This is a genomic window from Arthrobacter dokdonellae, assembly GCF_003268655.1.
In the GTDB taxonomy this organism is placed as follows: domain Bacteria; phylum Actinomycetota; class Actinomycetes; order Actinomycetales; family Micrococcaceae; genus Specibacter; species Specibacter dokdonellae.
This window is the reverse complement of the sequence record NZ_CP029642.1, coordinates 796,525-853,607: the sequence shown is the minus strand read 5'-3', so window position 1 is coordinate 853,607 and position 57,083 is coordinate 796,525. Positions and strand designations below refer to the sequence as shown.

Below are 57,083 nucleotides of genomic sequence, written 5' to 3'. Positions count from 1 at the left end.
CGCTGCAGTTCAGCATCGGCGCGGCGCCGCGGTCCAGCTCCGTGGTCGCCACGCTGAACGCCGCCACGGTCAGGCAGGGCGGTTTCACGCTGGGGCCGGTGTCGGTCCAGGTCACCGCCGGCGAGCGGATCGGCATCACCGGGCCCAACGGCGCCGGCAAGTCCACGCTGCTCCGGCTCCTGCTCGGCCGCACCGCCCCGGACGACGGCGGCGCCTCCCTGGGCGCCAGCGTTGCGATCGGCGAAATCGACCAGGCCCGGAGCCAGTTCCTGGAGGGCGTGGCGCTGGGCACTGCCTTTGAGGGCCTGGTGCCGGAGTTGAACCAGGGCGAAGTCCGCACGCTGCTGGCCAAGTTCGGCTTGAAGGCGGACCAGGTGACAAGCCCCGTGGGCGCCCTCTCCCCCGGTGAACGCACCCGCGCATCCCTGGCGTTGCTGCAGGCACGCGGCGTCAACGTGCTGGTCCTGGACGAACCCACCAACCATCTGGACCTGCCCGCCATCGAGCAGCTGGAAGAGGCTTTGGACAGCTACAACGGCACACTGCTGCTGGTATCGCACGACCGCCGGCTGTTGGAAAACGTGCGGCTGGACACCCGCTGGAATGTCGACGCCGGCCAGGTCACCGAGCTTTAAGCGCACGGCCCCGCACCTTGGCGGCGGGGCCAACCTGCGAGAAAGGTCCCGCGCACGGGGCCGCGTGGCCGCCGGCCAACCACCGCCCGTTCGGCCCAGGAACAGGGGCGGCTGGGCCATTGACATTTCAAGGCGTCGGGCGCATTCTAAAAACATAAGTTATGTTTTTAGATGGAGGAGTCATGGCAACGCATTCAATTCCCGCCCCGTCCACTGGATGGACCTCACAGGCGGTGGCCCGGGCCAAGGCCGAGCCCGCCTATGCGGCATTCCTGATGCTGTGGATCGGGTTCATCGCCATCCCGCTGATCATGGGCCTGGACAAGTTCTTCAACGTCCTGACCAACTGGGAAAGCTACCTGGCACCGTGGATCGAGAACCTGTCCCCGTTCAGCGCCCACGGCACCATGATGGTCATCGGCGTCATCGAGATCATCGCGGCCATCGTCATGATCCTGCGCCCACGCTACGCGGCCTTCGTGGTGGCCATCTGGCTGGCCGGCATCATCGTCAACCTGCTTACGTACTCCGGCTTCTACGACGTGGCCCTGCGTGACTTCGGGCTGCTGGTGGCCGCGCTCGCCCTGGCCGTGCTCGCCAGGACTTACACCAAGCCCGGCCTGCGGCACGGCGGCATGAAGTAGACGCAGACCCAGGCATCGTCACGTCGACGACGCCGGCGGTAGTCATCTCCAACCTCGATGGAGGGCGATGGCCGCCGCTTGCGACTTCCTCTTGCCTGACACGCCAGGGCGCGCAAAAATGGGAGGTGGACAGCAGGTGCCTGTTCAAAGTTTCGGCTGGAGGCGTTCCCATGCTCCCCTTGGAAGCCATTGACCTGGACACACTCGTGACCGCCCTTGAAAACCACTTCATGGACTACGACACGTTCTTCTGGCTTGATCCCTCCACGGGCCGGATCGAGCTGTGGGGCGAGGAAGCCGCCGACGAGGCCGAGGCGGAAGGGTGGGACCTGGACGACCGCGGCGGCGTCCGAATCGAAGCCGTCGATTCCTCGGAAGGCTACCGGGACATGGAGGATTTCATTGCCGGCGTGGAGGAGCCGCGGTGCCGTGACCGCCTGCAAAGTGCCATAAACCACAGCAGCCCGTTCCGGCACTTCAAGGACGCGCTCTACAGCTTCCCTGAGCAGCAAACCGCGTGGTACGAATACCACGACGGCGTCATGAAGCAGCGCGCCATACGGTGGCTGGCAGACGAGGGTCTGGTGGATCCCGGGGAAGCCGACGCGGCCATCGTCCAGCTGCGCGAAGCACGCTGAACCAGCCCTTTCAACCGCTGCGGATCGTCAACCATGGAACCGGCCGGCGAACACAGTGGACACGCGAAATGCGAAGGGCACACCAGATGGCGTGCCCTTCGCATCAGTTCAACCTGTCAAGGGCCGAAGGCCCCGCCTGCCTGGAACCGCGGACCGGTCAGGGCCCGCCGGTCAGGCTTCGACGATGATGATCGTGTAGACCGGCTTGCGGCGCAGCGCCCGGTCCGACCAGCGCAGCAGGGCCTCGCCGATCGCTTTTTCGGCGCCCGGTCCCGTCTTTTCCCCGCGGAGCCCGGCAATGGTCTTTTCCACGATTCCGGTGGCCTTCTCCAGGTCCTTTTCCGTGAGGTTGAACCCCACGGCAAAGTATTCGGGGTCCTCCTCGATCTTGCCGGTGTCCGGGTTGACGATCAACAGGACGGTGACTGCACCGTCCTCGGCCAGCCGGAGGCGGTCCTGCAGGGACTCCTCGGTGGCCGCACCGGCGACCATGTTCTCCACATAGACGTAGGCCGCGGGTACGCTGCCCATTACCCGGGCCACGCCGTCCTTCAAGTCAATGACGGTGCCGTCCTCTACAATCAGCGCGTTCTTCGGGTCGACGCCGGTGCGCACGGCCAGTTCGGCGTTGGCCTTCAGGTGGCGGTATTCGCCGTGCACCGGCATGACGTTGCGGGGGCGGACCAGGTTGTAGCAGTACACCAGCTCGCCGGCACTGGCGTGGCCGGAGACGTGCACCTTGGCATTGCCCTTGTGCACCACGTTGGCGCCCTGTTTGGTGAGGTCGTTGATGAGCCGGTAGATCGAGGATTCGTTGCCGGGCACCAGCGAGCTGGCCAGCAGGACGGTGTCGCCCTCGGTCAGGTTGATCTGGTGGTCGCCGCTGGCCATGCGCGCCAGCGCGGCCATGGGCTCCCCCTGCGAGCCGGTGCAGATGAGCACGGCCTTGGTGGGCGGCATCTTCTCGAGTTCCTTGGCTTCCACGAGCATGCCGCGCGGAATCTTCAGGTAGCCAAGCTCGCGCGCCGTGGTCATGTTGCGGACCATGGAGCGGCCCACGAACGCGATCTTGCGGTTGTACTTGTGCGCGGAGTCGATGATCTGCTGGATGCGGTGGACGTGGCTGGCGAAGCTGGACACCACCACGCGGCGCGGCGCCGTGCGCATGACGTTATCGATCGCCGGAATGAGGTCGGCCTCAGCGGCCAGGAAGCCCGGCACCTCGGCATTGGTGGAGTCGGGCATGAACAGGTCCACGCCTTCTTCACCCAGGCGGGCAAAGCCGGCGAGGTCGGTGATGCGCTTGTCCAGCGGGAACTGGTCCATCTTGAAGTCGCCCGTTTCCAGGACCAGGCCGGCCGGCGTGCGGATGGCCACGGCCAGACCGTCCGGGATGGAGTGGTTCACGGCAAGGAATTCGACGTCGAACGGGCCGAACTTGCGCCGGTCGCCTTCCTTGACCTGGACCATCTTGCCCTTGATGCGGTGTTCATCAAGCTTCGTCTTCAGGAAGGCCAGGGTCAGCTTGGCGGAGATCACCGGGATGTCGCCGCGCTGCTTGAGCAGGTACGGGACGCCTCCGATGTGGTCTTCGTGGCCGTGGGTCAGCACCAGGCCGACCACGTCCTGCCAGCGGTCCTTCAGGTAGGAGAAATCGGGCAGGATGACGTCAACGCCGGGGTGGTTTTCTTCGGGAAAGAGGACACCGCAGTCGACGATTAGCAGCTTGCCCCCGTACTCGAAGACGGTCATGTTGCGGCCGATCTCCCCCAATCCGCCGAGGGGGACGACGCGCAGGGCGCCGTTCGCTAGGGCGGGCGGGGTCTGGCGGGCGGTTCTTCTCATGGGTTCCGTTCTATGGGGTGGGGCGAAGGCATGCGGCGCCGGTTTCGGTGCTGTGCTGCCATGATGCGCGACGGCGTGCGGCCGGAGACCAGCGCTGTGTCGCAAAAAAATCCTGTGTTGAACAACAATGTGCCGAACAAAAAGGGGTCACTCAAAAGTTTGGGGGCGTACTTATGTACGATTTTACCACCGCGCCCACTTTTGCCGTTGCGTCGGCCCCAGCTCCGCCAGGCAGCCGGCTTAAGACACGCTGCGGTACCGGTTTCCGGGCGCCCGCGCCTGCCTAGCTTCCCGGCTCATCCATGCGCATCAGCAGCTCGACCATCGCGGAGGGATACGCCCTGCTGGACGGATAGCCGCTGTGGGTCGCAAGGGTCAACATGTATGAGGAGACATCCAGTTCGTCGGCGCCGCGGTCAATCTCATTCCTCCCATACGACTTGACGGGGAATCCAATGAAGTCGGTTCGACGCCAGAGATTGATCCAGCGGGGCACGCCATCCGGCGGGGTGGTGAGCAAATTCGCCAGTGACTGGGGATGGTTGTCCGCCGCTGTCCCCGGCGTCGACGAAAAGTCGTGATCCACCTGCTTTTGCCACGGATCCGCGGCCCAAAGGGAAGCGCCCTCGCTCCCCGGCGTGCCGAGGGCGGCAGGTCCGAAAAGTTCGGGGAAAAATCTGCCAAAATAGGCTCTAAGCTGGCAGCCGTACGTCATGAGGCCGATGTTTGACAAATCCTTGTGCTCCGCCTGGCGGGCAAACAGACAGGCCACTGCCAACACCCCGCCCAGGCTGTGCGCGGAAATGACCACCTTGCGTTGCGATGAGGCGCCACCTTCCGGGTCAAGCCATTCCTCGATCCTGGCTCCCAGTTCAGGAATCACACGTTCGGCGTAGCATGGCGGGCCAAGTGGGTGGGCGGCATTGGGCAAAAAACACATCAAGTCCCACAGCACACCTGCCGGACGGACACTGCTGGATGCGGCGCTCACAACAATGCCGCCCACGAGTGCCACTGCCACGAGGCCCAACACCACACTTGACATCTGCTGGGTCCACAAAGCGCCGGTTGCGGTCCCGCCTTCCGAGATGGATGGCTGGAACAGGCTCCAGGCCAGCGAGCCCAGCAGGCCAACCAAGAATGTCCCGCCAAGCCAGCCCAGGCTGTGTTCGACGCGGTGGAGCAGCCCTGCTGTCCGCCGTCCTTCCAATACCAAACGCGCCACATTGCCCAGCGGCGGGCTGGAAGGCGCCGGACGTCCCTGTGGATACTTTCCGGCCTCCGTGCCTTGCGCGGGCATTGTCGTGGGGTCCGGAGTGCTGAGCACAACGAGCGGGCCCCGCAATTGCCGGAACATGGCCACCATGAGCACCAGCCCGACAACGACAACCGTGAAGAGCAGCGCAAGACCGTATTGGTCATAGACCGGAACTTCCGTCACCGCAGGCGCGGCAGCAGTGTCCGCGGCACTGCCACCATCCACGATTCGCCACGTCACACCCGATGCGGTGCCGCCCGTCAGCGACAGCCTTCCATTGAGGAAGTTGGCGGTGCCCACCACCAAGACACTGCTCAAGGCGACGGCCACACCCACGGCAATAATCATGATGAGTCCTGGCCCCGTGCCGTGCCAGCCTTCGTGTTGGTGGTTCCTTCCCTTCCGCTTGCGGAAGAGGTGCAGCGCCAGCCCGGCCAGCAGGAGGACCGTCACGGCAAAGAGAATGGCTGGTTCCGTGCGGTTCGCGGTGGTTTTCATGATCACGGCCCCGCCAATGAAACAGGCGGCAGCGCCCCCAAAAAGGACGAGTGAGGCAGCCGTTCCGGCACCCCGCCGCCATCCGAGTCCGGAAATGGACATCCCGACCATGACCAGGATCAACAGGCCCGGTGTCCAGAAAACGCCGAGAAATTCCCGATGTTGCGGGCTCGAAACTGACTCGGCAGCCATCCCGTCCGGGCCAAGCCACAGCATCGCGGCATTGGCCAAGCCCAAGGCCGCGACCGCGCCAAGCAAGGTGGCAGCCCACCACAACTCATCGCGCCCGCCTGCGCGGCCGGCGTTTCCGGCTCGCTTCCGGGGTGCTGCTACATCGGCGTTGCCGGTGACACTGACCAAAATGCGGCACGTGACAGCCGCCAAAAGTGCCAACGCCACGAGAAGCACCGTGAACGAATCGGGCCGCCCGGCAATGGCGGACCTGGCCCCTGCTGGAGGGGCCTGGCCAACCACGGCCTCGCTGAAGCCGGCACCGCACTGCGCGGTAAAAAATGTGGACAGGTTGCGGCAGCCCGGAACGGGAGAGTACAAGGAATCCCACGCGAGCATGGCTGTAATCAGGGCGCCTGCGCCGGCAAGGTGGAGCAGTTCCGTTGCCCGCGGCATCATCGGGCTGTGCCAAAATCCCGGCGTTTTCAACAGCGGATGATCGGGCTTTGCGCTCTCAGCGGACGCCGTTGTCCCGGCCGGCAGCGAGGCGCCGCCGGGGTGCGCGGCGACATTGGCCGAGAACCGAACCCGCCCGAGGACGGACAGGGCATAAATCACCAGGAGCATCGCCAAGGGCAGGAGGGTGAGTATGACATTTCGCTTCGGTTGGTCCATGGACGCCAGCCCATCGAACAGGCCCGGCAGCGTGGAACAAACCTGTCCCGTGCGAATGCATTGATTCCCCACCAGGTCGACGCTGGCGGCCGTGGCAGAGGCGGCAAGGAACAGGGTCAGGAAAAGTCCAAAGACGCGCACAATTCCGCCGTCACTGCCATCGAGCCAGCCCCTGTCGGCAACCGGGTTGCGCCCCCCGCCCGTGGTCTGGCGTGCCCTTGCCAGCGGGCGCATCCAATATGCTGCATTGCAAAGCGCAAATGGCAGCATCATCAGCCAGCCAACCCGTCGAATGACCGCGGCGCTCTTGCCCAGGAGGTTCGCTCCCGGCGTCGGGGCGTACCGGGCCATCGATCCCCAGGAATAGGCCTCCCGCCGAATGGATTTCGGCACCTCACTGCCAAACTGCGGCGGTGGAGCGTCTACGTTTGCAGCCTTCTTGAGAATCCAGAACGAGCCCAAATTGTCTCCGGCCACCTTAATGACGTCCTCACGCCCAACGCCCAAAATGTCCCAGGGCGGCGTGTCCCTGACGCCATGAATTCGCAATTCGAGAATGTGGGGTTCGGCTGTTGCGCCATCCCCGGCGGCTGCTGGCCCGTTTGATTCGACGCTCATGGCAGTTCCCGTCTGCGAAACCAGCTCCGTCAGGGAGTAACCGATTTTATAACGGAATCGCCACCGAAGAATAGGTGACGGGGAAAAGCTGCCGGGCCGTTGAAGACAACGTCAAGGGCCTGTTCCCCAAGCAACCTTAAGACGCGCTGCGGTACCGGTTTTCCGGACGCCCGGCGCCGTACCGCGGCGTGAGGGTGGCCCGGCCGACGTCGACCAGGTGTTCCAGATACCTTCGGGCACCGACGCGCGACATCCCCACGCGCTCGGCGAGTTCGGCGGCTGAGAGGTCGGTGCCCGCGGCCTGCAGCGCCAGGTGAACGCGCTGCAGCGTCACGTCGGAGAGCCCCTTGGGCGGCGGTGCGTAGCGCGCCCCGGTGCTGGCAATGATCGCATCGACACTGCGCTGGTCGAGCAGCCTGCCGCCGAACGTCCGCCGCACCGTGTCGTATTGCCGCGCCACCTCGTCAAGCCGCTCAAACAGGGCGGACGCCATGAACGGCTTCACCAGGTAGTGGCGCACGCCCCTCGCCCGGGCCTCACGCACGCTGTCCAGGTCCCTGGCCGCGGTGACGGCGATGACTTCCAGGTTGCTTCCCCGGTCCCGGCTGATCCGGTCCAGGACCTCCAGTCCCGAAAAGTCGGGCAGGTAAAAGTCCAGGAGGACGACGTCGGGCCTGAGGTTTTCAATGAGGCCCACCGCCTCCGTTCCCGAGTGGGCCTCGCCAACGACGGCAAACCCCGCGTGCGAGGCCACAAATTCCCGGTTGATCAGCGCGACGCCGGGATCGTCCTCGACGATGACCACCCGCAGCTGCGTGCTCATGGATTCCCGCCCGCCGACGCGCCGGCGAGCTCGGCCGGGGCAAGGTCGCCGCGGCCCAGCGGCAGGGTGACGGTGATCCTGGCCCCGTGAGCCGCGCGCTCCGCCCCGGGAAGCGCCGCCCGGGACAACCCCGTCCCGGACAGGCCGGCCCCGGCCCGTCCAGCGGCGGGCAGCCCGCTGCCAATGGCCACGGTGCCGCCGTGCCGAGTGGCGATCCGCTTGACGAGAGTCAGGCCGATCCCGCGGCCTGTGGATACCGGGCCGGGGCGCGCGGCCTTGGACGAGTAGCCGGGGGTGAATACCTGCTCCCGCAGCTCCGGCGCAATCCCCTCGCCGGAGTCGGCCACCGAGATGACGAGCGTTCCGTCGCCGCCGGCAGCCGTCCGCTCGTGGACGGACACCGAAATCCGGCCGCCCGCGCCCGTGGCTTCCGCGGCGTTGTCGAGCAGGTTGCCAATGATCGTGACAAGGTCGGCGCGCAGGATCTCCGCCGACGGCCGCGCCGCCAGGACGGGCAGCGTGGAGTCCGGCTCGATGGTGGTGGTGATGCCGAGTTCGTCGGCGCGGCCCTGCTTCATCAGGAGCAGGGCGGCAACCTCCAGCTCGCGGATGCCTGTCCGCCCCGTGACGCCGGACAGCGTGCCGCCGCTGCGTTCGTGGGAGATGAAGGAGACGGCCTGCTCCACGCGGCCCAGTTCCAGCAGCCCGGAAATCACGTGGAGCTTGTTGGCGAAGCCGTGGGCCTGGGCGCGCAGTCCGTCTGCCACGCCCTGCACGCCGTCGAGGTCGTGCAGGAGCGTGTGCAGTTCCGTGTTGTCGCGCAGGATCAGGATGGAGCCGATTTCGCGGCCGCCAATCTTCGCCGTGTCGCGGCGCACCAGCAGGACACGCTCGCCGGAGAGCACCAGCGATTGCTCGGCGTCGTCGGAATCCAGGAGCCCGACCAGCGCGCCGTCGAGCGTGGACTTGGCGAGCGTCCCCACCAGATCGGTTCCGTTCTCCAGGGACAGCAGGCGCACGGCGGCGTCGTTGATCAGGGCTATGCGCCCGAATTCGTCAACGGCGACGACCCCTTCGCGCACACCGTGCAGGATGGCTTCGCGTTCCTCCAGCAGCCCCGCGATCTGTTCGGGTTCCAGGCCGAAAATGCGTCTGCGGATCACCGCCGTCACCCACGCGGCGCCCACCACGCCAAAGAGCGCGGCGATCCCGATCGTCACGAAGAGCCAGGTGGCGTTGGCCAGGTATTCCTTGCGCAGGTCGGATTCCAGGACGCCCACGGACACCGCGCCAATGACGTCGTGGGCGGCGTTGAAGATGGGCGCCTTGACCCGCCAGGACCGACCCAGGGTCCCCGTCTGCGTCCCGACATACATGTCGCCCGACAGCACCTCCGACGGATCCGTCGAGACATGCTTGCCGATCAAAGCAGAGTCGGGATGCGAGTACCGGATTCCGTCCGCGTTCATCACCACCGCGTAGGCGATCCCGGACGACTGGCTGATCAGTTCGGTGATCGGCTGGATCACGTGGCTTGGCTCCGGGCCGTCAAAGGCCTCGATGATCACGGGGTTGGTGGAAACCGACTGGGCAACCCCGATCATCCTGTCACGGTAGTTGGAGCGGAGCTGGTGTTCCTGGGTAAAGATGGCGACGGCGCCGGTGCCCACCACGGTGATCAGCACAATCACGACCTGGAGCATCAGGAGCTGGGCCCGCAGTGTCATCCGTCGTCGCATCCCCCCATTTTGCCAGAACAAGGTCTTAGCCGCGGGCCGGTACATCGTCCTCCTCCGCGTCCTGGGCCTGTCCGACGGCGGCCCCGGACCAGGCGCCGCCGGCCAGCATGATTCCGGTCGCCACCAAGACGCCCGCCGCGCCCGTGGCGGCCGCAAGCGTCCCCAACAGCGAGGGGAGGACCGTCTGGCCCAGGCGGTTGCTGGCCAGGCGCAGCGACATGGCCAGCCCGCGCGTGCCCGGTGTCGCCAGCTCCGCGATCCAGGACATGGTGATGGGCTGGCATGTGCCAATGGCGAAACCATAGACAGCCGCGAGCCCCAGCAGGACGGCGACCGGCAGGGGCAGCGCGAACAGGATGAGGGCAACGGCTGAGGCCACAATGGTCCACACCATGAGGTTCCGACGGCCCAACAGCTTGACCATGCGGCCCAGGAAGAGCCGCGAGAACATGGACAGCAGCGACCTTGCCACCAGCATGGCGCTGACCACCGCGGCGGCAATGCCGCGTTCATGGCCCAGTGCCGGCAGGTAGGCCAGGAACAGGTCCACCGATGCCAGGACCATGCTGCCGGCCAGAAGGGCGCGGATCAGGCCCGGAGTGCGCAGCAGCGCCGTCGCCGCGGGAAGCATGCGCACCCGCTTTCCGTCCGCGGCGGCCCGCTCGGAACTCCTGACGAAGAAGGAGATCCCGAGCAGGACGGCGCCGAGCCCGGCGCACAGCACGAAGATCAGGGCCACCGGGGGCGTCGCCACGGTGCCGCCCGGGAGGGCCAGCAGGAGGGGCCCGATGGTTTGGCCCAGCGCCGAGGCAAACGTGAAATGCCCGAACTTGGCGTCGTACTGCCCGCGGCCGGCGGTGTTGGCGACAATGGCCTGTTCGCCGATCACGGAGAGCAGGTGGCCCACCCCCAGGAACATCGTGGCGAGCAGCAGCACGCCCACCGAGCCTCCGCCGAATATCGCCAACAGGGCGGCCACAATCACCGCTGCCGCACCGGCGAGCAGGGACGCCCGTTCACCCGTGCGGTCAATGACGTGGCCGGCCGGCAGCGCCAGGATCAGCGCGGGCACGGCGAACGCGGCAACCACCACGCCGAGCAGGGCCTGCGACCCGCCCACATCCAGCACGGCGTAGGACAGTGTGGGCCGCATGGCAAAGGTAATCGCCTGCAGGACGACGGCGTGTGCCAGCAGGAACAGGATGGGGCGCGGGCGCCCCTTCACGTCCATGACCATTACGCCGCCCACGGACGGAAGGTCACGAGGCGACCGTCATCAGTTCCTGTGCCTCCGCCGACGGGACGTTCGCTCCCGCGTAGAGCAGCGCGTCGCCGGCGTCGAACACCAGCCGCACATCGCCGTCGAGGTTCCCTGTGGGCGAGATGACCTGGACCACGTTGGTGCCCAGCTTGAGCCCGTACTCGTAACGGGACCCGACATAGGAGCGGGTGAGCACGGTGGTGTCAAGCACGTTCGCCCCGGAGACGTCCGCCGTCGCCGGTGTGATGGTGAGGCGTTCGGGCCGCACGGCGATGGTGACGGCGTCGCCGGGGTTGAGCGCCAGGGCGGTGGCGACCTTCACGACGAGGCCGGTGTTGACGAGGCGGACGTGGGCAATCCCGCCGCGCGTTTCCTCCAGCAGCCCGGTGAAGAAGTTGCAGCTGCCCACGAAGGCGGCGACGGCGGCGGTGGCCGGCCTCTCGTAAATTTCGGCCGGCGTGCCGATCTGGGTCATGTTCCCCTCAAACATGACCGCGATCCGGTCGCTCAGCGACAGCGCCTCGTCCTGGTCGTGGGTGACGTAGACGGTGGTGATGCCAAGTTCCACCTGCAGGCGCTTGAGCCAGGCGCGGGACTGTTCACGCAGTTTCGCGTCGAGGTTGGACAGCGGCTCGTCCAGCAGGAGGACCGACGGCGAATACACCAGTGCGCGGGCCAGCGCCACGCGCTGCTGCTGGCCGCCGGAGAGCTGGTGGGGGTAGCGGTCCTTCAGGTGCGCCAGGCCCACCGTGTCCAGGGCCTCGTGGATGCGCACCGACTTCTCCTCCTTGGAGGCCTTGCGGATGGCCAGGGGCATCACCAGGTTCTGTTCAACGGTCATGTGCGGCCAGAGCGCGTAGGACTGGAACACCATGCCGAGGTTGCGTTCCTCGGTGGGGACGTAGAGCTTCTTTTCCGTGTCGACAAAGGGGGCCCCGTCCACCGTGATGGTGCCTGAGGTGGGCGTTTCCAGTCCGGCGATGCAGTTGAGCGTCGTGGACTTTCCACAGCCGCTGGGGCCCAGGAGGGTGAAGAACTCTCCTTCCTTGATGGTGAAGTTGATGTCGTTCAGCACTGTGACGTCGCCGAACCTCTTATGCAGCCCTGAGACGTGTACTTCAGGCATCGGTGTGTCCCTTCATGAACATGTTCGCCACGGCGACAAACACGGCGGTTATGGCAATTTGGATGGTGGCCAGCGCGGCGACTGAGCCGGTGTTTCCCTGCACCCAGAGGTCGAGCATGGTGGTTCCAATGACCCCGGTGTTGGCCGAGGAGAGGAACAGGGCGGCGGAGTATTCCTTCATCATGGTGACAAACACCAGGATGATGGCGCCCACAAAGGCCGGGCGCAGGAGTGTGCGCAGGATGCGGAAGAAGGTGCCGAACCAGTCGGCGCCCGAGGTGCGCGCCGCGTCGTCGAGCTCGCGGCCGATCTGCATGATCGCGGGGGCGATGGAGCCGAACGCCGTGGGCAGCGCGCGCATGCCAAAGGCGATGATGACCGCCATGATGGTCCCCTGCACCCAGCCTCCCCCGGGGGTGAGGGCGAAGGCCCAGAAGAAGCCGATGCCCACGATGATGCCGGGCATGGCCTGGGGTGCCAGGGCCAGGTATTCAACGCTGCGGGCAAACGTGAACGGGGAGCGCCTTGCCACGAGGACGGCGAGGAGGGCCAGGATGCTGACCAGGACGGCGCCGACGACGGCCACCACCACGCTGTTGGTGATGGACTGGACGTAGACGGGGAAGGTGAAGACGCGCTCGTAGTTGGAAAGCGTGAGCGTCTCGAGCGGGTTCTGAAGTGGCGTGAAGATCATGGTGAAGGACCTGAACACCAGGCCCAGGATCGGCAGCAGCGCGCCGAAGATGATGTAAATGACGATCGCAACCACGGCAACCCAGCGGACCCAGCCCAGGTCAAGCGGGCGCGGCCGGGTGGCCTTGCCGCGGACGGAGATGAACCGCTGCGCGTTCTTGAGGACCTTGGCCTGGACGGCGACGGTGGTGATCGTGACGGCCAGGATGAGCGTCGACGCGGCGCCCAGAATGCCGTAGTCGGGCTGGATGGACTGCAGCCCGTTCGTGTAGAGGAACGTGGAGAAGACCTCAATCCGCACGGGCGTGCCATACAGCAGCGGCACGCTGAGGGTCTCAAGCGACATGCTGAAGATGAGGATGGAACTGTAGACAATCGGCGGGCGGAGCATGGGCACCACCACCTGGAAGAGGATGCGGACCGGTCCGGCGCCGCAGACGCGTGCCGCGCTTTCCAGCGACGCGTCGGCCTGGCGGAGCGCGTTGGCACAGAAGACGTAGGCGATGGGGGCCAGGCCCACGGCTTCGGTGACGGCCATGCCGCCCAGGGAATACAGGTTCCAGGGCACAAAACCCAGGACTTGCCGGAACTGGACGCTGATGAAGCCCGCCGGCCCGTAAAGGGTGATCCAGCCGAAGCCCAGGATCAGCGAAGAGATGAAGAACGGCCATTGCATCGACAGGCCCAGGAGCCGTCCGAAGGGCAGCTTGGTGCGGACCACGAGCACGGCCATGGGGATCGCAATCACGAGGGTGAGCACGGTGGTGCCGATGGCGAAGATGGCTGTGTTGAGGACCACCTGCCCGAAGCCGGCGTCGGTGAACAGCTTGACGTAGTTGCCGGCCGTCAGGATTCCGCCGGCCTCATACAGCGGCCGGTCCCGGAAGGACTGGAAGAGGATCGGGACGACCGGTGCAAGCACGAAGATCGCCAGGAGGATGATGATGCCGTATTGCACGATCTTCCCCCGGCCGACGCCGAAGACCCGGGGGTACTTCGGCGCCGGCAGGGAGGATCGGCCGGCCGGCGACTGGGTTGCACGTTCCGTGCGGGTGGTGGTCATTGCTTAGCCTGCCTGGTTACTGTCGAAAAGGGAACGGACGCTAGCTGCCGAGCTTGGCGTTCCACTTGGAGACGAAGGCAGCGACTTCGGCATCCGGAACCACCTTGTAGGGGACGCGGATGATGCTGTCCTTGCCAGCCAGCTTCTCCACTTCCTGGTACGTGTGGCGGCCCTCCGTCAGTTCCACGTTCTCGCGGTACGAGCTCAGGCCGCCTTCGGCGACGGCGTTCTGGCCGGCCTCGGAGAGGACGAAGTCAAGGAACAGCTTGGCCGTCGCGGGGTGCGGGGCCTTGGGGGTGATGCCGATGCCGCGGCCCAGGACCACGGTTCCATCCGTGGGCAGCACGAACTTCACGAGGCCGCCACTGGCCTTCTCGGCGGGGTAGCCCACCGCCGAGCTGATGAAGAATCCGGCCTCGTATTCCCCGGAAAGGATCTTCTCCTTCTGGGTGCCGGAGGATGTTTCCGGGCGGGCCGTCGGAAGGATCTGGTCCAGGCCGGTCCAGGCGTCGTCGTTGCCCTGTGCAAAGGCGTGGGAAACGCTGAAGCCCCACGCGCCCTTGACGTCGCGGGTGGTGATCTTGTTTTTGAAGCTTCCCGGGTTGGCGGAGACAGCCTTGGCCAGGTCCGCGATGCTGGTGGGAGCGTTCTTCATGAGCGCCGAGTTGTAGGCGATGCCCACAGGGTCAAGGGACATGGCCCACACGTTGGGCATCAGCTGGGCAAACTCGGGCAGCTGCTTGGTTTCCGGCGAGTCATAGGCCATGAGCGTGTCAGGCTTTGACGCATAGCTGGCCCAGGCCTGCACGGCGTTGGAGACCAGCATGTCTGCCGGGGCCTTGCCCGTGGCGGATTCGCTGAGCTGGCGCTGAAACACCTCGTCGCTGTCCAGGTTGGCCGCGGAGACCTTGACCCAGGAGTACTTGGAATTGAAGTCCCGGATGATCGGCGCCCAGTTTTCCTGGTCGGTGTTCGAGTAGATGGTGAGGGCGCCGCCCTCGGCCTTCGACGCGTCGATGAGTTTTGAGTAGTCGGAGGGGTAGTAGCTGGGGGTGCCGGAGCCCGCGGCGCCGGGCGCCTTGGGTGCTGCGGAACCGCCGCAGCCCGTCAGGGCCGCCGCCAGGGTCGCCGCTCCGAGGGCCCCCAGGCCCACAAAGCTCCGGCGGCTGACCGGGCCGGAATTAAGAGACGAAGTACCAAACATTGTTCACTCCCTTGTGATGTCGAACACGAATTGTCCTGCAGTTCATGTTCCGGGCAGACGCATGGGAGAACAATCTTTTGGTCGTATTGGTACAAAGGAGGCCAGTTGTGGTCGTATTGGTCATAGGCGCAGGATGACGAAACGGGCATTTGAGGTCGATATATCAGGATCAAATGTCCGTTTCGTCATCCCGGGTCGGCGTTAGCGCTGCTGCGTGGGGAAGATCTGGACATTCGACGGACGGGGCGCGCGGACCTGTCGGGCAGGAAATGGGGCTCACCTGGGCGGCCGGGAAGCCGCTGAAGTACGTCTCGGCGTTCGTGGCGGGGTCGCCGCAGAGCATCAACAGGCTCCAGTTGAACGTGCTGGCGGTGGCGTCCCCGTGGCGCTCGGCGAGCTCCACCACGTGGCCGTCACGGTTTTCCGCGCGGGGGTCCGTCTCATCTGCCGCCTCCTGGCCGGGAAGGCCGCGCTTGGTGTTGTTGGTGCAGGCCACGTACACCTTGCCGGTCTGCAGGTTCGGCTGCACGTCCTCGCAGCGGTCCATCTTCGTGGCGCCGGCCTTGTCCGCCGCTATGCGGGTGTGGACCAGGACCTCCTGGACGCTCATGCCCGAAATGGCGCTCTTGCCGTTGACCACCAGCGGCAGCCACGCGCCGGAGCCGTCAAACCTGCCGTCGGCGGGGACCGTGCCCGAGCCGTCGATCTCGGAGGCCGAGTTGCCGGCAAAGTGTGCCACGAAGAGGTCGCCCTCGGTCAGCAGGGTCATGTTGTGGGCCTTGTTGGAGACATGCCCCATGCCGTGAGCATGTGAACTCCGCCGCGTCCCTCCGGACGTACGCGTTCAGGGTGTGCCGGGGACCTCGTCAAGCGCGTTGGCGGTGCGTTTAGTGGACGTGCTTGCGGTGCCCGTGCCCTCCGTAGATGGCGATGATGCTCATGATCACCGTCACGACGATCATGCCGAGACCGATGTACCCAAGTGTCACCATGTCCATGACCCTGCGACTCCCTAGTCCGCGCCGGCATCGCATCCGGCTGGCGGACGGTTTGGTGGAATTGCCGGTTGATGTCCGCCTGTCTCCATCATGCCCCTGTTGGTCCCAGGACTCCAGAGAGGGAGGCTGCGGCGGGCCGGGCACCGACCTTTCCAGCGATGTCGGCGGCACAGCTGGCGCAAGCGCAGCCGGTGCGGGCGGTGGCGACGGTGGCGACGGCACCGATCCCACGGTCCAGTACACATGCGTCACCCCGAACGCGTCCGGGATCCGGCTGAAGTCCTCCGACGCCGTGGCCGGCGCCGTGTGATAGACCAGCCCGGAGGCAAAGTGGGCGGTGAAGGCCTCCGTCACTTTGGTGTTGGCGCCGGCGTCGTTGGTGGTCAGCGGGTATTGGTCGTAGTACTCAAACTCGGGCTCCTTGGGCGAGCCGGCGGCGGCGACACGATCGAGGCGGCCAGCACCACGGGGTCCACGGAGTTGTGCGGCGTGGATCCGTGCGCTCCGCGGCCGTGGATGGTGATCCTGATCGAGTCGCCCGCCGAAAGGATAGGGTCGGCCGTGGTGCCGATGGTCCCGGCCTCGGTCGCCATGACGTGCTCGGCCAGCAGCTTGGCCGCACCGAGGAGGGCCGTGGTGTGCATGTCGTGGCCGCAGGCGTGCATGACGCCCACCGTGGAGCCGTCGGTGTCGGTTGCCGTGTCCTTGGACGTCCACCCCAGCGCGCGCTTTCTCCTGCGGAACGGCTCCGCGGTTGCAGCGCTATTCCGCACCCCATTCGATGTCCACGGACGCAACCCGCACCACTCGCGCCGCGGCTCGTCGAGGCAGCCAGGCGCCCGCCCGGGCGGCCGGGTCAGAACAGGCCGCCGGGTCAGAACAGGCCGGCCAGTTCCTCGTCCAGCGCGTCCCTGTCGAAGTCCTTCAGGTCCAGGGTTTCCCCGCGCTCAAGGCCGAGCCAGTCGCGGAAGTCCTCGTGTTCCTCGTGGCTGGGATCGTTGGCGCCCGCCACCATGGCAGCCCAGCCCCAGACTCCGCCGCTGTCCTCGAAGGGGGCCGCGCCGCGGCCGCCGGTGCAGCGCACGGCGCGGGCACCGGCGTCGGCCGGCAGGACCTTCTCCACGGCGACTGAGTGTTCCCAGTTGTCGCCAAAGTCGTAGGTGTAGGTGACGCTGTCCCCCTCGTTGGCCAGCAGTTCCCCGACGGTGACGCCGGCCTCGTCGATGGGCGGGTCGCCGAGACCCTCCTCGTCCGTGGGTCCATATTCCGTCCCGCCCCATCCCCCAACCTGGAAATTGTGCATGTGGCAGTCCTGCCATTCGAAGGACGCCTGGAGGACGTGGTGGAACTCGGCCAGCGTCAGCTCGGAGCGGACCAGCAGGCGGCGCCAGACGGGCGGCTTGGAGCCCTTGAGCATGACCTTCAGCTGCAGGATCGGCGCCTTCGGGTCCCGCTTGGGCTGTTTCCTCGATTCGGACGGGGGAATAATGCGAATTTCGGGCCTTGCAAGCTCAATTTCAGGCCCGTCGTCAAACCCGTCGTCCATGCTGAGCGCCTCCTTCAGCGCTGCCGCCACACAACCGACGACGGCTGGTGGGACGCGCAGGTGCGTGCCCATGGCAACCAGGCCGAGCTCTGCGAGGTATTCGAGCCGTTGGAGCACAATGCGGCCAGATATTTCATCCCATAAGTGCGGACCGGATTCCACATCCCCGTCTTCCACATCCCCGTCGCCGGCCGGGGCCATCAGGGACCGGATCCTGTCCATGGCCGGCGGCGTGTCCGTCGTGGCCGCAACCAGGACCGCCGTTTCGATCGCGGCGGCCTGGAGCATCCACGGGTTCCACGTTTCCTCGCCATTGACAGCCAGTTCGATGAATACGGTGGTGAAGCCGCGCAGCACCGAAAGCTTTTCCTCCCCCGTGGCGTCCAGGTAGCGTTCCGCCAGGGGCGTCAGCCGGACCCTGGTGGTACCGATCTCGATGAGAAACGTTTCCTGAAGGGCGGTCCAGAACAGCGCCATGGACGGTTCGTCGTTCATGGACTTGACTGTGCGGACGGCGTTGGCTCCCGCAGCGGCATCCCCGAAGAGTGCTTTCTGGCCCTCCGGAGCCTTGTGCGCCGAGAGCTTGGCGCCCCTGACGGCCAGGCCGAGGACGGCGCCCGCCGCCTCGATGTCCTTCATGCGCAGCCAACCCCTGGACGTGACATCCTTGCCAGTGCCAACCCAGCTCAGCAGTGCGTCCAGTCGTTGGCCCATCGCGGTGCCGGACAGGCCGGCCAATTCCTCCGCCAAGGTCAGGTCCGGGACCACGATGTCGGGGATCCCGCCCTTCCAGCCGCCCTCGTCGTCGTCCTCGTAGAAAAAGTCTTCAATGGCGTCGAAGTCCTCGGCGCTGCCGGTCCAGGCCTCCGTTTCGCTGAGGAATTCGAGGTAGCCGTGAATGGATTCCACGGTGAATTCAAGGAGTTCCTCGTCCTCCTCATCGACCCCGTCCAACAATTCGTCCAAGGCCTGGGCGAACGGAGCCGGTTCGAAGCTCGTGACCTCAGACGCCGGGGACGCTTCAAAGTACGCGGTGACGAAGGCCTTGACGGGTTCCAGAACAACCATGGCGGCGCCGGCCGGCACGCCCTCGGTGCCCTCAAACCAGCGGACAAACGCCGGGGTAAGTGCGTCGATTCCGCGCTCCGCCCGCAGGGCGCTGACGGAGGTGGAGGTGCGTGCGGCCTTGGGATGGGACTTGGTCTTCTTTGCCATGTCTCCATGCTGACATGTCCCGGGCCGCTCAGGCGACCCGGCACTCTTCCGCCACCGCGCGAGGGCGGGCATGCCGCGACACTATCGTCTTACGGTGTAGCGACCGGGCAACGCAAGCCGGGTGCACGGCCGATGCGGCGGTCAAGGGTGACAAGCGCGTGGCCAAGAAGTTCAGCGAGGGCGACGTAGCTGGCGTCGTAGCTCGTCAGGTTCTTGCGAAGCTCCCAAGCCCTGGGCGCCAGGAGGTCGTACGGCCACTGTTCGATGGCCAGGTCCAGAAGGTCGGCATGCGCCTGGGCAGCCTGGTCGGCGGTGATTAACGCGGCAAGCTCGTGACGTCGGATAATGTTGGCCGCCTCGAACGGAAGCAGGTTGGGAGCGGCAAGGTCGGCTCCGGTGAGGGCGTCGGTGGCCCAGCGCCCGTCAGGACCCGAATCCAGCAGGACGGCGACCACAACGGAGGCGTCACAAACTACACGTGGCCTCATCGCCGGTCGGCGTCGCGGGCGGCGATGATCGATGCGGCGTCGACTCGAACGCCGGTGGCCTCGACACGGGAACGGGCACGAGCGATAAGGTCGTCGACCGCAGGCCGGGCGGCACTCTGGACCAGCATGCGGCGCAGGTACTCCTGCAGGGACATCCCGGCGCGCGCAGCACGCGAGGCCAATTCGTCCCTGACCTGGTCCGGCACGTCGCGTACTGTGATGGCAACACTCATGCAGTCATTTTAGCAGCATTATCATCATTTCGCAGTCACGCGTTGCCGTTTGCCGAGCGCCTTGTGGGGGCCGAAAACAGCCAATTGCCGTGAACCAAATGGCGGCGGTCAGCCTGCGGCATCCCCGACGGTGACGTTGACCTCGTGAGAGACGGGCGTGCCGCGCTCCACCGTCCGGGAGACCGTGCAGTACTTGTCGTGCGAGAGGGCTGCGAGGCGCTCCACCATGCCAGCCGCCTTTCGCCCCCCTTCCGTGTCGGGAAAGGCCACGTTGAAGGACAGGTGCAGCCCGTCCACGCGGCTGGCGCCGTCCTCGACCACCTTGTGGCCGCTGGCCCCTACCCGGAACGAAGTGGGCTCGGCGCTGCGCGCTGTGACGGTGTCGACGTCGATCGACGAGCAGCCGGCGATGGCGGCCAGCAGCAGTTCGACAGGGCTCAGCAGCCCTTCGCCGTGCCCAAACTCTACTTCGGCGCCCGCGGCGTTGCGTGCCGTGTAGCGGGCGGTGGCGGTGCGGGTCAGCTGCACGGAACGCAGCGTGGAATCATCGTTTTCACTCATGTGCCCATCATGCCACCAGCCATCTTCGAAAGTCCGCTCAGACGGCGCCTTGCGTGCGGCAAATTGACCCCATGGACGTACAGGCGCACCGGGGTCCCCGTGCGCAGCATCCTGCTGACCGCTGCCGGGAACATTGTCGTGGCCGTGTGGGCGGCCACCCGCGCCGAGGCTGGTGGTGGCCGCCATCATGTACCGGCGGCGTTCCCGGCCCGGGCGCCCCCGCAACAGCCCGTAGAACCGGGACGACGCCGGACGGGAGACTTTTGCGGCCCCCCGTTTCGACGGGACTCCCGCTCCCCACCTCAAGTGCCACGAACGCCTTGCGGTCCCCGCGCGCATGGGCGAGGGTGGGAGCATGACTGCACTCCCCAACGACGGCGGCGTCCATGCGTTGCTGACCGCGTGCCGGATCGTCTCGACCGACCCGCAGGAGAGGGCCCGTGCCGCCGTCGACCGGTCCGGCTATGTGCCCGGCAGCATTCCTGACGGCGTTGTTTACGCCGAGTCCGTGGACGACGTGGTCCAGGCCCTGCGGCTGGCCACCCGCCACCGGGTTTCCATCGTGCCGCGAGGTGCGGGCACCGGCCTGGCCGGCGGGTCCTCGGCCACGGCGGGGACCGTGGTGCTGGATGTCAGCCGGATGAACCGGATCCTCTCGATTGACCCGGTGGAGCAGCAAGCGGTGGTGCAGCCGGGCGTGCTGAACGCCGACGTCAATGCCGCCGCCTCACAGCACGGACTGTTCTATGCCCCGGACCCGGCCAGCACGGCGATCTGTTCGATCGGCGGCAATGTGGCCACCAACGCCGGAGGGATGTGGTGCGCCAAGTACGGGGTGACGCGCGAGTCCGTGCTCTCGCTGCAGGTGGTGCTGGCCGACGGACGGATCCTGAAAACCGGCCGGAACACCATCAAGGGCGTCAGCGGCTACGACCTGAACGCGCTGCTCATCGGCTCGGAGGGAACCCTCGGCGTGGTGGTCGAGGCGACGCTGCGCCTGCGTCCCAAACCATTACATACCGCCACCGTGGCTGCCTACTTCGCGGACGCTCCCGCGGCCGCCCAGGCCGCCTCGGCCATCGTTGAGGCCCGGATCCAGCCGGCCATCCTGGAGTTCATCGACGGCGCCACCCTGGCCGCCGTCGACGCGATGATGGGCACCGACCACAGCAGCCGGGGCAACGCGTTTTTGCTGGCCCAGACGGATGGTTACGGCGCCCTGCTGGAGCAGCGGGTGCTGGTCGAGGCGATCACCCCGTTTGCCACCTCCGTGGAGCAGACCGACGACGACGCGCGGGCCGCCGAGCTGGTCGCGGCGCGCCGCAATGCCATCCCCGCCTTGCAACGGCTGGGACGTGTCTCCATCGGGGACATCGGGGTCCCACGCAATCGACTGGCCGAGGCGGTTGAGGGTCTGGCCGAGATCTCAAAGCGGACCGGGGTGAAGATCTTCGTGATCGCCCACGCCGCGGACGGCAACCTGCACCCCATGGTCGTGGTCGGCCAGGACGAATCCATCACCGAGGGTCCCGCCAAGGCTGCACTGGGCGAAATGTTCCGCCTGGCCAGGCGACTTGGCGGGACCTTGACCGGGGAACACGGCATCGGCCTGCTGAAGCAGGAATGGCTCGAAGAGGAAGTCGGAGGCCTCTCCCTTGACTTGCAGCACAAGATCAAGGCCGTCTTCGACCCGCTGGGCATCCTGAACCCCGGCAAGGGAATTTGACCGCCGTCGGACAGCCCGCGACGGGTTTATGAGACTACAATTAGACCCAAAATGTGACTACATTGAGGAGTCGGCAGGCATGGGCGTTGGCATCCGCGACTTCAAGGCGCACCTGAGCCTGCACCTCGCCCGCGTGCGCTCAGGTGAGACCATCATCATCACCGACCGGGGCACTCCTGTGGCCCAAGTGGTCCCCCTGAGGGGTGACGAGACGCTTCAACGCCTGGTCGCCGATGGCAAGGTCACGAGTGCGGCCAAACCCAAGCACCCCTCCGGTGATCCCTTGGATGTGGGGGCGCCCGTCAGCGATCTCGTGGCCGAGCAGCGCGGGTGATCACGTACTGGGACACCTCGGCATTTGTTCCCTTGCTCATCGCCGAGGCGGATTCCGTCGCGTACAGGGAGCTGTGGGACGGTTCCGTTGCAGTAGTTTCCACGCCACTGCTGTACGTTGAAGCCTCCGCGGCCCTGCACCAGGCCCACCGCATCGGGCGGCTTGATTCCTCCCAGCTCCAAACCAGCCTGTCCACCCTGGACGACTACTGGTCCGGGTTCAACGTCGTTGAACTTGACGAGGCCCTGATGCTCCACGGCGCCGAAGCCGCGGGCCGCTTCCGGCTCCGCGGCTATGACGCCGTCCACTGCGCAGCCGGCCTGCTCATTGCCGCGGACCCGCATGCGGTTCTCGTCTCCGGCGATGCACGGCTCCTTGCCGCGTGGCAGTCCGCCGGGGCGGCGACGGCGGCCATCTCCCCTGGCGCCGGTCCGAGGTGAGGCGGCCGCCCAGTGGCCGGTGCCGCGCCGCCCGGCGGCCGGCCAGAGGCGGCGTTACCGCCCAAACCGGCGCGTCCGCCGTCGTGAGCAATGAACGCTTTGTCAGCGCCTGCCCCTACGATTGTTGATTGAAGCAGTTAGAGCCTTTGGAGCGATGCCGTGGACTACTTTTCGATCAACTCCCTGCGTGAAACACACGCGGGCTGGTCGCTGCTCCGCGCCCAAAATGCACCCCTGGCGCTGACGTTTTTCATGACCGCCTTCACGGACCCCAACCAGCGCAACCTGGGCCGCCAGGACCTCATTGATGTTTTGGATGACGTGCTGTTCAGCCTGCGCGACTCCCTCGGCGAGGACAGGTTCCCCCGCTCCGCCGCCGACTACCTGGACGACTGGGCCGAACCGGAAAAGGCGTGGCTGCGGAAGTTCTACACGGACAGCCGGGATGAACCCGTCTATGACCTCACCGCCTCCACCGAGGACGTCATCCGTTGGGTGGAGGCCCTGCGCGGACGCGATTTTGTGCCGACGCAATCACGCCTCTCCAGCATCTTCAACCTGCTGAAAACCCTGGTCCACGGCTCGGAAACGGACCCCGAGGCCAGGCTCGCGGAACTGCAGCGCCAGCGCGACGACATCGACGCGCAGATGGAACGGATCCGCTCCGGCGAAATCCCTGTCATGAGCGGCCCGGAAGCGGTGGACCACTTCCACCAGCTGACCACGCAGGCCAAGGACCTGCTGGCCGACTTCCGGGAGGTGGAGGCGAACTTCCGCAAGCTCGACCGGAACCTCCGCGAGCAGATCTCCATGTGGGACGGCAGCCAGGGGGACCTCCTCGAGACCATCTTCTCCTCGCAGCAGGACATCAGCGGCTCCCTCCAGGGACGCACCTTCCAGGGGTTCTGGGACTACCTGATGTCTCCGCAGCTGCGCTCCGAACTTCACGAACTCCTGGACCGGGCCACCAAAATCGAGGCCCTCGCCGCGCAGGACGGCCTGCTCTCCATCACGTCGATGCAGAACGACTGGCTGCCCGCCGTCGAACAAACCCAGGCCACCGTCCGCCAGCTCTCCGCCCAAATCCGCCGACTGCTCGACGACAAGGTCTTTCTGGAAAACAAGCGCATCATGGCGCTGATCCGCAACATCGAGGCGAGCGCCGTCGCGGTCAGGACCAGTCCGCCGTCGGGCCCGTTTGCCGAACTGCCTGGCCATGACATCCCCGTGGCCCTTCCGTTTGAGCGTCCCCTCTATGAACCGAGCAGGCAGGTCGCCATTCACGACGGCGTGGACGTCGCCGAGGATCTGGACGTGGACGCCGACGCCCTGTTCACCCAGTTTCATGTGGACGCGCACCGGCTGGAAGCCAACATCGATTCCGTCCTGGCGGAAGCCGGGCAGGCCACGCTGGCGGACGTCACCGACGCCTTCCCGCTCAGCCAGGGCCTGGCGGAGCTCGTCACCTACTTCCAGCTCGCCACCGAATCCACGTGGGCCACCATCGACTCGGACCGCTCCCAAACCCTGTCCTGGACCCTGCCCGACGGCAGCCTGCGCGAGGCCACCGTCGACCAAATCATCTTTGTGAGGCCATCATGACCGCCATCCCCGCTGAACCCGCAGGTGCCCCGGATGCCGCCAGGGCGCCCGACGGGCTGCCCCTGGCCATTACCCGGCTGTTCAAGGGCGTTGTCTACCGCGAGTCGGACGAGAAGCTGTGGCAGCGGCTCATGGAACTGTCCGCCCAGGTCCGGGACTACGTGGCCGTGCTGGGCCTGGAACTGGTGCTTGACGACACCGAAGGGTACGCCTTCCTGCGTTCCAGCCCCGACGCCGACCCCGAGCTGCCCCGCCTCATCCCCCGCCGCCAGCTGACCTTCAACGTCAGCCTCCTGCTGGCCCTGCTGCGCGCCCGGCTGGCCGAGTTCGACCAGCAAAACAGCGAGACCCGGCTCATCATGACGGCCGAGCAGATCGGCGACATGGTCTCCGTCTTCCTGCCCGAATCCAGCAACGAGGCCCGCATCCAGGACCAGCTGGCCACCAACATCAAGAAGGTCACCGAGCTGGGCTTCCTGCGCAAGCTCCGCGGCCAGGAGCAGACTTTCGAGGTGGCCCGCATTCTCAAGGCCTATGTGGACGCCCAGTGGCTGGAAGAGTTCGACGCGCGGCTGGCCGACTACCGTTCGACCCTCGCCTCGGACTTGCCCGCAGCGGGCACCGCAGGCAGCGCCACAAAGGAAAGGGCCACCGCATGAGCACCCAGGCCGGGCTTTTCAGCCTCGACGACCTCACCGCGGACGACGCCGGAACCCGCCCCGGCTTCCGCCTGCAGCGCCTGGAGCTGCTCAACTGGGGCACCTTCAACAAGAACGTGCGCACCTTCCGGCTCGACGGCGAGAACAGCCTGCTCACCGGCGACATCGGCTCCGGCAAGTCCACCATTGTGGACGCCATCACCACGCTGCTGCTGCCGGCGAACCGGATCGAATACAACAAGGCTGCCGGGGCGCAAAAGAAGGAACGCAGCCTCATGTCCTACGTGCGCGGCTTCCACAAAAGCGCCCGCAGCGGCATCGGCGACACCTCCCGGCCCGTGGCGCTGCGCGGTCCGGGCACCTTCACGGTGGTGCTGGGCGTCTTCCACAATGCCGCCCTGGACAAGACCATTTCCCTGGCCATCACGCTGTGGGCCACCCAGGAGGCCGGCCAGCCCACGCGCTTCTACACCATTGCCGAGGGCGCGCAAAGCATCAAGACGGACTTCTCCGACTTTGGCACCGACATGGCCAAGCTCAAGCGGCGCCTGCGCAACGACGGCGTCTCGGTCTTTGACGTGTTTGAAAAGTACGCGGCCGCGTTCAAGCGCCACTTCGGGATCGGCTCCGCGCAGGCCATGGACCTGTTCCACCGCACGGTGTCCATGAAGCAGGTGGAAAACATCACCCACTTTGTGCGCACCAACATGCTTGAAGAGGACGATGTTGACACGCGCATCAAGAACCTGCTTCACCACTTTGACGACCTGAAGAAGGCCCACGACGCCGTGCTGCGGGCCAAGGACCAGATCCGCATGCTGGAGCCAGTCCGGGACAACGCCGCCCGACACCACGCGCTGACCACGGACTACGACCGCGCCCACGAACAGCGCGAGCAGCTCTCACCTTGGTTCACCACCCAAAAGCTGGAGCTGAGCGAGGCACACCTGCAGGAGCTGGAACGCGCGGCCGCCAGGGTTGCCGCGGAGCAAACCACGCTGACGGCCGACGCCGGCCGGCTCAACCGGGAGCTGGCCGACCTGCGCGACGACATCCGCAACAGCGGCGGCGGCCGGATCGCCGCCATTGAGGGCGAGCTGGCCCGGCTGGCCATCGAGTCGGGCGCCCAGCAGGAACGCTACGCCTCGTATGCGGAGGCGGCCACCGTCCTCGGCCTGTTTGAACCGGAGGACCAGGTGGTTTTCGACGCCAACGCCGCGGCCCTGCCCGGCGTCGAAAGGCACCTGGCCGAAGCCAACACGGAGTTGCAGCGGCAGCGAACGGCCCTGGACCGGCAGCGTTCCGAGGCCTCCGAACAGGCCGGAGACCACAAGGCCGAGCTGAAGAGCCTGCTGAACCGGCAAAACCTGCTGCCGGGCTGGCTGATCGCGCTGCGCAAGAAGCTGTGCGACGGCACCGGCATTGCCGAATCCGAGCTGCCGTTTGCCGGCGAGCTCCTGCGCGTGCGCGAATCCGAGGCCGCCTGGGAAGGCGCGGCGGAGCGGACCCTTCACGGTTTTGCCCTGTCCCTGCTGGTGACCGGCGAGCACTATCCCGCCGTCAGCGACTGGGTGGACGGCAACAACCTGCGAGCCCGGCTCGTCTACCTGAAGGTGGGAAGCAGCCCCGCCCCGCGCCCGGCCGCCACCGACACGCTGGCCGGCAAGATCGGCATCAAGCCCGGCACGCCCTTCCGGGAGTTCCTGCTCGACGAGCTCGGCCGCCGCTTTGACCACCAGTGCTGCGATTCCATGGCCGATTTCCGCCGCTACCCCAAGGCCCTGACCATTAACGGCCAGCTCAAGGGCGGCGGCGGACGCCATGAAAAGGACGACCGGAAGGAACTGACGGACCGCTCCAGCTACGTCCTGGGCTGGGACAATCACGACAAAATCGCCCGGCTCCGGTCCGCGCTGGAAGAGGCCGAGGGCCGGATGCGCGCCGCCTCCGACGCGCTGGGCCGCATCGACAGCCAGCTGGGCAATCTAGGGCGCCAGCAGCGGCTCATCGGCACGGTGGAGGGCGTCGTCAGTTTCGCCAGCCTGGACTGGCATGCCACAGCCCGGACCATGGAGGACCTGCGCCAGGAAAAGTCCGTCCTGGAGTCCTCCAGCGACATCTTGCGCGAGCTCACCGAACGCGAATCCGCCACGGGCCAGCGCCTGGAGAAGGCCAACGCCAAGCTCAGTGCCCTGGCGGAGCGCATTGGCGCCAACAAGAAGGGCATCCAGGACCTCACCGAGCAGATCACGGACTGCCGGGATTCCCTGGCGGAGACTCCCCTGACGTCCGACGCCGGACTGCTGGCCGAGCTGGGCGCGCTGGCCCGGGCGGCCCTTGAGTCCGAGTCGCTCACGTACAAGAACACCGCCAAGATTGAAAGCAGGGTCCGGGGCACCCTCACGGGCACCATTGATGCCCTGAGCAAGCGCATCAGCACCGCCGAGGGAATCACCATCAGGTTCATGACCGACTTCCGCAACAAGTACCCGGCGGAGACCACCGAGCTGGACGCTTCGCTGGAGGCCGCCGGCGAATTCAACAAAATCCTCCAACAGCTGGTGGATAACGACCTCCCCCGCTTTGCCGAGCGCTTCAAGGACTCACTGACGCAAAACACCATCCATGAGATCGTTGCCTTCAACGCCTTCCTCGATTCCCGGCGGACGGACATCGTCTCGCGCATCGGCGAAATCAACGAGTCCCTGGCCCGGATTGAATACAACCCCGGAAGGCACATCCAGCTCGAACCCCAGTCCACTTCCGACGCCGAGGTGCGCGAGTTCGGCAGCGACCTGCGCGCCTGTTCGGAGGGGACAATTGGCGCCCAGGAACAGTACTCGGAGCAGAAGTTCCTGCAGGTGGAAGCCTTGGTGGAGCGATTCCGGGGCCGGCCGGGCCTGACCAACCTTGACGAACGCTGGACCGCCAAGGTCACCGACGTGCGCAACTGGTTTACGTTCTCGGCCTCGGAAAAATGGACGGAGACCGGGGAGGAGCACGAGCACTTCACCGATTCCGGCGGCAAGTCCGGCGGCCAGAAGGAGAAGCTTGCCTACACCATCCTCGCGGCGGCCCTGGCGTTCCAGTTCGGGATTGCTGCCGGCCCGGGCAACCAGCGGTCCTTCCGCTTCGTGGTCATCGACGAGGCATTTGGCCGCGGTTCCGACGAGTCGGCAAAGTATGGGCTGGAACTGTTCAAGCGGCTCAAGCTCCAGCTGCTGATTGTCACGCCGCTGCAAAAAATCCACGTCATTGAACCTTTTGTGGCCAATGTGGGCTTCGTGGCCAACGAGGCGGGCGACGACTCCCAGCTGCGCAACATGACCATCCACGAGTACCGGACCGAACGGGACAGGCGTGGCAGCTAACCTGCCCGGCTGGACCTCCCCGGCGGACGTGCGGGCGGCGTCGCTGCGTTCCTGGACCAGCGGAGAGCTTTTGCGCGAGCTGGACGCACCCACCGGGCTGCATCCGCGGCGTCGTGCCATCAGGCACCCCAGCGCCAGCCAACTGCGCACAGACTACGCCCGGGCCACCGCGTGGGCGGCGTCCTGGAATCCGCCGCCGCGCGGCTGCTCGCTGGAACACGTGACCGTCGGCGCGAACACCATCGGCGCGAACCGGCTGCCGGGCGCCGCCGTGTTTGACAGCGCCGGGGACGAAATCGCGTTTTTGGGCCTGGGCCGCGAGGCGGCGAGACATGCCGAGCTGTCCCAGCGCGTGACCGAGCTCGATCCCGGCCTGCGGACGTGGGCGCTGCGCCGGCCGCTGGAGCTGCTCAAGCACGGTGGGGACGCGCTGACGGCGGCCCGCGTTGCCATGTGGCTGGCCGCGAACCCGTCCCCCGGGATCTACCTGAGGCAGCTGTCGCTGCCGGGGGTCCACACGAAGTTCGTCGAATCGCACCGCCGGCTCATCGACGACATGCTGGCGGTTCTCTCGCCGGAGCGGGTGCTGGCTGGCAAGAACTACGCCCGCCGGCACGGCTTCCAGGCGGCGCCGGACCGGGTCAGGGTCCGTTTCCTGGATCCCGCCCAGGCACCGGTTCCCGGCATGCTGGATGTGGAGATGACGGCTGCCGCTTTCGCCGCCGTGGCCCTGGACGTGGAGCGGGTCATCACCACGGAGAACCTGGTCAACTTCCTGGCCCTGCCGGAGGCGCCGCGGACGCTGGCCGTCTTTGGCGGCGGCTACGGTTTCGCGGGCATCCGCGAAGGCGTCTGGCTGCGGGACGTCGAGGTGCTCTACTGGGGCGACATCGACACGCACGGCTTCCACATCCTGGACCAGCTGCGCGCCCACCACCCGCACGTGCGCAGCATCCTGATGGATGAGGAAACGCTGCTGGCCCACCGCGACTTCTGGGGCCGGGAGGACAGCCCTTCCCGCGCCGCGCTGACGCATCTGACACCCGCCGAAGCCGCCATGTACGCGGACCTGCAGTCCGGCACCCACCGGCCGCTGCTGCGCCTGGAACAGGAACTGCTGCGCTGGGACTACGTGCTGGAGCGGCTGCCCCGGGCCGGCGCTTGATGTTCCGCTAGTCTCCGGCGGCGGCGCTGATCTCCTGGCGCAGCCGCGCGAAGCGGGCGCATTCCTTGCCAATGCTGGCCGCCTCGCGCGGCGCGTACCCGGCAGCCTCAAGGTCGCCGGCAGCTTCAACGGCCCTCTGGAAACGGTCAATCGCGGCATAGAAGGCCTGGCGCCGGGGCGCCTTGTCCCTCGCTGACTGCCCGCCGGCGCCGCAAAAATAGACGATGTACTGCTGGGCCTGCATGGGCACGGCCACCTCCTCGCAGAGTTCCCGGAGGTCCTCCGTGGCGTGGTCCAATTCCAGGCGTCGTGCGGCAAGGGGAAGTTCAGTCATGCCTCCATCATCCACCCTGCCGGGGGCCGCCAACTTCCGCCCCCAGCGGCCCCAACAACGTCCGCCGTTCAGGAGGGGCTACTCCGCCGCCCCGCCGGCCAGGCCCATGAACATCGTGCGGTGGAGCGTGTCCACATGGCGCCGGGAGATCTCCACGGCATGTTCAACCTGCCCGTCCCGCAGGGCGGCCACCAGCTGGATGTGGTCCTGGTTGGAGCCGTGCAGGCTCTCGATCGGGTACGGAATGAAGTATTCATACAGCTCCATCAGGACGTCAAAGTAGGCATCCACGGCCCCGCCCAGTCCGGATGCGCCGGCCACCAGGCGATGGAATTCCTCGTCCAGCTGGTGGTACCCGGACCAGCTCTGGGCAGCGGCCATCCGCTCCGTCAGCCCGTCCAGCCGCGCCAGCTGGTCTGCGGAAATGTTCAGCGCCGCGAAGTGCGTGACGGCGCATTCGCCGAGCAGCCGGCGGTCAACCAGGCGGTGCACCCGGCCAAATTCGTCCGGCGGGGCCGCCAGCGCAGCCAGCACGGCGCGGGGCGGCTCGTCCGCCACGAACGTGCCGCCGTTACGGCCGCGCCGGCGCACCACCACACCCTCTTCGGCCAGGCTGGTCAGGGCCCGGCGGGCAGTAATGGGGCTGACCGACAGGCCCAGCGCCACCTCGTCCTTGTCCGGCAGTCGCTCCCCCGGCTTGAGCAGGCCCAGGTATATGGCGGTGCCGATGCGCAGGCGCACGGCGTCCATGGCGCTGCGCCGGTCAAGGCCGGCCAGCGCGGCGCCGTCAATCGGCGAGGCCTCCCCGCCCTCTCCTGAATCCAAGCTCATAAGGATCACTGTAGGGGAATTTTCCCAGACCCTTCCCATAAGAGATCAATATGATCTATTATGAATCAGGTCACAACCCCCAACATGGAGCGCCACATGTCCCGCATCTTGCCCCTCATCGCAGCACAGGCCCCGCCACGGCTCATCGGCGAGCCTCTCACCCGCTTTGCCAGCGAGGTCCAGGCCGCGCTGACGCACCAGCCGGACGCCAGGCTGGTGGTGTTTCCCGAACTTCACCTCTTTGGCGACGGCGCACCCGACCAGCAGCGCGCCGAAGCGCTGCAGGCCTCCGCGGAACCCCTTGCCGGGCCCCGCGTCAGGGGGCTGCAGCAGATTGCCGCGGACCTGGGCATTTGGCTGGTCCCCGGCAGCATCTGCGAGCGCGGGGAGGGCGGCCAGCTGTTCAACACACAGCTGGTCCTTTCCCCCGACGGCGGGATCGCCGGCTTCTACCGCAAGATCTTCCCGTGGCGGCCCTTCGAGCCCTACGATCCCGGACACGAATTCGTGACCGTGGACCTGGACGGCTTTGGCCGGGCCGGGCTGAACATCTGCTACGACGCCTGGTTTCCGGAGGTCACCCGGCAGCTGGCCTGGATGGGCGCGGAGGTCATCATCAACGTGGTGAAGACCACCACCCCGGACCGCGAGCAGGAACTGGTGCTGGCCCGGGCCAACGCCATCACCAACCAGGTCTTCATGGTGAGCGTGAACTGCGCCGGTCCCACCGGACAGGGCCGCAGCATCATCGTGGACCCGGAGGGCCGCGTCATCACCGAGGCGCCCACGGCGGAGCCTGCCGTGCTCACCGCCCAACTGGACCTGTCCGCCGTCGAACATGTCCGCCGCCACGGAACGGCGGGCCTGAACCGCATGTGGTCCCAGTTCCGCCCCGGCGAGCCCGCCATCGAGCTCCCCGTCTACCAGGGCCGGATCGACCCGGCAACCTGGACCCCCGTCCTCCGCTCATCGAGGAGCATCTCTTGACTTCGCAACCCACCCTGATCCGCACGCTCAACCTGCGGTCACTGGTCCTCTTCGGGCTGGCGTATCTGACCCCCATCATTGTGCTGGGCATCTTCGGCATCATCGCCGAGACCACCGGCGGGGCCTCCCCGTCCGCCTACCTCGTGGCCATGGTGGCCATGCTGTTCACGGCCCACAGTTACGGGCGCATGTCCGTCGCCTACCCGGTGGCAGGCTCTGCGTACACGTATGTGCGCAAGTCGATCGACCCGCGCGTCGGCTTCCTGGTGGGCTGGGCCATCCTGCTGGACTACCTGTTCCTGCCCATGGTCATCTGGCTCATTGGCGGATCCTTCCTCAGCGCCCAGTTCCCCGGCATCCCCATTGCGGTGTGGATCCTGCTGTTCATCGTCATCACCACGTTCCTGAACATTCTGGGCATCAAGGTCGCGGACAAGGCCAACTACGTGCTCATGGCCTTCCAGATCCTGGTGATCATATTCTTCGTGGCGCTGTCCATCGGCCACGTGATCCACACCTCCGGCGCGGGCGGACTGGCCAGTTCGGCGCCGTTCTTCAACGCGGGCACGAGCCTGGGCACCATCAGCGCCGGCGCAGCCATCGCCGCCTACTCCTTCCTCGGCTTCGACGCCGTCACCACCCTGACCGAGGAAACCATCGAGCCAAAGAAGAACATGCCACGGGCCATCATGCTCATCGCCCTGATCGGCGGCGGCATCTTCGTGGTGGTTGCCTACTTCACACAGCTGGTCCACCCCGGCGGCGCGTTCGCCGACGCGGCCTCGGCCGCCAGCGAGATTGCCCTGCAGATTGGCGGCACGTTCTTCGGCGCCGTGTTCCTGGCCGGCCTGGTCGCGGCACAGTTCGCCTCCGGCCTGGCGGCGCAGGCCAGCGCGTCCCGCCTGATGTACGCCATGGGCCGCGACTCAGTGCTCCCCAAACCCGTGTTCGGCCGGCTCAACGCGAAATACCACACGCCCGTGGCCAACATTGTGATCGCGGGGATCATCGGCCTGATCGCGATCTTCCTGGACGTGGCCACCTCGACGTCGTTCATCAACTTTGGCGCCTTCACGGCCTTCACCATGGTCAACGTCTCGGTCATCTTCCACTTTGTCCGCGAGCGCCGGGCCGGGCGGCACCTGAACCCGGTCAGCTACGTCCTGGTGCCCGCCGTCGGCGCTGTCATCTGCGGCTACCTGCTCTCCCAGCTGGACGTCCATGCGGTCACGCTGGGCCTGTCATGGCTGGGCGTCGGCATTGTGGTGCTGCTGTTCATCACCAAGGGGCTGCGGAAGGCCCCGCCGGAAATGGCCACGCTGGAAGAAGCTGTAGTCTAGGCGCATCGAAACGCCCCACGGAAAGGGTCCCCGCGTGCGCATCGCCCTCGGCCAGCTGGCATCCGGTACGGACACGCCTGTGAACCTGCGCGCCATCGACGCCTTCGCCGGGCGTGCTGCGGCAGCCGGCGCCTCCCTGGTCGCCTTCCCCGAATACGCCACCTACGAAAAGAAGAAGATCGACGCCACCTTCCCGGCAGTGGCCCAGCCGCTGGACGGGGAGGCGGGCACCGAGCTTTCCCGGATCGCCGCGCGCCACGGCATCGCCCTGGTGGCCGGCCTGGTGGAGTCCTCCCCGGACCCCGCGCGCGCCTACAACACGCTGGCCGCCTTCGCCCCCGATGGCGGCCTGCTCGCGGCCTACCGCAAGATCCACCTGTTCGATGCCCAAGGCTTCTGCGAGTCCGAGTTCGTGGCACCGGCCCCGTCCACGGAACCCGTCACCTTTGCAGTGGGCGGCCTCCGCTTTGGCCTGCTGACCTGTTACGACCTCCGGTTCCCGGAGCAGGCACGGGCCCTGTCCGACGCCGGATCCCAGGTCCTGCTGGCCTGCTCCTCCTGGGTGCCGGGTGAGTTGAAGACGAACCAGTGGCGCACGCTGCTGGGCGCCCGTGCCATTGAAAACAGCCTCTATGTGGCAGGCGTATGCCAGGCCACGCCCGTGTCGGTCGGCAATTCGCTGCTGGCAGGCCCCATGGGCGACGTGGTGGCGGAACTCGGACTCGACGCGGACCTCCTCCTGGCGGACGTCTCGCCGGCTGCCGTGGACCAGGTACGGTCCCACTTCCCCATCCACCGCCAGCGCCGCATCCTCTAGACCGCCGTCGGCAACGGTGCATCACAAGCTGCCCGCACCCCGGCCATTTACTGTGCTTTCCGGCTCACGGCAGGGGTGTCAAGTCCGCTGGGGCAGGCTGTCGGGGACGGGCGCCGCGGCGGAATCCTCAATGTAGCGCTTCGGGTTGATCATGACGGCCCCCGTCATCATCACGAGCAGGCACACGCCCAGCGTGGCGAACGACCAGGTCCAGGATCCGGTGGCGTCGTGGATGGTGCCAAAGAACAGGGGCGCGATGCCGGCTCCGGCGTACCCCACGCCCTGGCTGAATCCCGACAGGACCGCGGAGCCGTGCGTGGTCCGCGAGCGCAGGTTCACCATCAAAAGGGCGGTGGCGAACGTGCCCTGGCCCAACCCGGCCGAGGTCACCCACAGCCAGGTGCCGTGCATCGGCGACAGGTACAGGCCCAGGTGTCCGATGGTCCAGAAGACGGCAAAGATGGAAATGGCGATGATCGGGTTCTTCATGCGCGGCACCCACAGCGGCACCAGCAGGCTCACCGGCAGGCCCAAAATGGCAAAATAGGCCAGCGCCGACCCGGCCGTGGCCGGGTCCAGGCCCTCGCCGGCCAGATATGGCGGCAGCCAGGTGAAGTAAACGTAGGTCTGTGCCGAATTGCCGGCCAGGAAGATGGCCAGCCCCCACGCCACCGGTGAGCGCCACGGCACCAGTCTCGGCACGCCACCGTGGCCGGCGTCCCCGACGGAACCGGCGGGGCCAGCGCCAGGCGGGCGGCCGGCGTCGTCCGCGGCGCTGCGGCGCGTCTGGCGGTCGCGCAGGGCCTGGGCGGCCCATGGCAGCAGCACCAGGAAGCTGACCGACGCCCACAGGCCGATGGACACGCGCCAGCCGGCGAGCCCGGCCACCGGGACGGCCAGCTGCGGGCTGGCGGCCGTTCCCACGGCCAGCAGCGTCACGTACCCGGCCGTCACCACGCCCACGCGGTCCGGGAAGTATTTTTTCACCAGCGGCGGCAGCACCACGTTGCCTATCCCGTAGCCGGCCATGACCACGGCCGACCACCCGAGGAACGGCCACACCTGTCCACTCGCCGCGCGCACCAGCTGCCCCGCCACGGCCAGCACCACGGCCCCCACGAGCACCTTTTCGAGGCCGAAACGGCGGATCAGCAGCGGCGTCAACAGCCCGAACACGGCGAAGATCAGCGGTGGGAGCATGGCCAGCAGGCCGATGGTGCCGGCGTCGAACCCCAGTTCACCCCGCAGCTCGCCGAGCAGCGGGGGCACCACGGAGACGGCCGCACGCAGGCTCAGGGCCATGACCATGATCCCCAGCAGCGCGCCGATGCGCCCGGTCCACGGCTTCTTCACAACAAAATTGCTCACTGGACAACAGTAGCCACTGCCGGCGGGACCCACGCACCGGCATCCTTGACCGGCCACGGGTGCGGCCATAGATTGGGAATCGGCCTGCACCCTGGCGGCCCACATTCATCCACGGCCGTCCGCGGCCTTCCCCAGCAAACCTCACCAAGGACGCCCCATGGACGCAGCACCGCAGCCCGCACCGCCCGCCACCCGGGAAGCCTGCGTGGCCGCCGACGCCGCCGATCCCCTGCGCCGCTTCCGCAACGACTTCCTGCTGCCCGACGGCGTCATCTACCTGGACGGAAACTCGCTTGGCGCCCGGCCGCGCACCTCCCTGGACGTGGCCGCACGCGTGCTGGAGGAGGAATGGGGCACGGGGCTGATCCGCAGCTGGAACACGGCCGGCTGGTTTGAGCTCCCCGGACGCCTGGGCGACAAGCTCGCGCCGCTGATCGGCGCCGGCCCCGGCGAAGTGGTGGTCACGGACACCACGTCGCTGAACCTGTTCAAGTCGCTGGCAGCCGCGCTGCGCATCCAACAGGCGCAGGACCCGGCACGAAAGGTCATCGTGACCGAACGTGACAACTTCCCCACCGACATTTACATGGCCGAGGGCATCGCCGACTTCCTCGACCAGGGTTACTCGGTCCGCCTCGTGGACGAGGGGCTCCCGCTGGAGGCCGCGCTGCGAGGCGACGTGGCCGTCGTCGCACTGTCCCACGTCAACTACCGCACCGGGGCCATGTGGGACATGGCGTCCACCACCTCCCTGGTGCACGACGCCGGCGCCCTGGTGATCTGGGATCTCGCCCACGCGGCCGGTGCCGTGCCGGTGGACCTGCGCGGTGGCGGGGCGGACTTCGCCGTGGGCTGCACCTACAAGTACCTCAACGGCGGCCCGGGCTCGCCCGCCTTCATCTGGGTCAATGCCCGGCACCAGGACCGCTTTTGGCAGCCGCTCTCCGGCTGGTGGGGGCATGCCCGGCCTTTTGCGATGGAGGACTCATACGAGCCGGTGGCGGGGATCGGCCGTTTCCTGTGCGGGACGCAGCCGGTGGTGTCCATGGCCCTGGTGGAATGCGGGCTCGACGTGAGCCTGGCGGCGGACATTGGCGCCGTGCGGGAGAAGTCGCTGGCGCTGACCGACCTGTTCATTGCGTTGGTGCAGGCACGGCGAGGGTCGCATCCGCTGGAGCTGGTGACGCCCTTGGACCGGGCCCGGCGCGGCAGCCACGTCAGCTACGCGCACCCGGGCGGCTATGCCATCATGCAGGCGCTCATCAGTCGCGGCGTCATTGGCGACTACCGCGAGCCCCATGTCCTCCGCTTCGGGATCACGCCCCTGTACCTGGGCTACGCCGACGTCTGGGACGCGGTGGATGCCCTGTTCGACATCCTGGACAACCGCCATTGGGACGCTCCGCAGTTCCGGGAGCGGCTGCAGGTCACGTAGCCGCCCCGATGGGCAGCCGGGCACCGATTGTACGGATACTGCGACCTGTCCGGCTCCGATTTCCGCCCACTGTACAGCTGCGGTGACCCGCGACGCCGCCCACCCGCCAGAGCTGTACTCTCGGCGGGACTCGGCATCCGCACCCGCCAGAGCTGTACTCTCGGCGGGACTCGGCATCCGCACCCCTTCGCCGACGCCCGGGAATCAGCAGGATCGTGCACAAATCGGCAGTCGGCGCTTTAGGATGGAGTCACGGTCCGGAGTGGACCCCCTTAAACGGCACGGCAGGAGGCACCGGCGTGGATGCAGCCCAACTCGGCGCAGCGCTGCGCGCCCGGCGCCGGGAACTGGACCTGACCCAGGTGGAAACCGCTGACCTGGCGGACATTTCCCCGCGCGTGCTCAGCGACCTGGAAAACGGGCGCGAAACCGTTCGCCTGGACATTCTTAACGCCGTGGCCAATGCCCTGGGCCTGAGCCTGAACCTGAGCGTGCAGGCGCCATGAGACGCTCCGTCCGTGCAGGCGGCACCCAGGCAGCCGGGACCCAGCCGTGAAGAGCCCAAACGCGAAGGGCCCGGCGCAGTGAAGAACCCCGAGGATGCCAAGAAGATCCACCACGCGGTGGTCTACAAGCAGGGCAGGCCGGCCGCGACGCTGGTCCGCCAGGCACGTGACGGTGTCGTGTTCTCCTACCTGCCCAACTACCTCAGCACCGGCGGGCCGGCCATTGCCGCCACATTGCCCCTCCTCGACGTGCCCGTGACGCTGGCCCACGGCAGCGTGCCGGCGTTCTTCGCCGGATTGCTGCCGGAGGGCGAACGGCTCGCCAAGCTGCGGTGGGCCGTGAAGACCACCATCACCGACGAGTTCTCGCTCCTGCTGGCTGCCGGACAGAACCCGGTGGGCGACGTGCGGGTTGTGCCCGCCGGTGACCCCCTCGAGGCGGTGCCGCCGCTGCTTGCCGTCACCAAGACCATGGACACCGTCCGCTTTTCGGACTTCGCCGCGATCCCCGGTCCCGTCGATCCGTCCGCGCTTCCGGGCCTCCAGGACAAGGTCACCGCCTCCTACGTCCATGACAAGGACCCCTCGCGGGCCTACATCCTCAAGTTCAACGACGGCAGCCACGCACGCCAGGTCGAGACCGAATACCTGCTCCTTGAGAAGGCCAGGGCGCTGTCCATTCCCGTTGCCGCCTCCCGGCTGGTGTACGACGCCGTTGGCCAGGCCGCGTTGCTTGTCTCCCGTTTTGACCGGTCCCCGGCAGGACCCCTCGCGGCGGAGGACGCCGCGCAGCTGCTCGGCCTGCCGCCGTCACGCAAGTACGACATTCCCACCGAGGCGGTGGCCGCTGCCATCACGGGCATGTGCTCGGCCCACGTCCTGGCTGCCCGCAACGTGTTCCTGCAGTTCCTGTTCGGATGGCTGACGGGCAACGGAAACCTGCATGCCAAGAACATCTCTGTGGTCCGGCAGCCGGGCGGGGAATGGTTCGTGGCTCCCGCCTACGACCTCCAGTGCACGCTCGCGGCGGAGATCGAGCAGGGCTTTGCCGCCGGCGTTCCCGGTGGCATCGTCACCGACCTGACCGACGGCGACCCGTCGCGCGATCCCGGCATGGCCCTGCCCCTGGGGGGCAGCGCCGGCAGCCGGACCGGGCTTGGACGCAACGACTGGCTGAGCTTCGCCCGCAGCCTGCACCTGCCCGAGCGGCTCGCGGCAAAGAGCATTGACAAGGCGCTGGCCGCCTCCGCCCTGACCGCGGCGGAACTGCCGTTTGGACGGGACGTGAGTGCCGCCGTCGTCCGCGTCCTGGGCATCAGACGCAAGGCCATGCTGCCGTAGCCGGTTCCAACGGCTGTACTTTTAGTGACGGTTTGACGGTAAAATAGGCGCATGCCACGAATAGCCGCCCCCACCAACGCGGCGCAGCGCGAGCAGACGCAGCGCAAGATCCTCGACGCCTTTGGCGAACTGCTGTTCAGCCACGGGCTGCCCGGGCTCACGATGACCGACGTCGCACGCACCGCCGGCGTTGGCCGCACCGCCGTTTACAACTACTTCGCCGACCTGGAACAGCTCCTGGTGGCCTACGCGCTGGATGAAACCGGACGCTTTGTCACGGAACTAAAGACCGATCTTGACAGCCTGGACAACCCTGTGGACAAGCTGTCGCTGTACGTCCGCGCCCAGCTCGAAGACCTCAGCCGCCGCCACCTGCCGCCGGGCCCTGCCATGCGCTCGGTGCTGTCCGGGGACTCCTTCGCGAAGCTGGCCGTGCACGTGGGCGAGCTGAACCAGCTGCTCGCGGACATCCTGCGCGAAGGCATGGACCAGCACTACCTTCCGGAGGCCGACGCCGACACGCTGGTGCAGCTGATCCACGGCTCGCTGACCGCCAGTGCGTCCCGGCGCAACGCGGACACTCCCGACGCGGACCGCGTGGCCGCTGCCGTGCGGTTCATCCAGGCCGGGGTCGGCGCCGTGTTTGACGACGGCGGACGGCCCACCACGATTCCCTAGGCTCGGGGTCAGCCCGCCGTGGCCGCCGGCGTGGGGCTCAACCGCGGACAGGACAGCGGGCCCGGCGTCTGGTCCACTTTTTTCGCGTCGACCAGGTTGGTGTAGCTGCTGGTCACAATGAAATCGACGGTGGCGCCCTTGCGGTCGTCCTGCACGTATTCAGCTCCGGCGACGTTGCGCTGGAGATTGAAGGCGGCGGCCTGGCCGGCCACGCCGGAGACCACCACCGCCGGTGCATCATAGGGGGTGGCACCGTTGGAGACCGCCTTGACCTTGTATCCGCGCTTCTTCAGCTCGGCGGCCACCTTCCCTGCCAGCCCCTCCGTGCGTCCGCCGTTGTAGACGTTGACGGAGACGGTCTTGTCCGCCGGATAGTCAAACGGGCCCGGCGGGCACGTTTCGGCGGCGGGGGCGTGCCTGGGCACGCCGAAGTGGAGCACCAGATCGCCGCGCTGCACCATGCCGGCCAGCACGACGCCTGCCACCACCAAGGCGAGCAGCAAGACCAGGGTGACGCCGTGGGTTATGCGGCGCCGGACGGTCACGGAAGTGTACTCGGCCGTTTCCGGCTCGGGAAACGCCTCCGCCAGCCCCGCGGCGTCAATGACGTGGTGCCCGTGCAGGAAGTGCACATCCTTGGACCTTTTCCGCGCCAGGCGGTCTTCGTAGGCCTGGTCCTTGGCCTGGCGCCTTGCCTCGCGCGCGGCCCCGCGGGCCTGTCGGGCGGTGAGTTGGACGTCGTCGTCCGGGCGGCCGTCAATCATCGATCACCAGTACGCGGGCGTGGAGGATGGTGCGCTGGTGCAGGGCGGTGCGCACGGCCCTGTGCAGCCCGTCTTCCAGATAGAGGGTCCCGCGCCACTGCACCACGTGGGGAAACAGGTCGCCAAAAAAGGTGGAATCCTCCGCCAGCAGTGCTTCCAGGTCCAGCTGCGCCTTGGTGGTCACCAGGTCGGCCAGGCGGACCTGGCGCGGGGCCACGGCCGCCCAGTCCTTGGGCGTGATGTAGCCATGGTCCGGATAGGGTCGGTTGTCGCCAACTGCTTTGAAGATCACTTGTACAGACTATGGATTGGACGTCCGCATGGGAACCGCGGCCCACCCAAGCCGCGGGTGTGTTGCCAAATGGTTACAGTCGCGTTCGGCTCCGGGGGCAAAGGCTGGGATCATGAAACCATGACGAGAGAAACCCCGCCGCTGGCGCTGTTGCTGGACGTGGACGGCCCCATTGCCAGCCCCGTGACCCGCAACGTGTCCGCTGGCATCATCGCCAGCCTGATTGCCCTGGTGCGCGAGGGCATCCCCGTGGTGTTCAACACCGGCCGCTCCGACGCGTTCATCGCGGAGCAGGTCATGGGTCCCATGATCGACGCCGGGATGCCCGCCCGTTCCGTGGTGCACGCCATTTGCGAAAAGGGCGCCACCTGGTTCAGCTTCACCCCCAACGGGCCCGGCACCGTCCACCTGGACCGCGAGCTGGCCATGCCCGCAGCCTTCGGCGACGACGTCCGCGACCTCGTGGCCGCCCGCTATGCGGACCTCATGTTCTTCGACGAAACGAAACGGGCGATGGTGTCCGTGGAGCAGCAGGTCACGGTCGAGAACGCCGACTACCTGGCCCAGCAGGACCGTTTCGACGCCGATGTCCTGGCCCTGCTGGCCCGCCACGACTTGGGCGCCGTGCGCCTTGACCACCGGGCCCCTGCGACGTCCGGCCGCATCGACTACCGCGTGGACCCGACCATCATTTCCACGGACATCGAGTCCGTCCGGCTTGGCAAGGACCTCGGTGCCAGCCGCGCCGTCGAACTGCTGGCCGCGCAGGGAATTGTCCCCGGGGCGTGGCGGACCATGGGCGATTCCCGTACCGATTACGCCATGGCCGACTGGCTGCACCACCAGGACCATGAGGTCAAGCACGTGGACGTCCGCCCGGCCGACGGCGTTCCCGAGAAGCCGTACCCCGTCCTCACCTCGGTGGACGTCGGCCTGGGCCTGGACATCATCCACGACGACGCCGGCGCCGCCTTCCTGAAGGCCTGGCTCGACGCCGTCACGGCTTAAGCAGGCTGTTCCGCGAGGGCTGCTTCGACGGCCGCCACCAGCTCGGGCGAGTCCGGCGTCACGGCGGAGGCAAAGCGGGCCAGGATCACGCCGTCGCGGTTGAGCAGGAATTTCTCAAAGTTCCACTTGATGGGTTCGATGCCGTCCTTCGTCAATGCGGCGTACAGCGGGTGAGCGTCCGGGCCGTTGACGTCGGCCTTGGCGGCCAGAGTGAAGGTCACGCCGAAGTTCTTGCGGCAGAACTCGGCGATCTCCCCATCGCTGCCGGGTTCCTGGCCGCCAAACTGGTCGCACGGAACGCCGATGACCTGGAGCCCGCGGACCCGGTACTTCTCATGGAGCGCCTCGAGGGCATCGTATTGCGGTGTGAATCCGCACTGTGAGGCGACGTTCACCACCAGGACGGCCTTGCCGCCAAGCTCGTCGAGGCTGCTTCGGCTGCCGTCGTTGAGGGCCAGTGGGATGGTCTGCACGGTTTGCGTGGTCATGTTTTCAGTCTATTCCCCGCCGGTCAGCTGTTCCGTCCGCGCGCAGCCACCGCCCAGGTTCCCGCAGGCACGCCGTCCCGGACCAGCACCAGCTCGTCGGCGAGGTTGACGGCGGCGCACACGTGGTTGGGAACGGCGCGCAGGATGTCCCCGCGGCGGGGCAGGGGCACGCCGTCGGGGATGGCGACCGTGGCATGGTGTTCGGAGAGTGCCGTGATGCGGGCATCCGGCATGCCCAGGATCCGCCCGCCCCCGGTGGCCCACCCCGGCTGGTCGGCCCCGAGGACCTTGCTGCCCGCGTCGAGGATCACGTGGCGTCCGGCCCTGCTGACCACGGTCGTGACGGCGGTGAGGGCGAGGTCGTCCCAGCCGCAGGTGCCCAGCTCCACCTGCTGGGCATCGTTGAACACGTAGACGCCGGGACGGATTTCAGTGAGCACGCCGGCGTCCGCCTCCGCGGCGGTGGGCGTTGAACCGCCGCTGACGGTGCCCGCCGCAATGCCGGCGTCGGCCAGGGACGCCACCGCTGCGGCGAGTGCCGCCGCTTCCTCTTCAGCCGCCGGCCGGCGCTTTCCCGGCCCGTAGCCGTGGCCGGGAAACGTGAAGACGCCCGCCACGGCGAGCCCGTTGTCCATGGCCGCCCGCGCCACGGCGCCGGCCTCCTCCGGGCGGCAGCCGCTGCGGTGGTGCCCGCTGTCAACTTCCACCACCGCCTCCACGCCGCTGCCGGCCACGGCCTGGCCCAGCTCGCGGGCGGCCTCCACGGAGTCAATGCCTATGCGCAGCGCCGCACGGGACGCCAGCGACTGGATCCGGGCAGCCCGTGCCGCGGTGACCCACAAGGGGTAGGCCAGGAACAAGTCCGTGCAGCCGGCGTCGGCGAATACCTCCGCCTCGCCCAGGGTTGCCACGGTGAGCCCGGCGGCGCCCAGCTCGAGCTGCCGCCGGGCGATTTCCGGCACTTTGTGCGTCTTGGCGTGCGGCCGGAGGGACAGGCCGGCCGTTGCGGCCCGCCCGGCCATCCCGGCAAGGTTCCGGTCCATGATGGCTGTGTCAACACACAGGAATGGCGTCGAGGGGAATGCCGGGGCGTCAAAGTTGGTCTCGTCCATGGCCTCATGATGCCACCGTGGACGGCGCCGGCGCCAAGCCGGCGCCAAGCCGGGGCCGCAAAAGACGGGGAAACAAAGTAGTCCCGGAGCCTGCCAGGGCAGGTCCGGGACTACTTGATGTGTGCGGAGGATGGGGGATTTGAACCCCCGAGGGCGTTAACCCAACACGCGTTCCAGGCGTGCGCCATAGGCCGCTAGGCGAATCCTCCAGCTTGCCGTGGCGAACACGGCAGGTTCAAGAGTACCTGACGATGGACCCAAGTCACGAATCGGGCGCCACCGCCCCGGGCGGAGGGCAAGAAATAGGGGTAGTAGGGCCCCGTTCAAGCCCCACTACCCCCATTTCCCGTGCGGTCCAACGGAAGGCAGACCTACTATCCGCGGACGGGCGCCTTCCGGCGCCGGTCCCGCATTCCGCCGCGGTGCTCCCTCCGCGGTGGCGTGCATTCGCAACATTACAACATTGTCACGCGCACGTGACATTTTTGGCCAAATATTTCGAAAATTAATAGGTGGATGTCTTGGCACGACATGTCCGCACCCTGTTCGGGACATGCGGGAAACTGACATGCGGCATCGTGACTTGCAGCATGGGAGCGGCGGGCGGCGGCCGTGCCGGTTCACCGCCGGCCGTGCCTACCGCAGGCCGTGTCGGACCGCGATGGCGGCGACGACGAAGCCGGCGACCCCGAAGACAGTGGTCAGGATCCACAGGATGGCCTGCTGGTCGGAGTGGTGGTGCACGCGCTGGGTGCTGTTGGTGGAGTAGGACTCGATGCGCAGCAGGGCCGAAATGCCGCAAATGAAAGCCAGCGCCAGAAAAATCCATTGAAGAATTCCGTAGATCATGACGAGCGTCATCTCCTCATCGCCTCGGGCGGCAGGGGCATGGCGGCCCGGGGCTTCATTGCGGCTATCAATAGGAGCGCCCCTGTGGCGAACGTACCACCCCGGCCTGAAAATTGGTATGGTCCGGACGCAGCAATGGGGCCAGGAACGGATTCGCCCGTCCCGGTTCAGTCGGGTAGGCTGGTTCCCGGCCCCTCATGTGGCGTCACCCTGTGAACTCCCCCAGGACCGGAAGGTAGCAAGGGTAAGCGGGCTCTGGCGGGTGCATGGGGGGTCTTTATATTTCCCTGTACTTATCCCCAGCTTCGGGACGAATCCGCCGATGCGGACGGCCATATGTCAGGCAGATTGGATAGGGTTTTATTTGTGAGCGCACCAACAGCCCTTTACCGCCGGTACCGTCCCGATTCGTTCGCGGACGTGATCGGCCAGGAGCATGTGACCGCTCCCCTCATGGCGGCCCTGGAAAAGAACCGGGTCAACCATGCCTATCTCTTTTCCGGCCCGCGCGGCTGCGGAAAGACCACCTCCGCGCGAATCCTGGCCCGCTGCCTCAATTGCGCCCAAGGCCCCACCTCCCACCCCTGCGGCACTTGCGACAGCTGCGTTGAGCTCGCCCGGGGCGGCTCCGGCTCGCTGGACGTCATTGAGATCGACGCGGCCAGCCATGGCGGCGTGGACGACGCCCGCGACCTCCGCGAGCGCGCAACCTTCGCCCCCATCCGGGACCGCTACAAAATCTTCATCATTGACGAGGCCCACATGGTCACGTCGGCCGGCTTCAACGCCCTGCTGAAGATCGTTGAAGAGCCACCGGAACACATCAAGTTCATCTTCGCCACCACGGAGCCGGACAAGGTCATTGGCACCATCCGCTCCCGCACGCACCACTACCCGTTCCGCCTGGTGCCCCCGGAACCGCTCATGGCGTATTTGGCACGCCTGTGCGAACAAGAGAGCGTGCCCGTGGCCCCCGGGGTGCTTTCGCTGGTGATCCGCGCCGGCGGCGGATCCGTCCGCGACTCGCTGTCGGTGCTAGACCAACTCATGGCCGGCGCGGGAGCGGCGGGCCTGGACTACGAGCTCGCCGTCGACCTGCTCGGCTACACCCATGCATCCCTGCTGGACGACGTCGTGGAGGCCCTCGCTGCCGCCGACGCCGCCACCGTGTTTAAATCTGTGGATCGGGTCATCCAGACGGGGCATGATCCCCGCCGTTTTGTCGAGGACCTGCTGGAGCGCTTCCGCGACCTCATCATCGTCCAGGCCATGCCGGAGAGTGCCCACGCCATTTTGCGCGGCACCCCGGATGAGCTCATTGCCCGGATGCAGACGCAGGCGGCCCAGCTCGGCGCGTCCGAGCTCTCGCGGGCCGCGGACGTCACCAACACGGCCTTCAATGAGATGACGGGCGCCACCTCCCCGCGCCTGCATCTGGAACTGCTGGCGGCCCGCCTCATGCTGCCCGGGGCGGATTCCTCCGCGCGGGGCATGGCCGCGCGGCTTGATGCGATGGAACGCCGCCTCAACTACAGTGGCGCCCCGGCGGGCGCGGACTCCGGCGCCGCCGGGCTTCTTGCCGCCGCACCTGGCGCACCGGCACCGAGTACGACGACGTCTCCCGCCGCCGCCCCCCCGGTTGCGTCGGGCGGCGGGCTGGCTGCCGTCCGGGCCCAGCTGGCCAAGGCCAAGGCCGAAGCTGGCGCGCAGGTGGCGAGCCGACGCCAGGACAGCGCGCCGGATGCTCCGGAGGTACGGGCGGGAAGGGCTCCTGCCGTCGCTGCCCCGGCCGACCCCCAGTGGCCCGCGGCATCGGATCCCGAACGGACCCCAACGTGGGACGACCTGGAACAACCAGCTTCCGCGGCACCGGCCACCCAGCCGGGCGAAAGTGGCGCGTCAGCCAGTCGCGCGGCTGTCTCCGGCGCGAAATCACCGGCCGTCCCGCCTTCATCGGAACACGCGCCTGCCCCCGCACCGCAGCGGCCATCTTCGCCTGCTGTGCCGCAGTCAGCTGCGCCTGCAGGACCGGCCGCCGGTGGCGGCACAGGGATCGAAGTCATTCGGCGTGCATGGCCGGAGATACTGTCCAACCTCAGCAACATCCGCAAGGCTTCCTGGGCCATGGTGAACCAAAACGTGGTGCCCCGCGCCTTCGACGGTGAAACTCTGCGGATCGCGCTTCCCACCACGGCCCTGATTCAAACGTTTGGCAACAGCGGCCACGCCGACAACCTCCGCCAGGCCATCCACACGACCCTGGGGATCACCTGCCAACTTGACCCCATCACGGGCGATGCCCCGGGATCGAGCGCTGAGCCAAACCCAAAAGGACCGGCTGACAGGCTGGCCGGCAGCGCCGGCCAGCCGGCCTCGGGCATGGCTCCGGCCGCCCCCGCCGGCACCCCGCTGTCCGGGCCCGCGCCGGATGACGCGACGCCGGCTGAAGCCACACCCGCCGACGCGACACGAGGTGACGCGACGCAAATTGACGCGAAACAAACTGACGCCACGGGGGTTGGCGGGGCGGTTTTTGGACACGCCGCCGCTCCGCGCCCGGGATCATCGGAGCCCGCGCCCGCGGCGGGTCCAGGTCGGCCGTCGACCCTGACATCGGCTGTGCAGCCGCGGAACGCTGCGCCGCCCCCCGAGGCGCAGGACCCTGCAGCAGCCCACGCCTCACCATCGGACGCTGGGTCATCCCACGACGAACGGGTCGATGCAGCAGCCCAGGCCTCATCGTCGTCCGACGCGCCGCTCCCGGCCCGACCCGAAAATCGCAATGGTCCGGCCGAGCCCCGGACGCGCCCGGGCGTTAGCGTTTCGGACTGGGAGGGACCCATCCCGGACGAGCCCGCCTGGGATGATGAGCCGCCGTTCGATGACTGGGCGGAGCCTGCACCACAGCAGTTCCGCCACCCCACGGCGGCCAGTGACGGTCCCCGAGACGGTGGCGTTGCCAGGCCTGCCGTGCCCGAACAGCCGCGCCCCGCCCAGGGACCAGCTGACGACCAGGTCAGGGAGCCGGACACGGCCCCCACGGGCATGCCGCCCCGCGGAACCGGCGCAAGCGAACCTGCGCCCGCGCCGGCGGCGGCTGCGCCGTACCGCCCCAAGGTGTCGTCCATCTCGGCGTGGACCACGGGCTGGGACGTGCCCGCCGACCAGGCGTCGGAGACACGGCCGGCAGCACCTGAGGAGAAGGCCGCACCCCGCCGCAGCCAGCTGCTGGCGGCACAGGCACAGCAGTCCGCCAATCCGAACAGCCAGCAGGACTCCCCCCAGGACTGGGGAGTCTCCTTTGGCGGGCCGTCGCGAAACACCGTGGCCGACCCCGGCTGGGGCACCCCTGCCAGTGCACCCGACTGGGCCCAGCCGGCACCCCCCTCCGCCGACGACGCGCCGGACGGTGCCAGCCATGTCAGCGGCGCTCCCAACGAGGCATCCGGCCCAGCAGGATCGGACTCGGCAGGGAATGGTCCAGCGGCAAACGGCCAGGCCGCTTCCCCGAAGCCGGCGGCGTCCGGTCTGGTTCCCGCCACGGGGGCTGGCGGGACCGGCGTCGCACCACGGCGGGAACCCGGGCGGACAGAGTCCGGAGGAACGGCGTCGCACGCGGCGCCGGAAGCACCTGCCCCCGCGGCCCGCGAAAAGCTCAGCATGTACCAGCGTCTCTCCAACAGTCCGGAGGCCCTGGCGGGACGCACGCGCGTGCAGCCGCGCCCGGTGGATGCTCCCTATGTGGAGGACGTGCCGAGCCCTGACGACGTGACCATCGAGGAATCGGGCGTGGCCGGCCAGGCCGCCGTGGAGCGTATTCTGGGCGGACAACTGGTGGAGGAAAGGCCGCTCAACGGCGGCGCCTACTGACCCGCCCGCACGTCCGCCACTTTCACCCGCCAGCTTTGAAACCAAAAGAATTGAGTCACCAGTGTACGAGGGAGCAGTCCAGGAGCTTATCGACGAACTGGGGCGCCTGCCGGGCATCGGGCCCAAGTCCGCACAGCGGCTGGCCTTCCACATCCTGGAGGCGGAGACCGAGGACATGCAGCGGCTGGTCCGATCCATCATCACCGTGAAGGAGCGCGTGAAGTTCTGCACCATCTGCGGCAACGTCACCGAATCGGAAACCTGCAACATCTGCCGGGACGAGCGGCGGGACCCCACCGTCATCTGCGTCGTGGAGGAATCCAAGGACGTGCTGGCCGTGGAACGCACGCGCGCGTTCAGGGGCCGCTACCACGTGCTCGGCGGCTCCATCAATCCGATCGCGGGGATCGGGCCGGACCAGCTGCGCATCCGCGAACTGCTGGCGCGGCTCAATGACAGCAAGATCGAGGAAATCATCATCGCCACGGACCCCAACCTGGAGGGCGAGGCCACCGCAACGTACCTGTCGCGCATGCTGAAAACCATCGGCATCACCGTGACCCGCCTGGCCTCGGGCCTGCCCGTCGGCGGCGACCTGGAATACGCCGACGAGGTCACGCTGGGCCGCGCATTTGAGGGCCGCCGCAACGCACTGACCTAAACGTTTCCCTCCCGCCCCCCGAGGTTCGAGATAACGACCGCTCCCTCCGTTGAGGTTGGAGATGACGACGCCTCTGAGGAACGAAGAGGCGTCGTCATCTCCAACCTCAACGGGTGTGCGTGCGCGAAAGCCCCGCCAGCCGCTCCCGCGTCGGCGTCCCCGGCGTGGGCACATACAGGACAAAGTGCAGCTCGGGCGCGTCGGAGGGCACCAGCCGGTGCTGCTCAAAAACCAGTTCGCCCACGGCCGGGTGCACAAACACGCGCTGCCGCGAGGAAAAGCCTTCGACGCCCCGGTCCGCCCAGATGCGCGCGAACTCCGGGCTGGCCGCCTGAAGCCTTGCCACCAGTGACGCGTGGGCGGTGGACCCCAGCCGGGGCCCCGCCTCAGCGCGGAACTCGGCCACAAAGTGGCGCGATGTCTCTTCCCAGTCGGGCAGCATCCTGCGCAGCTGCGGGTCCGTGAAAATCAGCCACAACAGGTTCCGCGCGGCCGGGTCGGTCTCGGCAATCCGCGAATACAGCAGGCCATACGCGCTGTTCCAGCCGGCGATTCCCCAGTCCGGGGCCACCGCAAACGCGGGAAAATCCAAGGCGTCCAGCAGCGCTTGCAGGTGCGTCGGCGCGGCCTCGATCACCGCCACCTCGTCGGCGGGGACGGCGGCATACCCTCCCATGGCCAGCACATACTGCTGCTCGGCGGCGGTCAGGCGGAGCACGCGGGCCACCGACTCGAGCACCTGGCGCGAGGCATTGATGTCACGCCCCTGTTCCAACCACGTGTACCAGGTGACGCTGACGGCGGCGAAGGCGGCGATTTCCTCGCGCCGCAGTCCCACCAGGCGGCTGCGGCCAATGGGGGGAAGGCCCAGCTCGGCGCGGACCAGGTTGCCGCGGCGGTCGCGCAGGAACTGTCCCAGCTCCCGGCGTCGTTCTTCTAACACGTACGTAAATCTAGCACTGCCACTACTAGTAGCAGCACCGTCTTCCGCAGCCGGCGCCGACGCTGGTTGACTGGTTTTATGCCTTCACTACGTTCACGCACAGTCACCCACGGCCGCAACATGGCGGGGGCCCGCGCCCTCATGATGGCCTCCGGCGTCGCCAAGGCGGACATCGGCAAGCCGATCGTCGCCGTCGCCAACTCCTTTACCGAGTTTGTCCCCGGCCACACGCACCTTGCCCCCGTGGGCCGGATCGTCTCCGAGGCCATCCATGCGGCCGGCGCCATCGCGCGCGAATTCAACACGATCGCGGTGGACGACGGCATCGCCATGGGCCACGGCGGCATGCTCTACTCGCTGCCCTCCCGCGACCTCATCGCCGACTCCGTCGAGTACATGGTCAACGCCCACTGCGCCGACGTGCTGGTGTGCATCTCCAACTGCGACAAGATCACCCCCGGCATGCTCATGGCCGCGCTGCGCCTGAACATCCCCACCGTGTTTGTCTCCGGCGGCCCCATGGAGGCCGGCCGCGTCACCCTGACCGACGGTTCCGTCCGTTCGCTGGACCTGGTCAACGCCATTTCCGACGCCGTGGACTCCTCCGTTTCCGACGCCGACATCGACCTCATCGAGGCCAACGCGTGCCCCACCTGCGGATCCTGCTCGGGCATGTTCACCGCCAACTCCATGAACTGCCTCACCGAGGCCATCGGCCTGTCGCTGCCCGGCAACGGCTCGCTGCTCGCAACCCACACCGCGCGCAAGGCGCTCTATGAGCGAGCCGGAGCCACCGCCGTCGCGCTGGCCAAGCGCTACTACGAGGACGACGACGCCTCCGTCCTACCGCGCTCGATCGCCAGCTTCGAGGCGTTCGACAACGCCATGGCCCTGGACATCGCCATGGGCGGCTCCACCAACACCATCCTGCACCTGCTCGCCGCGGCGCAGGAGGCGGGCCTTAAGTACGACCTCGAGGACATTGACGCGAAGTCCCGGATGGTGCCCTGTCTGGCGAAGGTGGCCCCGAATGTGGCCGGCGACAAGACGTATTACATGGAGGACGTGCACCGCGCCGGCGGCATCCCGGCCCTCCTGGGCGAGCTGAACCGCGGCGGGCTGCTGCACACGAACGTCACCTCCGTCCACTCGGACAACCTCAGCGACTGGCTTGACGACTGGGACCTGCGCGGCGGCAAGGCCACCGACGAGGCCAAGGCGCTGTGGACCGCAGCCCCCGGCGGACAGCGCTCCTCCACCGCGTTCTCACAGTCGGCCGAATGGACCTCCCTGGACACCGACGCCGCCGGCGGCTGCCTGCGCGACGTCGCGCATGCCTTCTCCAAGGACGGCGGCCTGGCCGTGCTGCGCGGCAACATCGCCCTGGACGGCGCCGTGGTCAAGACGGCAGGCGTGGACGAATCCATCTGGACGTTCGAGGGCCCGGCCGTGGTGTGCGAGTCCCAGGACGAGGCAGTGGAGAAGATCCTCAGCAAGACCGTCAAGGCCGGCGACGTGGTGGTCATCCGCTACGAGGGACCGCGCGGCGGCCCGGGCATGCAGGAGATGCTGTACCCGACGTCGTTCCTGAAGGGGCTGGGCCTGGGCAAGGTCTGCGCGCTCATCACCGACGGCCGCTTCTCCGGCGGCACCTCCGGACTCTCGATCGGCCACATCTCCCCCGAGGCTGCCGCCGGCGGCACCATCGCCCTGGTGGAGGACGGCGACCTTGTCCGGATCGACATCCCGAACCGGTCCCTGGAACTCCTGGTTGACCCGGTCGAGCTGGACGCACGGCGCGAACTCCTCGAGGCGAGCACCGGCTACCGCCCGGCGGCCCGAGAACGCGAGATCTCCGCGGCCCTGCGCGCCTACGCCTCCATGGCCACCAGCGCCGACAAGGGCGCCGTCCGGCAGATCCCGGACGACGTGGTCTTGATGAGCGCGCCGCGGACGTCGGTGCCCGTCTCCTAGCCCCTCCGTTGAGGTTGGAGATAATGACGTCCTTGGGATGTCATTATCTCCAACCTCAACAATTTGGCCGCCGGTCAGGCCACCCGGGTGCCTTTCGGCAATCTTCGTGCCGGCGTGCGCAGCGCCCGCCACCCCAAGGCCAGGATGCCTGCCGCAACCAGCAGTTGCAATCCAAGCCCCAGCGGCCACAGGGGCACCTTTTGCTCAATGTACGACGGCGCGACCTTGCCTCCCGCGCACTGGTACGTTGCGTCGGGTCCCGCCTGCAGGTAGCGGACACCTTGGCTAATGGATTCAAAGGCCCCTCCGGAGTAGCTCCGGTCCCCTGTGTGCAACGGGAATGGGATGGCGTCGGCCACCACCACAAACGGGTTCAGGCCAAGGATCCACGCCACCCGCTCCGTCCGCGCCGCCCGCTGCTCCACCAGCGGTCCAAAGCACGCATATTCGGCGTTCTGGCCCGTGATGTCCTTCGGCTGCGGCGGGGCCGGGTACAGGTCGGGACTGCCGCCGTCAACGTATGTCCCATCCACGTATTCACCATCCCCGGAACTGTCCCCGCTGCCCTGATACGCGGCGGCATTTTTGTAGTACACCTGATTGGCCTCGACGGTGCCTTCGCTGACCAGGCTGCCCAGTCCAAAGGCAACAAGGGTGCCCAGGCCCAATGCGGCGACCACCATGTAAGTGACCACAATGGAGAACAAGGGCCGGGTGGCGAGCGCCGAAATGCCCACCCCGATGGCGCAGACAATCCCCACTTCCACGGCCAGCATGGCCAGTGCGACCACGATCTGCCACGCCCCCAGCCCGCCCTGGAGGACGGCAAAGACCAAAAAGGGCAGGCTGGCCACCAGGAACGCGAGCCCCGCAATCCAGGAGGCCAGGAACTTGCCCCACAAAAGCTGGCCGGGCCGCAGCAGTGTGACCTGCAGGACGGCCAGCGTACCCGCGGCCCGGTCCCCGTTGACGGCGTTGGCGGAGAGGGCCGGCGCGACCAGCAAGGCAAACAGCAGGACAAAGGCCAGCACCACTTCAAAGATCATCGATCCCAGCTGGGGCCCAACGTAGCCGAAGCCGCCGTTGTTGTAGCTTGACTGGGCCTTCCAACTGGACCAGGTAAACGCCGTGACGATCGCGATGACCGCCATCCAGACCACCAGCATGATGTACCAGCCTCGGGAGCGCAGCCGCTGGCGCAATTCCATGCCGACCACCGCCCACGCCCCGGAAAGGCAGGCGCCGAACCTGCCCGGGCCATGCCCGTCCTTGGGTGCCGCGGCGGTCCCGTTACTCATGATGGTCATCGTTGTTCCACCTCCAGGCCAAGATAGCTCTCCTCCAGGGCGCCCGCGGCGGGGGCAAAAGCCGTGACGGCCACTCCGGCGCGCACTAAATCGCTCAGAAGTTGCGCGGCACGGGCCTCCGTGGCCACCGCCACGGACACGGATTCCCGGCGGCCGGTCCCCGCCTCGAAGGCCACACCCAGCCGTGTCAACTCCGCAGCCGCGGCGGCAGGATCCAGGGCCGTGATCGCGTAGCGGCGGCCCTGCGAGGCGGCCTGTTCCACGCTTTGGGCCAGGACAGTGCGCCCGGCGCTGACAAAAACTGCGCGGTCGGCGATTTCATCCAGTTCCGCCAGAACGTGTGAAGAGACGACGACGACTTTCCCTTGCGCCGCGAGCCCCCTCAGGATGTGGCGCAGGGAGACCCGTGAGCCCGGGTCAAGCCCGGAGGCCGGTTCGTCCAGCAACAGCACGTCGGGATCATGGATCAGCGCCCGGGCCAGGCTCAGCCGCTGCTGCTGGCCGCGGGAGAGCACGCGCGCCTTTTGGTCTGCGAGTTCGGTCAGTTTCACCAGTGCCAGCAACTCGTCGACGCGGGCCGGGATGCCGGCCTTGGGCAGCCGGTAAAACTTGCCCATGACGGTCAGGATTTCGCGGGCTGTCAGCGCCTCCCACACGCCCAGCGTGTCGGGCATCCAGCCAATCCTTGCCCGGGCGGCGGCGGGCTCCTTCAGCGGGTCGATCCCCATGACGCGCACGGTGCCGGTGTCCGGGGCCAGCAGGGACGCCAGCATGAGCAGAAGCGTGGTTTTTCCAGCGCCATTGGGGCCGATCAACGCCGTCACTTCGCCGGCAGGCGCGTGCAGGTCCATGCCGGCCACAGCCTTGACGGCGCCAAAGCTCCGCGAAACCCCCACGGCGGCCAGTCCGCCATATATGTCCGTTTCCATAAATGCCCCAATGTCGCGCTCTTTGGCGGCCGCGGCGCGGCCTTTGCCCATCCTAAGGTGGGACCGGGAGCGAAAGCCTCATCCCGCCGTCGGACATTTGCTGGGGATGGCCGGGCAGAAAGGACGTGTCCGTCATGTGGACGCCCGGATTCCGGAACGGCGGGACGCGGGGGATAAACTGGCTGCAACTGCCCTCCGCGCCGAACATGCCGCACAGGCCGCGCGTGGCGCTGTTCGGGAGTGAACGGCAGCGAATGAATTCCCCTAAAAGTTGTTGCGTTAGGTTAGCCGATGAGTGTGCACCCATGAGCTTGATCGTCCAAAAGTACGGTGGATCGTCCGTGTCCGATGCCGCCGGCATCCTCCGTGTTGCCCGCCGCGTGGTGGCGACGCAGAACGAGGGCCACGAGGTGGTGGTGGTGGTCTCCGCCATGGGCGACACCACCGACGAGCTGCTGGACCTGGCCGGCGAGGTGGCCGAGCACCCTCCGGCACGCGAGCTGGACATGCTCATGACCGCCGGTGAGCGCATTTCGATGGCCCTGCTGGCCATGGGCATCAGCGCCGAAGGCGGCGTGGCCCAGTCATTCACGGGCAGCCAGGCCGGCATGATCACGGACGGCATCCACGGCAAGGCCCGCATCATCGACGTGGATCCCCACCGCGTGCGGACCGCCCTGGACAAGGGCAAGGTGGCGATCGTGGCCGGCTTCCAGGGCATGAGCCGCACCACCCACGAGATCACCACGATGGGCCGGGGCGGCTCGGACACCACCGCCGTCGCCCTGGCAGCGGCCCTGAACGCGGATGTCTGCGAAATCTACACGGACGTGGACGGCGTCTATACAGCCGATCCGCGCGTGGTCTCCAGCGCCCAGAAAATCACCAAGATCTCCAGCGAGGAGATGCTGGAGATGGCGGCGTCCGGCGCCAAGATCCTGCACCTGCGCTGCGTGGAATACGCGCGCCGCTTTGGCCTGCCCATCCACGTCCGGTCATCCTTTAGCGACAATGAAGGCACCTGGGTGCTGCCCAGCCCCGACGACAAAATCAAGTTCACAGAAGGAGTTGCCTTGGAGCAGCCCATCATCTCCGGCGTGGCCCACGACCGGTCCGAAGCCAAGGTCACCGTGGTTGGCGTCCCGGACATTCCAGGCAAGGCCGCCATGATCTTCGGCATCATTGCCGGGGCGCACTCGAACATCGACATGATTGTGCAGAACATCTCCACCAAAGGGACCGGCAAGACCGACATCTCCTTCACGCTGCCCATGGTGGAGGGCGAGGAGGCGCTGTCGGCCCTGCGCGGCCGGCAGGCTGATGTGGGCTTTGAGGACCTGATCTATGACGACAAGATCGGCAAGCTGTCCCTGATCGGCGCCGGGATGCGCTCCAACCCCGGCGTGTCCTACAGCTTCTTCCAGGCTCTGTCCGACGCCGGTGTGAACATCGACTTGATCTCCACCTCCGAGATCCGCATCTCCGTGGTGACGCGCGCGGACCTGCTGGACACGGCCGTGCGCGCCGTGCACAAGGCGTTCGGACTCGACGGCGAGGACGAGGCCACCGTCTATGGCGGCACCGGCCGCTAGCCCACGACTCGTTCGCTACGCGGGTTCATCGTCCTTTTGGATGGCGTAGTGGTGGCCGTCGGAATCGGTGCGCTGCTCGATGTGCGCCAGTTCCTTCTCACTTTCGTCCTCAAACGCGTCATGCTTGTGCACCACCGGTGCGTCCATGTCACCTTGATCTGCCGGCCCGAAGACCTTCTGGAACTTTTCCGTGGCGTGCATGAACTTGGTGACGAATTTGTCGTCATGTGCCATGATCAACAACCCCTCTCCGGCTGGACATCATGTGACTGATATCCCATCATCCTAGTCGGCCCGGGGCCGAAAAGATAATAAAAACATGCCCTAATTGGCGGCGCGCCGCCAGTTAGCGCAGGGACTCGTCGTTCGGATCCTTGGGCACCAGGTACGTGGTCCCGTCGGCCCGCGTGACCGCGGTCCACTGCTCGGCCGCAGCCTGCTGCCGGGCCAGGAGGTGCCTATTTTCCTCCGTCATCTCATGGTCCAGCGGGCTGCTGTGGGCGGGGCCAAAGATCACGCGCAGGCGGCCGGTGAAGCGCATGAACCGCTGGACAAGGGGCTCGTCTGCCATGGGAAATCCTTCGATCATGTGGGCAACAATTCAATCCATAGTACCCTTTTGGTTAGTGCACTAACTAATTCCGCCGTCGACCCGAGGAGAGATTCGTGACCGCTCAGGACAATGATCTGCTGCTTGAACGCCAGCTGTGTTTCGGGCTCAGCGTCGCCTCGCGCAGCGTCATCGCGGCCTACAAGCCGGTGCTTGCCGAGCTGTCGCTGACGCACCCGCAGTACCTGGTCATGCTGTCGCTCTGGGAGCAGGCACCGCGGCAGGTCAAGGACATTGGCGAGGCCCTGCTGCTGGAACCGGCGACCCTCTCCCCCCTTCTCAAGCGCCTCGAGGCCCTGGGCTACGTGACGCGGCACCGTTCCGCCGCGGACCACCGGGCGCTGGCCGTGGACCTGACCCCCGCCGGCGCCGCCCTGCGGGAGAAGGCATTGTCCGTTCCGGGGACCATGCTGGCCCGGCTGGGCCTGGACCGCGCGACCGCCATGGCCCTGCACCGCAGCATGATGGCGCTGATCGACGCCGCAACCCGGGCGGACGGCGCATCCGCCCCCGCGCGGCATGCCCGATAATTGGGGACATGAGAACTTCCGTCACACCGCCGCAGAACGCCGGCGGATTATCCGTCACGGCGTCCCTAGCCCCGGAATCGTGGCGCGAACGGGAAGCGGCCCACCAGGAACGTGTGGACCGCTACGCACTTCCTTACCTGGCCCGCCGCTCTACCGGGCTGAAGCACCCGGTCGAAGACTTCCTGTTCACCTATTACACGCAAAAGCCCGGCCAGCTGCGACGGTGGCACCCGGGCGCGGGCGTGGTCCTGGAAGGCGCCGAGGCACGGCTGGATTGGAAGTTCTACCGCCCCGCCACCGGCAGCGACCCGTCCGCGGACGACGCCGGCACCCGGGTTCCCGGGGCACCCGGCCCGGGCGCCGGCGTCGTGCTTGACGCACGGGGGTTCCTGGAGCAGCGCCGGGAAGCGGTGGACTTTGCCCGCATCATCCTGGGCCGGACGGCTGCCCGGCCCGCGCAGTTTGGCTGCTTTGGCCTGCACGAATGGGCCATGGTGTACAGGCAGGAGGCCAACCAGGTCCGGCACGAATACCTAGACCTGCGGCTGGGCCCGGCCGGCACGGACGCCGTCGTGGAGGAGAACAGGATCCGCTGCACGCACTTTGACGCCTACCGTTTTTACACGCCGCAGGCCTCAGGGCGCAATGAGCTGACGCCCACGCGGGCGAACCAGCGCGACTTGGAGCAGCCGGGCTGCCTGCACGCCAACATGGACCTGTACAAGTGGGCGTACAAGCTCTCGCCGGCCCTGCCCAGCGAGCTGGTCATGGACTGCTTCGAACTGTCGTGGCGGATCCGTGCCATGGACATGCAGGCCTCGCCGTACGACCTCGCCGCATGGGGCTACCCGCCGATCCCGATTGAGACGGCGGCCGGCAAGGCGGACTACGTGGCCCGCCAGCGCGCCTTCAGTGCCGAGGCCGCCGTGCTGCGGCAACGGCTCGGAGCGGCGCTCGGGGTGCTTGACGCTTCTGCCGGCTGACCCCCACCTCCGACGCTCCTGCAGTTCAGGGCGGGATATCCACGACGCTCCCGCAGCACCACAGGGCGTCCGCAAAAACCACCCCGGAACTGCAGGAGCGTCTGTTAGCAGCGTTCGAAGGCCGCGCATGCCGTGAGCACCCCGGCCAGCGTGCGGGTGCCGCTGCCGTGCGCCAGCATGCCCGGGTGCCTGCGGGCATGGCGGCGCGGTTGGCCGGACCACCGGGCGGGAACTGAAACCATGAAGAAACCCCATCGATGGCTGGGGCCGCCCCGCCGTGCGGCGAGACGGCCCCGTCCACTCGT

Annotated in this window: 51 protein-coding genes, 1 tRNA gene, 1 other RNA gene and 1 pseudogene (1 of these 54 running past the window's edge); 25 read left to right on the top strand and 29 right to left on the bottom strand. The window is 67.3% G+C overall.

What is annotated here, in order from left to right; all coding sequences use genetic code 11:
• From abc-f to DMB86_RS03900, 3 genes are all read left to right on the top strand, one after another.
• Positions 1-635, top strand: partial view of a ribosomal protection-like ABC-F family protein gene (gene abc-f, locus DMB86_RS03910; protein ID WP_113716636.1) — the final stretch only. Its footprint begins 1,000 nt before the window's first position; only the last 635 of its 1,635 coding nucleotides appear in the window; the start codon falls outside the window, past its left edge; its stop codon occupies positions 633-635.
• A gap of 182 nt (positions 636-817) precedes the next feature.
• Positions 818-1,279, top strand: a complete 462-nt coding sequence (locus tag DMB86_RS03905; protein WP_113716635.1) for a hypothetical protein — start codon at positions 818-820, stop codon at positions 1,277-1,279.
• A 170-nt stretch (positions 1,280-1,449) separates the two neighbouring features.
• Positions 1,450-1,917 carry a UPF0158 family protein gene (locus tag DMB86_RS03900; RefSeq protein ID WP_113716634.1) on the top strand — a complete coding sequence of 156 codons (468 nt, stop codon included), beginning with the start codon at positions 1,450-1,452 and terminating at the stop codon, positions 1,915-1,917.
• A gap of 171 nt (positions 1,918-2,088) precedes the next feature.
• On the opposite strand, the gene DMB86_RS03895 is transcribed toward DMB86_RS03900, so the two are convergent.
• From DMB86_RS03895 to DMB86_RS03830, 14 genes and pseudogenes are all read right to left on the bottom strand, one after another.
• Positions 2,089-3,762, bottom strand: a complete 1,674-nt coding sequence (locus DMB86_RS03895; protein WP_113716633.1) for a ribonuclease J — start codon at positions 3,760-3,762, stop codon at positions 2,089-2,091.
• Between the two features lie 283 nt (positions 3,763-4,045).
• Positions 4,046-6,982 (bottom strand): alpha/beta hydrolase family protein, encoded by a 2,937-nt coding sequence (locus DMB86_RS03890; protein WP_113716632.1) that lies wholly within the window; start codon positions 6,980-6,982, stop codon positions 4,046-4,048.
• A gap of 136 nt (positions 6,983-7,118) precedes the next feature.
• Positions 7,119-7,805: a response regulator gene (locus DMB86_RS03885; RefSeq protein WP_113716631.1), complete on the bottom strand. Its 687-nt coding sequence runs from the start codon at positions 7,803-7,805 to the stop codon at positions 7,119-7,121.
• Complete coding sequence (locus tag DMB86_RS03880) at positions 7,802-9,532, bottom strand: ATP-binding protein (RefSeq protein ID WP_171814354.1); 1,731 nt, start codon at positions 9,530-9,532, stop codon at positions 7,802-7,804. The genes DMB86_RS03885 and DMB86_RS03880 overlap by 4 nt, the downstream gene beginning before the upstream one ends.
• Positions 9,533-9,569: 37 nt before the next feature.
• Positions 9,570-10,781: an MFS transporter gene (locus DMB86_RS03875; RefSeq protein WP_129545455.1), complete on the bottom strand. Its 1,212-nt coding sequence runs from the start codon at positions 10,779-10,781 to the stop codon at positions 9,570-9,572.
• A 22-nt stretch (positions 10,782-10,803) separates the two neighbouring features.
• Positions 10,804-11,931, bottom strand: a complete 1,128-nt coding sequence (locus DMB86_RS03870) for an ABC transporter ATP-binding protein (RefSeq protein ID WP_113716628.1) — start codon at positions 11,929-11,931, stop codon at positions 10,804-10,806.
• Positions 11,924-13,687 (bottom strand): ABC transporter permease, encoded by a 1,764-nt coding sequence (locus tag DMB86_RS03865; protein WP_113716627.1) that lies wholly within the window; start codon positions 13,685-13,687, stop codon positions 11,924-11,926. Before DMB86_RS03865 ends, DMB86_RS03870 begins: the two co-directional genes overlap by 8 nt.
• Before the next feature lie 40 nt (positions 13,688-13,727).
• Positions 13,728-14,891 (bottom strand): ABC transporter substrate-binding protein, encoded by a 1,164-nt coding sequence (locus DMB86_RS03860; RefSeq protein ID WP_113716626.1) that lies wholly within the window; start codon positions 14,889-14,891, stop codon positions 13,728-13,730.
• Between the two features lie 259 nt (positions 14,892-15,150).
• Positions 15,151-15,672, bottom strand: a pseudogene (locus tag DMB86_RS03855) (PhoX family protein); the annotation flags it as partial.
• A gap of 600 nt (positions 15,673-16,272) precedes the next feature.
• Positions 16,273-16,662: a M20/M25/M40 family metallo-hydrolase gene (locus DMB86_RS20845; RefSeq protein WP_227878586.1), complete on the bottom strand. Its 390-nt coding sequence runs from the start codon at positions 16,660-16,662 to the stop codon at positions 16,273-16,275.
• A 101-nt stretch (positions 16,663-16,763) separates the two neighbouring features.
• The gene (locus DMB86_RS03845) at positions 16,764-18,650 is read right to left on the bottom strand and encodes a plasmid pRiA4b ORF-3 family protein (protein WP_171814353.1); all 1,887 of its coding nucleotides are present in this window, start codon (positions 18,648-18,650) and stop codon (positions 16,764-16,766) included.
• A gap of 89 nt (positions 18,651-18,739) precedes the next feature.
• Positions 18,740-19,138, bottom strand: a complete 399-nt coding sequence (locus tag DMB86_RS03840; protein ID WP_113716623.1) for a type II toxin-antitoxin system VapC family toxin — start codon at positions 19,136-19,138, stop codon at positions 18,740-18,742.
• Positions 19,135-19,371, bottom strand: coding sequence for a FitA-like ribbon-helix-helix domain-containing protein (locus tag DMB86_RS03835; protein ID WP_113716622.1), 237 nt, complete (start codon positions 19,369-19,371; stop codon positions 19,135-19,137). Before DMB86_RS03835 ends, DMB86_RS03840 begins: the two co-directional genes overlap by 4 nt.
• A 108-nt stretch (positions 19,372-19,479) precedes the next feature.
• The gene (locus DMB86_RS03830) at positions 19,480-19,932 is read right to left on the bottom strand and encodes an OsmC family protein (protein ID WP_113716621.1); all 453 of its coding nucleotides are present in this window, start codon (positions 19,930-19,932) and stop codon (positions 19,480-19,482) included.
• Between the two features lie 355 nt (positions 19,933-20,287).
• On the opposite strand from DMB86_RS03830, the gene DMB86_RS03825 reads away from it, so the two are divergent.
• The 7 genes from DMB86_RS03825 to DMB86_RS03795 all read left to right on the top strand — a co-directional run bounded on the left by DMB86_RS03825 (position 20,288) and on the right by DMB86_RS03795 (position 29,229).
• Positions 20,288-21,658, top strand: coding sequence for an FAD-binding oxidoreductase (locus DMB86_RS03825; RefSeq protein WP_113716620.1), 1,371 nt, complete (start codon positions 20,288-20,290; stop codon positions 21,656-21,658).
• 79 nt (positions 21,659-21,737) lie between these two features.
• The gene (locus DMB86_RS03820) at positions 21,738-21,992 is read left to right on the top strand and encodes a type II toxin-antitoxin system Phd/YefM family antitoxin (RefSeq protein WP_113716619.1); all 255 of its coding nucleotides are present in this window, start codon (positions 21,738-21,740) and stop codon (positions 21,990-21,992) included.
• The gene (locus DMB86_RS03815; protein WP_113716618.1) at positions 21,989-22,432 is read left to right on the top strand and encodes a type II toxin-antitoxin system VapC family toxin; all 444 of its coding nucleotides are present in this window, start codon (positions 21,989-21,991) and stop codon (positions 22,430-22,432) included. The genes DMB86_RS03820 and DMB86_RS03815 overlap by 4 nt, the downstream gene beginning before the upstream one ends.
• Before the next feature lie 159 nt (positions 22,433-22,591).
• Positions 22,592-24,034, top strand: a complete 1,443-nt coding sequence (locus DMB86_RS03810; protein ID WP_113716617.1) for a DUF3375 domain-containing protein — start codon at positions 22,592-22,594, stop codon at positions 24,032-24,034.
• Positions 24,031-24,693 carry a DUF4194 domain-containing protein gene (locus DMB86_RS03805; protein WP_113716616.1) on the top strand — a complete coding sequence of 221 codons (663 nt, stop codon included), beginning with the start codon at positions 24,031-24,033 and terminating at the stop codon, positions 24,691-24,693. The genes DMB86_RS03810 and DMB86_RS03805 overlap by 4 nt, the downstream gene beginning before the upstream one ends.
• Complete coding sequence (locus DMB86_RS03800) at positions 24,690-28,064, top strand: ATP-binding protein (RefSeq protein ID WP_113716615.1); 3,375 nt, start codon at positions 24,690-24,692, stop codon at positions 28,062-28,064. The genes DMB86_RS03805 and DMB86_RS03800 overlap by 4 nt, the downstream gene beginning before the upstream one ends.
• The gene (locus DMB86_RS03795; RefSeq protein WP_113716614.1) at positions 28,054-29,229 is read left to right on the top strand and encodes a Wadjet anti-phage system protein JetD domain-containing protein; all 1,176 of its coding nucleotides are present in this window, start codon (positions 28,054-28,056) and stop codon (positions 29,227-29,229) included. The genes DMB86_RS03800 and DMB86_RS03795 overlap by 11 nt, the downstream gene beginning before the upstream one ends.
• 7 nt (positions 29,230-29,236) lie before the next feature.
• Here the strand turns inward: DMB86_RS03795 and DMB86_RS03790 are convergent, their stop codons facing one another.
• Both DMB86_RS03790 and DMB86_RS03785 read right to left on the bottom strand, forming a co-directional pair.
• The gene (locus DMB86_RS03790; RefSeq protein WP_113716613.1) at positions 29,237-29,563 is read right to left on the bottom strand and encodes a hypothetical protein; all 327 of its coding nucleotides are present in this window, start codon (positions 29,561-29,563) and stop codon (positions 29,237-29,239) included.
• Between the two features lie 78 nt (positions 29,564-29,641).
• Positions 29,642-30,394: a FadR/GntR family transcriptional regulator gene (locus DMB86_RS03785; protein ID WP_113716612.1), complete on the bottom strand. Its 753-nt coding sequence runs from the start codon at positions 30,392-30,394 to the stop codon at positions 29,642-29,644.
• Between the two features lie 96 nt (positions 30,395-30,490).
• Here DMB86_RS03785 and DMB86_RS03780 point away from each other — a divergent pair, with 96 nt between their 5' ends.
• The 3 genes from DMB86_RS03780 to DMB86_RS03770 are packed head-to-tail and all read left to right on the top strand — an operon-like array spanning position 30,491 to position 33,538.
• Positions 30,491-31,381 carry a carbon-nitrogen hydrolase family protein gene (locus DMB86_RS03780; protein WP_113716611.1) on the top strand — a complete coding sequence of 297 codons (891 nt, stop codon included), beginning with the start codon at positions 30,491-30,493 and terminating at the stop codon, positions 31,379-31,381.
• A complete protein-coding gene (locus DMB86_RS03775; RefSeq protein WP_113716610.1) occupies positions 31,378-32,721 on the top strand; it encodes an APC family permease in 1,344 nt (447 codons plus the stop codon). The genes DMB86_RS03780 and DMB86_RS03775 overlap by 4 nt, the downstream gene beginning before the upstream one ends.
• 34 nt (positions 32,722-32,755) lie before the next feature.
• Complete coding sequence (locus DMB86_RS03770; RefSeq protein WP_113716609.1) at positions 32,756-33,538, top strand: nitrilase-related carbon-nitrogen hydrolase; 783 nt, start codon at positions 32,756-32,758, stop codon at positions 33,536-33,538.
• A gap of 78 nt (positions 33,539-33,616) precedes the next feature.
• On the opposite strand, the gene DMB86_RS03765 is transcribed toward DMB86_RS03770, so the two are convergent.
• Positions 33,617-34,906 carry an MFS transporter gene (locus DMB86_RS03765; RefSeq protein WP_227878585.1) on the bottom strand — a complete coding sequence of 430 codons (1,290 nt, stop codon included), beginning with the start codon at positions 34,904-34,906 and terminating at the stop codon, positions 33,617-33,619.
• Between the two features lie 157 nt (positions 34,907-35,063).
• On the opposite strand from DMB86_RS03765, the gene kynU reads away from it, so the two are divergent.
• The 4 genes from kynU (at position 35,064) to DMB86_RS03745 (ending at position 38,866) form a co-directional block, all read left to right on the top strand.
• A complete protein-coding gene (kynU, locus tag DMB86_RS03760) occupies positions 35,064-36,341 on the top strand; it encodes a kynureninase (protein ID WP_113716608.1) in 1,278 nt (425 codons plus the stop codon).
• Between the two features lie 299 nt (positions 36,342-36,640).
• Entirely contained in the window at positions 36,641-36,847 is a 207-nt protein-coding gene (locus DMB86_RS03755; protein WP_113716607.1) for a helix-turn-helix domain-containing protein, read from the top strand.
• 78 nt (positions 36,848-36,925) lie between these two features.
• A complete protein-coding gene (locus DMB86_RS03750; protein WP_171814352.1) occupies positions 36,926-38,188 on the top strand; it encodes a type II toxin-antitoxin system HipA family toxin in 1,263 nt (420 codons plus the stop codon).
• A 51-nt stretch (positions 38,189-38,239) separates the two neighbouring features.
• A complete protein-coding gene (locus DMB86_RS03745) occupies positions 38,240-38,866 on the top strand; it encodes a TetR/AcrR family transcriptional regulator (RefSeq protein WP_113716605.1) in 627 nt (208 codons plus the stop codon).
• 8 nt (positions 38,867-38,874) lie between these two features.
• Here DMB86_RS03745 and DMB86_RS03740 read toward each other — a convergent pair whose 3' ends face one another.
• Both DMB86_RS03740 and DMB86_RS03735 read right to left on the bottom strand, forming a co-directional pair.
• Positions 38,875-39,630: a LytR C-terminal domain-containing protein gene (locus tag DMB86_RS03740; RefSeq protein WP_113716604.1), complete on the bottom strand. Its 756-nt coding sequence runs from the start codon at positions 39,628-39,630 to the stop codon at positions 38,875-38,877.
• Positions 39,623-39,922, bottom strand: coding sequence for a type II toxin-antitoxin system VapB family antitoxin (locus tag DMB86_RS03735; protein ID WP_113716603.1), 300 nt, complete (start codon positions 39,920-39,922; stop codon positions 39,623-39,625). The genes DMB86_RS03740 and DMB86_RS03735 overlap by 8 nt, the downstream gene beginning before the upstream one ends.
• A 120-nt stretch (positions 39,923-40,042) precedes the next feature.
• Between DMB86_RS03735 and DMB86_RS03730 the strand changes: the two genes are divergently transcribed.
• Entirely contained in the window at positions 40,043-40,930 is an 888-nt protein-coding gene (locus tag DMB86_RS03730; RefSeq protein ID WP_113716602.1) for a Cof-type HAD-IIB family hydrolase, read from the top strand.
• On the opposite strand, the gene DMB86_RS03725 is transcribed toward DMB86_RS03730, so the two are convergent.
• The 4 genes from DMB86_RS03725 to DMB86_RS03710 form a co-directional block, all read right to left on the bottom strand.
• A complete protein-coding gene (locus DMB86_RS03725) occupies positions 40,927-41,418 on the bottom strand; it encodes a glutathione peroxidase (protein ID WP_113716601.1) in 492 nt (163 codons plus the stop codon). The genes DMB86_RS03730 and DMB86_RS03725 overlap by 4 nt on opposite strands.
• Positions 41,419-41,441: 23 nt before the next feature.
• Positions 41,442-42,530: an alanine racemase gene (locus tag DMB86_RS03720; protein WP_113716600.1), complete on the bottom strand. Its 1,089-nt coding sequence runs from the start codon at positions 42,528-42,530 to the stop codon at positions 41,442-41,444.
• A 124-nt stretch (positions 42,531-42,654) separates the two neighbouring features.
• Positions 42,655-42,739, bottom strand: a tRNA-Ser gene (locus DMB86_RS03715).
• Positions 42,740-43,166: 427 nt separating this feature from the next.
• Positions 43,167-43,379 (bottom strand): hypothetical protein, encoded by a 213-nt coding sequence (locus DMB86_RS03710; protein WP_129545454.1) that lies wholly within the window; start codon positions 43,377-43,379, stop codon positions 43,167-43,169.
• 186 nt (positions 43,380-43,565) lie between these two features.
• Here DMB86_RS03710 and ffs point away from each other — a divergent pair.
• The 3 genes from ffs (at position 43,566) to recR (ending at position 47,910) form a co-directional block, all read left to right on the top strand.
• Positions 43,566-43,661, top strand: an RNA gene (ffs, locus tag DMB86_RS03705) — signal recognition particle sRNA small type.
• Positions 43,662-43,745: 84 nt separating this feature from the next.
• On the top strand, positions 43,746-47,249 hold the full coding sequence (locus DMB86_RS03700; RefSeq protein ID WP_227878584.1) for a DNA polymerase III subunit gamma and tau: 3,504 nt from the start codon (positions 43,746-43,748) through the stop codon (positions 47,247-47,249).
• Between the two features lie 61 nt (positions 47,250-47,310).
• Complete coding sequence (recR, locus tag DMB86_RS03695; protein WP_113716597.1) at positions 47,311-47,910, top strand: recombination mediator RecR; 600 nt, start codon at positions 47,311-47,313, stop codon at positions 47,908-47,910.
• A 106-nt stretch (positions 47,911-48,016) separates the two neighbouring features.
• On the opposite strand, the gene DMB86_RS03690 is transcribed toward recR, so the two are convergent.
• A complete protein-coding gene (locus DMB86_RS03690; RefSeq protein WP_113716596.1) occupies positions 48,017-48,853 on the bottom strand; it encodes a helix-turn-helix transcriptional regulator in 837 nt (278 codons plus the stop codon).
• Between the two features lie 78 nt (positions 48,854-48,931).
• Here DMB86_RS03690 and ilvD point away from each other — a divergent pair, with 78 nt between their 5' ends.
• Complete coding sequence (ilvD, locus tag DMB86_RS03685; protein ID WP_113716595.1) at positions 48,932-50,827, top strand: dihydroxy-acid dehydratase; 1,896 nt, start codon at positions 48,932-48,934, stop codon at positions 50,825-50,827.
• A gap of 74 nt (positions 50,828-50,901) precedes the next feature.
• On the opposite strand, the gene DMB86_RS03680 is transcribed toward ilvD, so the two are convergent.
• Both DMB86_RS03680 and DMB86_RS03675 read right to left on the bottom strand, forming a co-directional pair.
• The gene (locus DMB86_RS03680) at positions 50,902-52,125 is read right to left on the bottom strand and encodes an ABC transporter permease (RefSeq protein WP_113719323.1); all 1,224 of its coding nucleotides are present in this window, start codon (positions 52,123-52,125) and stop codon (positions 50,902-50,904) included.
• Between the two features lie 5 nt (positions 52,126-52,130).
• The gene (locus tag DMB86_RS03675; protein WP_113719322.1) at positions 52,131-53,063 is read right to left on the bottom strand and encodes an ABC transporter ATP-binding protein; all 933 of its coding nucleotides are present in this window, start codon (positions 53,061-53,063) and stop codon (positions 52,131-52,133) included.
• 305 nt (positions 53,064-53,368) lie between these two features.
• On the opposite strand from DMB86_RS03675, the gene DMB86_RS03670 reads away from it, so the two are divergent.
• A complete protein-coding gene (locus DMB86_RS03670) occupies positions 53,369-54,655 on the top strand; it encodes an aspartate kinase (protein WP_171814351.1) in 1,287 nt (428 codons plus the stop codon).
• 15 nt (positions 54,656-54,670) lie between these two features.
• On the opposite strand, the gene DMB86_RS03665 is transcribed toward DMB86_RS03670, so the two are convergent.
• Together DMB86_RS03665 and DMB86_RS03660 are read right to left on the bottom strand one after the other, a co-directional pair.
• Positions 54,671-54,889: a hypothetical protein gene (locus DMB86_RS03665; RefSeq protein WP_113719320.1), complete on the bottom strand. Its 219-nt coding sequence runs from the start codon at positions 54,887-54,889 to the stop codon at positions 54,671-54,673.
• A gap of 112 nt (positions 54,890-55,001) precedes the next feature.
• Positions 55,002-55,226 (bottom strand): hypothetical protein, encoded by a 225-nt coding sequence (locus tag DMB86_RS03660; RefSeq protein ID WP_113719319.1) that lies wholly within the window; start codon positions 55,224-55,226, stop codon positions 55,002-55,004.
• A gap of 95 nt (positions 55,227-55,321) precedes the next feature.
• Between DMB86_RS03660 and DMB86_RS03655 the strand changes: the two genes are divergently transcribed.
• Positions 55,322-55,795: a MarR family winged helix-turn-helix transcriptional regulator gene (locus tag DMB86_RS03655; RefSeq protein WP_113716594.1), complete on the top strand. Its 474-nt coding sequence runs from the start codon at positions 55,322-55,324 to the stop codon at positions 55,793-55,795.
• 8 nt (positions 55,796-55,803) lie between these two features.
• A complete protein-coding gene (locus DMB86_RS03650) occupies positions 55,804-56,778 on the top strand; it encodes a 3-methyladenine DNA glycosylase (protein WP_113716593.1) in 975 nt (324 codons plus the stop codon).
• Positions 56,779-56,882: 104 nt separating this feature from the next.
• On the opposite strand, the gene DMB86_RS20495 is transcribed toward DMB86_RS03650, so the two are convergent.
• Positions 56,883-57,020, bottom strand: a complete 138-nt coding sequence (locus DMB86_RS20495; RefSeq protein WP_171814350.1) for a hypothetical protein — start codon at positions 57,018-57,020, stop codon at positions 56,883-56,885.
• Between the last annotated feature and the right edge of the window lie 63 nt (positions 57,021-57,083).

Bases quoted from the DNA above. Each gene is read 5' to 3' on its own strand.
- DMB86_RS03905 (WP_113716635.1), top strand. From the start codon at position 818: ATGGCAACGCATTCAATTCCCGCCCCGTCCACTGGATGGACCTCACAG.
- DMB86_RS03900 (WP_113716634.1), top strand. From the start codon at position 1,450: ATGCTCCCCTTGGAAGCCATTGACCTGGACACACTCGTGACCGCCCTT.
- DMB86_RS03895 (WP_113716633.1), bottom strand. From the start codon at position 3,762: ATGAGAAGAACCGCCCGCCAGACCCCGCCCGCCCTAGCGAACGGCGCC.
- DMB86_RS03890 (WP_113716632.1), bottom strand. From the start codon at position 6,982: ATGAGCGTCGAATCAAACGGGCCAGCAGCCGCCGGGGATGGCGCAACA.
- DMB86_RS03885 (WP_113716631.1), bottom strand. From the start codon at position 7,805: ATGAGCACGCAGCTGCGGGTGGTCATCGTCGAGGACGATCCCGGCGTC.
- DMB86_RS03880 (WP_171814354.1), bottom strand. From the start codon at position 9,532: ATGACACTGCGGGCCCAGCTCCTGATGCTCCAGGTCGTGATTGTGCTG.
- DMB86_RS03875 (WP_129545455.1), bottom strand. From the start codon at position 10,781: ATGGTCATGGACGTGAAGGGGCGCCCGCGCCCCATCCTGTTCCTGCTG.
- DMB86_RS03870 (WP_113716628.1), bottom strand. From the start codon at position 11,931: ATGCCTGAAGTACACGTCTCAGGGCTGCATAAGAGGTTCGGCGACGTC.
- DMB86_RS03865 (WP_113716627.1), bottom strand. From the start codon at position 13,687: ATGACCACCACCCGCACGGAACGTGCAACCCAGTCGCCGGCCGGCCGA.
- DMB86_RS03860 (WP_113716626.1), bottom strand. From the start codon at position 14,891: ATGTTTGGTACTTCGTCTCTTAATTCCGGCCCGGTCAGCCGCCGGAGC.
- DMB86_RS03845 (WP_171814353.1), bottom strand. From the start codon at position 18,650: ATGGCAAAGAAGACCAAGTCCCATCCCAAGGCCGCACGCACCTCCACC.
- DMB86_RS03840 (WP_113716623.1), bottom strand. From the start codon at position 19,138: ATGAGGCCACGTGTAGTTTGTGACGCCTCCGTTGTGGTCGCCGTCCTG.
- DMB86_RS03835 (WP_113716622.1), bottom strand. From the start codon at position 19,371: ATGAGTGTTGCCATCACAGTACGCGACGTGCCGGACCAGGTCAGGGAC.
- DMB86_RS03830 (WP_113716621.1), bottom strand. From the start codon at position 19,932: ATGAGTGAAAACGATGATTCCACGCTGCGTTCCGTGCAGCTGACCCGC.
- DMB86_RS03825 (WP_113716620.1), top strand. From the start codon at position 20,288: ATGACTGCACTCCCCAACGACGGCGGCGTCCATGCGTTGCTGACCGCG.
- DMB86_RS03820 (WP_113716619.1), top strand. From the start codon at position 21,738: ATGGGCGTTGGCATCCGCGACTTCAAGGCGCACCTGAGCCTGCACCTC.
- DMB86_RS03805 (WP_113716616.1), top strand. From the start codon at position 24,031: ATGACCGCCATCCCCGCTGAACCCGCAGGTGCCCCGGATGCCGCCAGG.
- DMB86_RS03800 (WP_113716615.1), top strand. From the start codon at position 24,690: ATGAGCACCCAGGCCGGGCTTTTCAGCCTCGACGACCTCACCGCGGAC.
- DMB86_RS03790 (WP_113716613.1), bottom strand. From the start codon at position 29,563: ATGACTGAACTTCCCCTTGCCGCACGACGCCTGGAATTGGACCACGCC.
- DMB86_RS03785 (WP_113716612.1), bottom strand. From the start codon at position 30,394: ATGAGCTTGGATTCAGGAGAGGGCGGGGAGGCCTCGCCGATTGACGGC.
- DMB86_RS03780 (WP_113716611.1), top strand. From the start codon at position 30,491: ATGTCCCGCATCTTGCCCCTCATCGCAGCACAGGCCCCGCCACGGCTC.
- kynU (WP_113716608.1), top strand. From the start codon at position 35,064: ATGGACGCAGCACCGCAGCCCGCACCGCCCGCCACCCGGGAAGCCTGC.
- DMB86_RS03745 (WP_113716605.1), top strand. From the start codon at position 38,240: ATGCCACGAATAGCCGCCCCCACCAACGCGGCGCAGCGCGAGCAGACG.
- DMB86_RS03740 (WP_113716604.1), bottom strand. From the start codon at position 39,630: ATGATTGACGGCCGCCCGGACGACGACGTCCAACTCACCGCCCGACAG.
- DMB86_RS03730 (WP_113716602.1), top strand. From the start codon at position 40,043: ATGACGAGAGAAACCCCGCCGCTGGCGCTGTTGCTGGACGTGGACGGC.
- DMB86_RS03725 (WP_113716601.1), bottom strand. From the start codon at position 41,418: ATGACCACGCAAACCGTGCAGACCATCCCACTGGCCCTCAACGACGGC.
- DMB86_RS03720 (WP_113716600.1), bottom strand. From the start codon at position 42,530: ATGGACGAGACCAACTTTGACGCCCCGGCATTCCCCTCGACGCCATTC.
- DMB86_RS03710 (WP_129545454.1), bottom strand. From the start codon at position 43,379: ATGATCTACGGAATTCTTCAATGGATTTTTCTGGCGCTGGCTTTCATT.
- ilvD (WP_113716595.1), top strand. From the start codon at position 48,932: ATGCCTTCACTACGTTCACGCACAGTCACCCACGGCCGCAACATGGCG.
- DMB86_RS03680 (WP_113719323.1), bottom strand. From the start codon at position 52,125: ATGAGTAACGGGACCGCCGCGGCACCCAAGGACGGGCATGGCCCGGGC.
- DMB86_RS03675 (WP_113719322.1), bottom strand. From the start codon at position 53,063: ATGGAAACGGACATATATGGCGGACTGGCCGCCGTGGGGGTTTCGCGG.
- DMB86_RS03670 (WP_171814351.1), top strand. From the start codon at position 53,369: ATGAGCTTGATCGTCCAAAAGTACGGTGGATCGTCCGTGTCCGATGCC.
- DMB86_RS03665 (WP_113719320.1), bottom strand. From the start codon at position 54,889: ATGGCACATGACGACAAATTCGTCACCAAGTTCATGCACGCCACGGAA.
- DMB86_RS03660 (WP_113719319.1), bottom strand. From the start codon at position 55,226: ATGGCAGACGAGCCCCTTGTCCAGCGGTTCATGCGCTTCACCGGCCGC.
- DMB86_RS03650 (WP_113716593.1), top strand. From the start codon at position 55,804: ATGAGAACTTCCGTCACACCGCCGCAGAACGCCGGCGGATTATCCGTC.
- DMB86_RS20495 (WP_171814350.1), bottom strand. From the start codon at position 57,020: ATGGTTTCAGTTCCCGCCCGGTGGTCCGGCCAACCGCGCCGCCATGCC.